This window comes from Vibrio sp. A37 (genome assembly GCF_059777565.1).
This window is the reverse complement of sequence record NZ_JBLNLI010000010.1, coordinates 115344-165126: the sequence shown is the minus strand read 5'-3', so window position 1 is coordinate 165126 and position 49783 is coordinate 115344. Positions and strand designations below refer to the sequence as shown.

At 38.8% G+C, this 49783-nt stretch carries 48 protein-coding genes and 1 pseudogene (1 of these 49 running past the window's edge); 20 read left to right on the top strand and 29 right to left on the bottom strand.

Annotated elements, in window-relative coordinates:
- Nucleotides 1-151: 151 nt before the first annotated feature.
- The 4 genes and pseudogenes from ACM2FC_RS17070 to rcnR all read right to left on the bottom strand — a co-directional run.
- Nucleotides 152-382, bottom strand: a pseudogene (locus ACM2FC_RS17070) (IS3 family transposase); the annotation flags it as partial.
- A 151-nt stretch (nucleotides 383-533) separates the two neighbouring features.
- The gene (locus ACM2FC_RS17065; RefSeq protein WP_498482175.1) at nucleotides 534-842 is read right to left on the bottom strand and encodes a hypothetical protein; all 309 of its coding nucleotides are present in this window, start codon (nucleotides 840-842) and stop codon (nucleotides 534-536) included.
- A gap of 1157 nt (nucleotides 843-1999) precedes the next feature.
- Nucleotides 2000-2719 carry a substrate-binding periplasmic protein gene (locus ACM2FC_RS17060; RefSeq protein ID WP_498482174.1) on the bottom strand — a complete coding sequence of 240 codons (720 nt, stop codon included), beginning with the start codon at nucleotides 2717-2719 and terminating at the stop codon, nucleotides 2000-2002.
- A gap of 91 nt (nucleotides 2720-2810) precedes the next feature.
- The gene (gene rcnR / locus ACM2FC_RS17055; protein WP_498482172.1) at nucleotides 2811-3083 is read right to left on the bottom strand and encodes a Ni(II)/Co(II)-binding transcriptional repressor RcnR; all 273 of its coding nucleotides are present in this window, start codon (nucleotides 3081-3083) and stop codon (nucleotides 2811-2813) included.
- A gap of 133 nt (nucleotides 3084-3216) precedes the next feature.
- Here rcnR and ACM2FC_RS17050 point away from each other — a divergent pair, with 133 nt between their 5' ends.
- Together ACM2FC_RS17050 and ACM2FC_RS17045 are read left to right on the top strand one after the other, a co-directional pair.
- Complete coding sequence (locus tag ACM2FC_RS17050) at nucleotides 3217-4293, top strand: nickel/cobalt efflux protein RcnA (protein WP_498482171.1); 1077 nt, start codon at nucleotides 3217-3219, stop codon at nucleotides 4291-4293.
- Nucleotides 4294-4407: 114 nt separating this feature from the next.
- A complete protein-coding gene (locus ACM2FC_RS17045; RefSeq protein ID WP_498482170.1) occupies nucleotides 4408-5184 on the top strand; it encodes a substrate-binding periplasmic protein in 777 nt (258 codons plus the stop codon).
- A gap of 126 nt (nucleotides 5185-5310) precedes the next feature.
- Here the strand turns inward: ACM2FC_RS17045 and ACM2FC_RS17040 are convergent, their stop codons facing one another.
- Complete coding sequence (locus ACM2FC_RS17040; protein ID WP_498482169.1) at nucleotides 5311-5934, bottom strand: LysE family translocator; 624 nt, start codon at nucleotides 5932-5934, stop codon at nucleotides 5311-5313.
- A gap of 252 nt (nucleotides 5935-6186) precedes the next feature.
- Nucleotides 6187-6972, bottom strand: a complete 786-nt coding sequence (locus ACM2FC_RS17035; RefSeq protein ID WP_498482168.1) for a hypothetical protein — start codon at nucleotides 6970-6972, stop codon at nucleotides 6187-6189.
- Between the two features lie 880 nt (nucleotides 6973-7852).
- Here ACM2FC_RS17035 and ACM2FC_RS17030 point away from each other — a divergent pair.
- From ACM2FC_RS17030 to ACM2FC_RS17020, 3 genes are all read left to right on the top strand, one after another.
- The gene (locus ACM2FC_RS17030; protein WP_498482167.1) at nucleotides 7853-8470 is read left to right on the top strand and encodes a type II secretion system protein; all 618 of its coding nucleotides are present in this window, start codon (nucleotides 7853-7855) and stop codon (nucleotides 8468-8470) included.
- Between the two features lie 277 nt (nucleotides 8471-8747).
- The gene (locus ACM2FC_RS17025) at nucleotides 8748-9401 is read left to right on the top strand and encodes a TetR/AcrR family transcriptional regulator (protein ID WP_498482166.1); all 654 of its coding nucleotides are present in this window, start codon (nucleotides 8748-8750) and stop codon (nucleotides 9399-9401) included.
- A 178-nt stretch (nucleotides 9402-9579) separates the two neighbouring features.
- A complete protein-coding gene (locus ACM2FC_RS17020) occupies nucleotides 9580-9828 on the top strand; it encodes a hypothetical protein (RefSeq protein WP_498482165.1) in 249 nt (82 codons plus the stop codon).
- Between the two features lie 38 nt (nucleotides 9829-9866).
- Here ACM2FC_RS17020 and ACM2FC_RS17015 read toward each other — a convergent pair whose 3' ends face one another.
- Nucleotides 9867-10811 carry a bile acid:sodium symporter family protein gene (locus tag ACM2FC_RS17015; protein WP_498482164.1) on the bottom strand — a complete coding sequence of 315 codons (945 nt, stop codon included), beginning with the start codon at nucleotides 10809-10811 and terminating at the stop codon, nucleotides 9867-9869.
- A 273-nt stretch (nucleotides 10812-11084) separates the two neighbouring features.
- Here ACM2FC_RS17015 and ACM2FC_RS17010 point away from each other — a divergent pair, with 273 nt between their 5' ends.
- Complete coding sequence (locus ACM2FC_RS17010) at nucleotides 11085-11336, top strand: hypothetical protein (RefSeq protein ID WP_498482163.1); 252 nt, start codon at nucleotides 11085-11087, stop codon at nucleotides 11334-11336.
- Between the two features lie 30 nt (nucleotides 11337-11366).
- Here ACM2FC_RS17010 and ACM2FC_RS17005 read toward each other — a convergent pair whose 3' ends face one another.
- From ACM2FC_RS17005 to lepB, 5 genes are all read right to left on the bottom strand, one after another.
- Complete coding sequence (locus tag ACM2FC_RS17005; RefSeq protein WP_498482162.1) at nucleotides 11367-13382, bottom strand: methyl-accepting chemotaxis protein; 2016 nt, start codon at nucleotides 13380-13382, stop codon at nucleotides 11367-11369.
- A 45-nt stretch (nucleotides 13383-13427) separates the two neighbouring features.
- A complete protein-coding gene (locus ACM2FC_RS17000) occupies nucleotides 13428-14027 on the bottom strand; it encodes a cytochrome P460 family protein (protein ID WP_498482161.1) in 600 nt (199 codons plus the stop codon).
- 13 nt (nucleotides 14028-14040) lie between these two features.
- Nucleotides 14041-14688: a cupredoxin domain-containing protein gene (locus ACM2FC_RS16995; protein WP_498482160.1), complete on the bottom strand. Its 648-nt coding sequence runs from the start codon at nucleotides 14686-14688 to the stop codon at nucleotides 14041-14043.
- Between the two features lie 70 nt (nucleotides 14689-14758).
- Nucleotides 14759-15802 carry a cytochrome-c peroxidase gene (locus tag ACM2FC_RS16990; RefSeq protein ID WP_498482159.1) on the bottom strand — a complete coding sequence of 348 codons (1044 nt, stop codon included), beginning with the start codon at nucleotides 15800-15802 and terminating at the stop codon, nucleotides 14759-14761.
- Nucleotides 15803-16127: 325 nt separating this feature from the next.
- A complete protein-coding gene (gene lepB / locus ACM2FC_RS16985) occupies nucleotides 16128-17009 on the bottom strand; it encodes a signal peptidase I (RefSeq protein WP_498482180.1) in 882 nt (293 codons plus the stop codon).
- Nucleotides 17010-17254: 245 nt separating this feature from the next.
- On the opposite strand from lepB, the gene ACM2FC_RS16980 reads away from it, so the two are divergent.
- Entirely contained in the window at nucleotides 17255-17473 is a 219-nt protein-coding gene (locus ACM2FC_RS16980; protein WP_498482158.1) for a hypothetical protein, read from the top strand.
- A 2-nt stretch (nucleotides 17474-17475) separates the two neighbouring features.
- On the opposite strand, the gene ACM2FC_RS16975 is transcribed toward ACM2FC_RS16980, so the two are convergent.
- Complete coding sequence (locus ACM2FC_RS16975; RefSeq protein WP_498482157.1) at nucleotides 17476-18591, bottom strand: tyrosine-type recombinase/integrase; 1116 nt, start codon at nucleotides 18589-18591, stop codon at nucleotides 17476-17478.
- Between the two features lie 474 nt (nucleotides 18592-19065).
- Here ACM2FC_RS16975 and ACM2FC_RS16970 point away from each other — a divergent pair, with 474 nt between their 5' ends.
- Nucleotides 19066-20787, top strand: a complete 1722-nt coding sequence (locus tag ACM2FC_RS16970) for an enoyl-CoA hydratase-related protein (RefSeq protein WP_498482156.1) — start codon at nucleotides 19066-19068, stop codon at nucleotides 20785-20787.
- Between the two features lie 160 nt (nucleotides 20788-20947).
- Entirely contained in the window at nucleotides 20948-21718 is a 771-nt protein-coding gene (locus ACM2FC_RS16965; RefSeq protein WP_498482155.1) for an acetolactate decarboxylase, read from the top strand.
- Nucleotides 21719-21770: 52 nt separating this feature from the next.
- Here ACM2FC_RS16965 and ACM2FC_RS16960 read toward each other — a convergent pair whose 3' ends face one another.
- Nucleotides 21771-23045 (bottom strand): MFS transporter, encoded by a 1275-nt coding sequence (locus ACM2FC_RS16960; protein ID WP_498482154.1) that lies wholly within the window; start codon nucleotides 23043-23045, stop codon nucleotides 21771-21773.
- Between the two features lie 199 nt (nucleotides 23046-23244).
- Entirely contained in the window at nucleotides 23245-23937 is a 693-nt protein-coding gene (locus ACM2FC_RS16955) for a UTRA domain-containing protein (RefSeq protein WP_498482152.1), read from the bottom strand.
- A gap of 273 nt (nucleotides 23938-24210) precedes the next feature.
- Between ACM2FC_RS16955 and ACM2FC_RS16950 the strand changes: the two genes are divergently transcribed.
- Complete coding sequence (locus tag ACM2FC_RS16950; RefSeq protein ID WP_498482150.1) at nucleotides 24211-24417, top strand: hypothetical protein; 207 nt, start codon at nucleotides 24211-24213, stop codon at nucleotides 24415-24417.
- A gap of 108 nt (nucleotides 24418-24525) precedes the next feature.
- Here ACM2FC_RS16950 and ACM2FC_RS16945 read toward each other — a convergent pair whose 3' ends face one another.
- Nucleotides 24526-25743 (bottom strand): SGNH/GDSL hydrolase family protein, encoded by a 1218-nt coding sequence (locus ACM2FC_RS16945; RefSeq protein WP_498482149.1) that lies wholly within the window; start codon nucleotides 25741-25743, stop codon nucleotides 24526-24528.
- 320 nt (nucleotides 25744-26063) lie between these two features.
- On the opposite strand from ACM2FC_RS16945, the gene ACM2FC_RS16940 reads away from it, so the two are divergent.
- The 3 genes from ACM2FC_RS16940 (at nucleotide 26064) to ACM2FC_RS16930 (ending at nucleotide 30030) form a co-directional block, all read left to right on the top strand.
- Nucleotides 26064-26885, top strand: a complete 822-nt coding sequence (locus ACM2FC_RS16940) for an SMP-30/gluconolactonase/LRE family protein (protein WP_498482148.1) — start codon at nucleotides 26064-26066, stop codon at nucleotides 26883-26885.
- 315 nt (nucleotides 26886-27200) lie between these two features.
- The gene (locus ACM2FC_RS16935) at nucleotides 27201-29069 is read left to right on the top strand and encodes a 2-oxoacid:acceptor oxidoreductase subunit alpha (protein WP_498482146.1); all 1869 of its coding nucleotides are present in this window, start codon (nucleotides 27201-27203) and stop codon (nucleotides 29067-29069) included.
- Nucleotides 29050-30030 (top strand): 2-oxoacid:ferredoxin oxidoreductase subunit beta, encoded by a 981-nt coding sequence (locus ACM2FC_RS16930; RefSeq protein WP_498482145.1) that lies wholly within the window; start codon nucleotides 29050-29052, stop codon nucleotides 30028-30030. Before ACM2FC_RS16935 ends, ACM2FC_RS16930 begins: the two co-directional genes overlap by 20 nt.
- A 58-nt stretch (nucleotides 30031-30088) precedes the next feature.
- Here the strand turns inward: ACM2FC_RS16930 and ACM2FC_RS16925 are convergent, their stop codons facing one another.
- On the bottom strand, nucleotides 30089-30607 hold the full coding sequence (locus tag ACM2FC_RS16925) for a cytochrome b (RefSeq protein WP_498482144.1): 519 nt from the start codon (nucleotides 30605-30607) through the stop codon (nucleotides 30089-30091).
- 348 nt (nucleotides 30608-30955) lie between these two features.
- Here ACM2FC_RS16925 and ACM2FC_RS16920 point away from each other — a divergent pair, with 348 nt between their 5' ends.
- The 4 genes from ACM2FC_RS16920 to ACM2FC_RS16905 all read left to right on the top strand — a co-directional run bounded on the left by ACM2FC_RS16920 (nucleotide 30956) and on the right by ACM2FC_RS16905 (nucleotide 35454).
- On the top strand, nucleotides 30956-31762 hold the full coding sequence (locus ACM2FC_RS16920) for a substrate-binding periplasmic protein (protein ID WP_498482143.1): 807 nt from the start codon (nucleotides 30956-30958) through the stop codon (nucleotides 31760-31762).
- Nucleotides 31763-31950: 188 nt separating this feature from the next.
- Nucleotides 31951-33219, top strand: coding sequence for a PqiA/YebS family transporter subunit (locus ACM2FC_RS16915; protein WP_498482142.1), 1269 nt, complete (start codon nucleotides 31951-31953; stop codon nucleotides 33217-33219).
- Nucleotides 33200-34864, top strand: coding sequence for an intermembrane transport protein PqiB (gene pqiB, locus ACM2FC_RS16910; RefSeq protein WP_498482141.1), 1665 nt, complete (start codon nucleotides 33200-33202; stop codon nucleotides 34862-34864). Before ACM2FC_RS16915 ends, pqiB begins: the two co-directional genes overlap by 20 nt.
- A complete protein-coding gene (locus ACM2FC_RS16905; RefSeq protein WP_498482140.1) occupies nucleotides 34861-35454 on the top strand; it encodes a PqiC family protein in 594 nt (197 codons plus the stop codon). The genes pqiB and ACM2FC_RS16905 overlap by 4 nt, the downstream gene beginning before the upstream one ends.
- 13 nt (nucleotides 35455-35467) lie before the next feature.
- Here the strand turns inward: ACM2FC_RS16905 and ACM2FC_RS16900 are convergent, their stop codons facing one another.
- Nucleotides 35468-36400, bottom strand: a complete 933-nt coding sequence (locus tag ACM2FC_RS16900) for an ABC transporter substrate-binding protein (protein ID WP_498482139.1) — start codon at nucleotides 36398-36400, stop codon at nucleotides 35468-35470.
- A gap of 345 nt (nucleotides 36401-36745) precedes the next feature.
- Here ACM2FC_RS16900 and ACM2FC_RS16895 point away from each other — a divergent pair, with 345 nt between their 5' ends.
- The gene (locus ACM2FC_RS16895; RefSeq protein WP_498482138.1) at nucleotides 36746-38050 is read left to right on the top strand and encodes a methyl-accepting chemotaxis protein; all 1305 of its coding nucleotides are present in this window, start codon (nucleotides 36746-36748) and stop codon (nucleotides 38048-38050) included.
- Nucleotides 38051-38106: 56 nt separating this feature from the next.
- Here the strand turns inward: ACM2FC_RS16895 and ACM2FC_RS16890 are convergent, their stop codons facing one another.
- The 9 genes from ACM2FC_RS16890 to ACM2FC_RS16850 all read right to left on the bottom strand — a co-directional run bounded on the left by ACM2FC_RS16890 (nucleotide 38107) and on the right by ACM2FC_RS16850 (nucleotide 46626).
- On the bottom strand, nucleotides 38107-38253 hold the full coding sequence (locus tag ACM2FC_RS16890; protein WP_498482137.1) for a YoaH family protein: 147 nt from the start codon (nucleotides 38251-38253) through the stop codon (nucleotides 38107-38109).
- An 88-nt stretch (nucleotides 38254-38341) separates the two neighbouring features.
- Nucleotides 38342-39535 (bottom strand): conjugal transfer protein TraF, encoded by a 1194-nt coding sequence (locus ACM2FC_RS16885; protein ID WP_498482136.1) that lies wholly within the window; start codon nucleotides 39533-39535, stop codon nucleotides 38342-38344.
- Nucleotides 39536-39593: 58 nt separating this feature from the next.
- Nucleotides 39594-40475 (bottom strand): DUF2861 family protein, encoded by an 882-nt coding sequence (locus tag ACM2FC_RS16880; protein WP_498482134.1) that lies wholly within the window; start codon nucleotides 40473-40475, stop codon nucleotides 39594-39596.
- The gene (gene vxrB / locus ACM2FC_RS16875; protein ID WP_498482133.1) at nucleotides 40475-41134 is read right to left on the bottom strand and encodes a response regulator transcription factor VxrB; all 660 of its coding nucleotides are present in this window, start codon (nucleotides 41132-41134) and stop codon (nucleotides 40475-40477) included. Before vxrB ends, ACM2FC_RS16880 begins: the two co-directional genes overlap by 1 nt.
- Complete coding sequence (gene vxrA / locus ACM2FC_RS16870; protein ID WP_498482132.1) at nucleotides 41109-42560, bottom strand: sensor histidine kinase VxrA; 1452 nt, start codon at nucleotides 42558-42560, stop codon at nucleotides 41109-41111. The genes vxrB and vxrA overlap by 26 nt, the downstream gene beginning before the upstream one ends.
- Before the next feature lie 201 nt (nucleotides 42561-42761).
- A complete protein-coding gene (pntB, locus tag ACM2FC_RS16865) occupies nucleotides 42762-44135 on the bottom strand; it encodes a Re/Si-specific NAD(P)(+) transhydrogenase subunit beta (RefSeq protein WP_498482131.1) in 1374 nt (457 codons plus the stop codon).
- Between the two features lie 14 nt (nucleotides 44136-44149).
- The gene (locus ACM2FC_RS16860) at nucleotides 44150-45703 is read right to left on the bottom strand and encodes a Re/Si-specific NAD(P)(+) transhydrogenase subunit alpha (RefSeq protein WP_498482130.1); all 1554 of its coding nucleotides are present in this window, start codon (nucleotides 45701-45703) and stop codon (nucleotides 44150-44152) included.
- 258 nt (nucleotides 45704-45961) lie between these two features.
- Nucleotides 45962-46246, bottom strand: coding sequence for an HlyU family transcriptional regulator (locus ACM2FC_RS16855; protein WP_498482129.1), 285 nt, complete (start codon nucleotides 46244-46246; stop codon nucleotides 45962-45964).
- 14 nt (nucleotides 46247-46260) lie between these two features.
- Nucleotides 46261-46626, bottom strand: coding sequence for a late competence development ComFB family protein (locus tag ACM2FC_RS16850; RefSeq protein WP_498482128.1), 366 nt, complete (start codon nucleotides 46624-46626; stop codon nucleotides 46261-46263).
- 265 nt (nucleotides 46627-46891) lie between these two features.
- Between ACM2FC_RS16850 and ACM2FC_RS16845 the strand changes: the two genes are divergently transcribed.
- Nucleotides 46892-48112: a GGDEF domain-containing protein gene (locus tag ACM2FC_RS16845; protein ID WP_498482127.1), complete on the top strand. Its 1221-nt coding sequence runs from the start codon at nucleotides 46892-46894 to the stop codon at nucleotides 48110-48112.
- Nucleotides 48113-48117: 5 nt separating this feature from the next.
- Here the strand turns inward: ACM2FC_RS16845 and ACM2FC_RS16840 are convergent, their stop codons facing one another.
- Nucleotides 48118-49098 carry a diguanylate cyclase gene (locus ACM2FC_RS16840; protein ID WP_498482126.1) on the bottom strand — a complete coding sequence of 327 codons (981 nt, stop codon included), beginning with the start codon at nucleotides 49096-49098 and terminating at the stop codon, nucleotides 48118-48120.
- 136 nt (nucleotides 49099-49234) lie between these two features.
- Here ACM2FC_RS16840 and ACM2FC_RS16835 point away from each other — a divergent pair, with 136 nt between their 5' ends.
- Nucleotides 49235-49672 carry a DUF3069 domain-containing protein gene (locus ACM2FC_RS16835; protein ID WP_498482125.1) on the top strand — a complete coding sequence of 146 codons (438 nt, stop codon included), beginning with the start codon at nucleotides 49235-49237 and terminating at the stop codon, nucleotides 49670-49672.
- A 49-nt stretch (nucleotides 49673-49721) separates the two neighbouring features.
- Here the strand turns inward: ACM2FC_RS16835 and modC are convergent, their stop codons facing one another.
- On the bottom strand, nucleotides 49722-49783 hold the final stretch of the coding sequence (modC, locus tag ACM2FC_RS16830; protein WP_498482124.1) for a molybdenum ABC transporter ATP-binding protein ModC. 1048 nt of this gene lie beyond the right edge of the window; 62 of the gene's 1110 nt are visible here — the last part of the coding sequence; the start codon falls outside the window, past its right edge — the gene reads right to left on this strand; it ends in the stop codon at nucleotides 49722-49724.

The window sequence follows — 49783 nt, the reverse complement described above, 5'->3', positions numbered from 1 at the left end:
ACTCTTACCATCCCGAAAGTGAAATAATGCTGAAGTATAGAAAATCTTCCTATAAATAAAATACTATTTTTATTTTATTGAGTATCACTAGGTTTAAGTTTGATTAGGTGATCATGAACCATCTGGCTTCTTGTGGTAAGCCCCCAGAACTCTATACACTTACAAGCTTATGAAAATACTGCTTTTCATAGTCATTTGGTGACAGTCCACCATTAGTACGATGATTTCGTCTGGGATTGTAGAAGCACTCGATATAATCGAATATCTCTAAGCGCGCTTCAGCGCGGGTTTTATAGACTTTTCTCTTCACTCGATCTTTCTTAAGCAGTGAGAAAAAGCTTTCAGCAACGGCATTGTCGTGGCAGTTTCCTTTTTGGCTTATCAACATTAAACCCTCTGTCTATCTACCCTCTGAAGACAGCCAAGACGAGAACAAAACTGACCTAGCACCTTGGTTGATTGGTGCCGCTGTTGCGGGTTTCTTAACATTACGAGGATAGTTCGACAATTACATTCTTCGCACGAACGTTTAGTTATTCGTCCGTAAGTAACGAATTTCGATTTCGATTGCGCATGTTTGTGCTGTTAGTTGATTTTTGGTTTTCGTTATTCTGTGAAACTGTCGTTACGGTTCGACCTGAAATCGTTAGCTTATTCGACTTGCCCATTGGTATTTTGACGTGCGGCTTCTCGTATATAACCGCTCCGGTGAACTCTCCCATATATAAGTCTAAATATTTGCTAGGATCTGTAAATGCCATACGAGCATATTCTTGGCTATAGCCATCTATTATGGTAAGAAAGCCATCGCTATCTTTTACTATACAAAACGCGTGATACACTTCAAACAACTTGTGTGGTGAACAACAACAAAATAACGTACGTAAGCAACAATATAATTTGCCTGACTGTTTAAGCTTTCCTTGAAGGTAAAAAACTGAACCGCCCGGAGCCATGTCAAAAGGATAGCCACCATTATGTTCCCAGGTTGATTTTAGCGACGACAGTAGCTTAGTATTATTCATTTCATTTGAGTTTAACGTGGGATACTTGATTGTATCAGCTCTTGTGGACCTGACTTGATGAACATTGTGTGTTTTACTAAGACCACAAGTTTTCATGATCTCTTGCGCTTCCTCATACGTACTTTTAGGTGGGCTACTAACGAACTTTTTCTTATATTTCTCTCTACAATAAGAGCTACAGCACGAGCACAGCATGTTAACTGCTTGAGACCATATATTGTTAAACAACCTCGGGACTGCAAACTTTATGTTGTCTGGAAGCGTAAAATTAGGATGGTTTTTTAGGTACTTGGAGCTAGAGGTTTTGTAATTTTTGTTTGTTAGGCTGTGTTTTACCATATTTTGAGTGATATTCTCACAATTACCGAATCTTTTAAAATACGTAGGTGATAGATCTACGTATTGGCCATCATTTCTATGTATGACACTTTCAAAAAATAGAGATTCATTACTCGACTTTTCTATATTGTAAGATTTTAATCTCATTGTCTTTGGCATCGCAGCGAACCTCTTTACAACTAACTTAGAATGAATACGTTAATATCACGCCATTATGCATGTAATTTTATAGTTCAAAAATGCATAAACTTATAGCTCACCGGAATTAAACGACTTTATTTTTATATTGAAACACTCCATTGATATCACTCAAAAATCTAGCCACGACGCGTAAATTACGGTCCTAAGCTGCTTTAGGCAGTATGCGTTGTACAATAACACCCTGCCAAGGTTTACTGATTCCAAACTCCCTACTCTGATACTTACGACCGAGCTGAACACATTCTGTGTGGTATTATAGACATTCCTGTTGGGTCCCCTACTGCGATACTTTATAGTTTTAATAATCTCGTTTCTAATTCGTATTTAAGGCCCAACGGATCAGAAAGCAGCGATTACCCTACTGGTAGTAAATAAAAACCATAATCTAGTAAGTGACAATGACTTGAGCTGTCAGTAGTAGTTATATTTCTGTGTTATTGGTTGTTATTTATGTGCTTAAGAATCGTCTGTTTTCTTATAGTTTCCAGTTCTCCTGACTCCACCATTAATTGTATAACTCTATCAAGCTCACTGACTAAATTGGAATTTGACTTATGAAGGTAGTGGTAAAGTTGAATGCGCTTTAAGGGGGGCTCAATGAGCATAACTTTAGGATAAAGTATGTTGTTCTCGTATAAAATGCCATTCAACCTAGAATCAATGACAAAGTTTATTCGGCCTTCGTTGAGAACATGCATCATATGCTCGGGTTTGTTGAAAACATTAACCCGGCGGGCAAATGCACTGCATTTTTCCGCATGTTTTACCCCACGCCGAAAACCGACACTATAGCTAGACAGGTCTTCGCAAGAGTTGATAACTATTTTTTTAGTCGCATAGAGTACTTGTTCAATATAATTGATGGGTGTTGGGACCCTAACTAGGTTTGGAAAGTTTTCTTTTATTGCCCAGACACGATTCACTTCACCATCGAGTTTTCCGTCATTCGCTTGTACTAGTGCTCGTTTAGCAGGTAATTCAACAAACTCAACGTTTATACCAAGCTTCCCATAAGCGATAGTTAGAATGTTTTTGCCTATTGTCACCGGTAGGAAATTAGCAGGACTCGCTAGCACAACTTTCTCAGGTAGTTTGGCTAAGCAGATTGAAGGCAAAACAATGCTAACAAGTAATATAGTACGAACACATTTCACTAAACTTTACCTCGTTAGGGTATAAGTTAAAGTTTAGTTTGGTATGCAGTTTCGATCAAAGCTAAGGAAAATATGACAGCCAATAATTGAGCTATTTAATGTAAGAGTCTAAAACCTTAAGTACAACTTCCATATCAGCTTCACGTTGATTGGTATCTTCTTCAAGTACAATATGTTCAAGTAAATGGCCTTTAATCACTTCTCGCATTAAGCCATTCACGGCTCCTCTAATGGCAGCAATTTGTTGTAAAACATCTTGGCACTCATGCTCTTCATCGAGCATTTTTTTTAGTCCGTTAACCTGACCTTGTATTTTGCTTGCTCGAGCCTTGAGTTTTTTCTGATCTCTTATGGTGTGTGACATAGCGAATCTTCTTTTGTTGGTGGCAGGCGTAACTCTACTGTTAATGTAGCACTTTAGTTATACTGGGGGGTAGTATTATATACTAGGGGGGAGTATAGTTTGTGGAGTTTAAAATGATTACAAGAGAACAACAATGAATTTTGTCGCGCTATTACAACAAGGGCATGGATGGTTTTTTATCCCAAGTGCTATTTTGCTTGGGGCTTTACATGGATTAGAGCCTGGACATTCAAAAACAATGATGGCTGCCTTCATTATTGCAGTAAAAGGCACAGTTCGTCAGGCAGTTATGTTGGGTGTCGCAGCAACGATTTCTCATACCGCTATCGTATGGTTGGTCGCTTTTGGTGGCATGTATATCAGTCAACAATTTACTGCAGAAGCCGCCGAGCCATGGATGCAGCTGATTTCTGGAATCATCATAGTTTCAACAGGCATATGGATGATTTGGAGAACATGGAGTGACGAACGTGCATGGCGCAAAGCGCAAAATCATAACGAAGAGTGGACAACTCAAGTTGTCGATACCGGGCATGGACATGTCTCTTTATCTATCGTTAACGAAGGTCAACATAGTCGTTTTCGGTTAAAAACGTTACATGGTAAACCTTTACATGCTGAGCATGTTAAACTTCAACTTCCTAGTGGTAGTGTTCAATCACCGCAAACTATGCACTTTGTTAGTCGTGAGGGGTACATAGAAACAGCCTCTTGCGCTGAGTCATTCGGTGGAATATCGGCCAAATTAATAATTGGACACCATGACCATACTCATGACTTTGACGTACACTTCAACCCTGATGTTAAACAAAACCTAGAAGATAAAGAATATCAAGATGCTCATGAACGAGCGCACGCTACTGATATTGAGAATCGGTTTAAAAATAGGGACGTAACCAATGGTCAAATATTACTCTTTGGTTTAACAGGTGGTTTAATCCCCTGCCCTGCTGCAGTCACTGTTCTGCTTATTTGCTTGCAGCTCAAAGCAATGACACTTGGTGCAACACTCGTCGTTTCATTTAGCATTGGCTTGGCGCTTACCTTGGTTTCAGTTGGTGTAATAGCAGCGATTGGTGTACGAAAAGCAACTTCAAAATGGAGTGGCTTAAATCATATTGCTCGCCGAGCCCCTTACCTATCCGGTGTACTTATTGGCAGTGTCGGTTTATACATGGGAATGCATGGTTACATATCATTGATAAAATAATTTTTCTCAGGCCCTATTTATAACAAATGGGGCCATAGCGTAATGTTGAAGAGTTTCCATCGTGTGCCTACGCTTTAGTTGTGGAGCTGTATGTTCAGGATCTGGGAATTTTTTATGGCACGTCTAATTAACGACGTCAAATTAGGTTTATGCTTTTTACTTTCATTGTTTAGCTTATATGCATACTCGGAAACTATCATAGTAGCTGCGTACTCCCCACCGAATGAGCCCTACTTCTTTTCAGCAAGTGAGAATAAAGGGGTAATCAAGGACATTTTCAGTGAGCTTGAGAAGATAACTGGCGATAAGTATGTATTTAAGTATGTGCCTCCTGCTAGGGCTATTTTTTTGTTTGATGAAGGAGAAATAGATGTCGAGGCATCAGTCAACCCAAATTGGCGATTGAATGTTAAGGTCAAAGGTATTTATTCCATCCCATTTGATAAGGCAAGGGATGTCATAGTTTTTCGCAATGGCAAAAAGGTATCGGTCAATTCACCAGAGAATTTGAAAGGACAAGCTGTAGGTACAGTAAGGGGTTATGTATATCCGTATTTCGAGGAATCATTTAAAAATGGTGTTGTTACTCGACGCGACAATACAACAGAGTCATTGCTGTTATTGCAACTTCTCGCAGGAAGGTTTAATCAAGTTCTTATCGATCTGCGCAAATTACAATATGAAAAGTTAGAGCACCCAGAATATAGAAGCTTTGAAATTGGCAACTGTGTTGGTGAAATTGATGTGATGATGAGAATTCACCCTCAAAAACAACATATAGTTAAGGGAATAAACAAAGGCCTTAAAGAGATGCTGAATACTGGTGCTATGGCAGCCATTTATAGTCGATATCGGCTTCAAGGGCATGAAGTGATTGCTCAGTGTAATTGATACGTTGAATGGTTATAGCTGCGAGATAGGAAGTATTTTACAAATTTGGGAATTTATGAATATCATATAGCCTAAGAAGGGAATACGTTTCGTATCCCCTATTAACTGTTAGCTATACGAATGTGGTTAGCTGAACAGCAACCAAATCCCAACACCCATCATAAGTGTTCCTGATATCCTATTGAGTACACGTACGTTTTTGGCTTGTCCTAGGCAGCGTTTTAACCCCTTACCACCCGTAGCGTACAAAGTCATGCTCACGAACTCAGATATCATGATGATTCCTACTAGAACGATAAGTTGTGTACTTAATGGCTTATCTGTTTCGATAAATGGAGGTAACAGTGAAACCATAAATGCCCATCCTTTCGGGTTAGCAATTGCGGTCACAAAACCCTGAACCATAAGCTCCCAGTCTCCACCAGTGTTTATTTCTGTTAGTTCTTGGCTCAAGGCTAATTTGCCACGGGAAAGCCACATTTGAATTCCAAGATAAAATAGGTACGCCGCTCCTAGAGTTTTAAAAGCAACAAATATCCACGGATAGTTGAGCATGAGGGTCGCGATACCGAGCACGGCTGCAATGGACACGACAGCAACTCCAATGACCTCGCCCAACATCATCCACAAAGTGCGTTTATAGCCAATACTCATACCTAGGCTTAGCGCTAGGGTCATGCACATGCCTGGTGTGATAGAAACGAAAAAGAAAGTAGGTATAAAAACGCTTAGTAATGTTAGATTGACCATTCGTACATCCTATTAAAAATCAAAGTGGTCCCCTAAGAGGTGAAGGCATAAAAAAACCCGCCTCTTAGGCGGGTTTAAAAAACTTAGTTGCGCTAACTATCCCACCACTCCTAAAGAAATGATGATAATAATTCGTTGAAAGTTAGATTTAGTACGCATCTCTGTAAAGTGTCAGTTTCGATTGTTTATGTCAACAGTTTTCGTTCTAATGAGCTCAAGGTGCATTCACGAGGACCGCAATAATTAAGTTTTTTACCTTCTTTGCTCGAGAGCTGTTGACGTATGTTCATCAATAAAAACAACATCAATAATTTCTATTGAACCTATATTATTGAGGCCTAATGGAGAACAGTCATTTTGAATCACCACGACTTTTTTCGTAGGTTGACGAATGTACTCCTTGAGAGAAGGACAATAGTATTCATTGCACGTGTCTGAGCGTAACTCCCTCGGGAGTGAGCAGCCAAAATCGGTTTGATTTATACATGCCCCTTCAATATGTTCGACTCCAATATGAGAAATATAAGCGTCCAATAATTCTTTTTTGGTGATCATTTTAAAGCGCATTCTTATTCGATTTATAGTATCTTCATCCAAATAAGCTTTGTGTGAACCACTACGGCAACAGCCACCTTTACAAGTCGCACAGATTTTCCCCGATATGTGTTGTAACCAGTCTTGTTCTTCACTTAAGTCTGATAAGCTTTCTTCTGTTGATTCTGTAATTACCTCTAAGGTGCTTTTAGAAAACGCGATGTCGATAATTTCTTTCAAATGAGAGACGTAGCTAGAGTTTAAGTCATCCTCAATAGAAGACATTCCTGATAAACCGATGGGAATGTTTATTAAGCTAGTATCATCGGTTGATGCTCCATTAACTTGAGACAACGCGTCTTCAAAGATACCTTTACGTATTTCGTTATACTCTCGTACTTTCTCTTCCTTAAAAGCTATTTTTTCTTGCTCAATTTTTTCCTGTTTCTTGCGTATGTCACTCTCAACCTTGCCAAAGTGAGCATGATAGCTAAATGAGCTCATTATTGATTTCTGCTTAATTAGCATTTTGCACTGTACGCTGTTACAAAACTCGGTGTTACAAATCTCACAAACATTTCTTGGCATAGTAATCCTTTAACAAAACAATATACTTATCACTTTACTTGATGACTTTGACTCAAAAGGTTCCACATTGAGGTGATTAGATCGTCTTCGCTTATATAGTAATTCAGCATATAAATTTATCCATCGATTCTGGTTCATTTTGTCTATCAGATGCGTATAAATTTTCCAGTTGGGGCTCTATGCCAAACCTATAACTCATAAAGAACAAGTATTACAACTGCGGGCAGTTACGTGACGTGTGGTTGTTGTTAGCCTAACTGCAAAAGCAGATTTATCTAGCAGCTTGATAAGAAGATTTCGCATATGATGTGGTTGGTTTATGGGTAAATACTTACCTACTGTTCCTGTTTTATGGATTGCTGTTGCAACCTTGGCCCGTCAATGTCTCACCTATATACGGGCCAACTTTTTTTCTTTCGTGCTCAACCAGCACATTTATTGGCAGGTAGTGGTGTTGTTTCCCACATGAAAATACGAATAGTAAAAGTGATGTAAGATTCGGACATTGAACTAAAAAACTAAAAAGTGTTTATATGAAAAAGGACAAGTTTTGATTGCAACAATGCAAACTTCTTTTATGCTTTAATAAAGTTATTTGTTGATAGCTTTTAACTCTATGAACTATTGGTATATTTTATTTCTTTCTAGTGCTGAGCTTAAAAGTCCAGAAGATAAGCTAGTACGTTGTTAGAACTAAACAACATCGACAACGATCAAAATATCAAATAACCCTACATTCTAAGTGTATTTGACAAAGTATTTGTACACTATTATTTCCATACAGGTATCAACTATTGTGCGCGAAGGGTTTGTTGTAGTGAAGAAAAATGGCTTTACTTTAATTGAGCTAGTCGCAGCAATTGCAGTTGTGGGAGTGTTGAGTGTCTTAGTAATTCCTAAATTTGTTAGTTTTACCGATGAAAGTAGGTTGGCTAAGTTGGATGGAGTAAAAAGTCAATTTCAAGATGCAATCAACTTTGCTCATGCCCAATGGGCTGTCAATGGTCGTGCAAGCTCCGAGATAAACGACCTCCCAGGCTATGGCTTAGATGCTGATGGAAATGCCCAACTTGATATGAATGATGAAGGTTATCCTTTAGGTACAGACAAAAACAATCCTATGGGGGCACCTTATAACATCGGAAGAGGTAATAATGGCTGCATAGCGATTTGGGAAGCTATTATGACAACTCAATTTCAGCTTACTACAAACCGCAATAACTATGACGGTTACGATTTTGTCACACGTAGACAAAATCTTACATTTACGACTAAGGAAGGCGACACTATAACAGCACAAGCTGTTTGTTATTATATATACACCCATAGCGGCTATAATAGGAATCCAAATCGCGCTGAATATGTACTTTGGTACAATTCTAGAACGGGTGAAATAACAAATACTGCACCGTAGTTTCAGAACCATAGTGTCATAATAACTTCCATTTCTATCTGTTATTGAATTAATCCACCCCAATATAAAGTATTATATAGATTACATATAAACTAGTAACTCGCCTACAGAACAAATAGGCTAAGTTATCAAATATTGAACACCTTTATATCAGCATAGGTATATATATCTACATCCCGCTAAATTATTGTAAAGCTAACAACTACAAATAGCTTACATACTGATTAATTACGTATATTTTGATTGCAGTATTAAAGAAATAATATGAAGGTTTTAAATGCCAAACTATAAGAATAAAGTCGGCCGCCCTGTTAATAGCAATGGAGTCATTGTACGTAAAGCATTTATTGAAAGTGCTGTAAAGTTATTTACTAGACTCTCTTATGACAAGGTTTCAACTCGCCTATTATCGCGCAAAGCTGGATACAGTAGTTCTCTGATAAGATATTATTTTGGGAACAAAGAAGGATTGTTTGAGGCTGTAATAGAAGACTATGTAGTGCCAGTCTATGAGGTACTTAGTAAGTCTATTCGTGGTGTTTCACTAAAGCAGAAAATGTATCTGATTGAAGACTTATTGAAGCTACTAATGCGTGCTCCCCTTATACCTAACTTTATAGTGGAAACGCTGAGTTTACCTAACTCAGACTTTCGCAGGTTGTTGTTAATAAAGTACATAGGAAACATAAATAAGTCATTGCACAATACAGCTATCATCAAAATGATACAAACTGGAGTCATTCGTAAACCACTAAACTGTAACGATAAATACTCACACTGGTTTAGTTGTATAATGATCCCATTTTTACTTCCTACAGTAGAAAGCTCAGAAAGTGAATTTGTTTTATCTGATTGCTATATAGAAACAAGATTTAGACGTAATTTAGAACGACTGAGTGAAAGCTTGTCACAGGTGGCTATTTCAACCTAGACACCGGGTATCAGAAGCGTTAAGAACTAGAATAGCTAAAATTAATTGCCAATATAGAATCGTTTTGTTTGCAACTTATACCTTATCGCCAAACCTCAATCCAGAGCTATGACGTTTGTAATTTTATCGAGGATCTTATAGATTGGATAGGAACTTAATTACATATAAGGATGACGTTATGGCTAAGTTTGAACCAATATCTGGTATGAAGCACTCGATGGAATATAAAGGTGTTAAGTGCTACGCAGCACTATATCAATCGAAAAAACCTGCTGGGTTTGGTGTGAAAGTGCAGATAGGACAAGATGCTTTACCATATACACTTATGGACGATTCAAACCAACCTTTGATCGCCGAAAGTAAAGAAGAAGTGCTTAGGCTTGCCCAAGAGCATTCTTACGAAGCAGTCACTGAAGCTACAGTTTAAAAGTATGGCCCGTGTGACGGGCCATATCCCCCCTTTACCTATATTACTTTAGAATCAGAATCCAAGCTGTCTCCATTTCGTTCTTCTTTTGACCAAAACCCCGCTAAAACCGAGCCAGAAATGTTGTGCCAAATAGAAAATATAGCGGCGGGCACCGCAGATAGTGGGCTAAAGAACTTAATACTAAGTGCAGCAGCTAAACCTGAGTTTTGTAACCCTACTTCTAAAGATATTGTTTTACCTACTTTATGACTAAAGCCCAGTAAGCGACTTACAAAATAACCTAACGTTAGACCAATCCCGTTATGTAAAACGACCGCAATAAAAATAATTGGACTAACGTTGTTTAGCTGGTGGGCATTTAAAGCTACGATAATCATGATAGCCATTACGATTGCAATCATTGATACAACTGGTAACCCCTTTGAGATACTCGCTACAGCGTTATTGAAAAAATGGTTGCAGAGCAAACCTATAATTACAGGTACAAGTACGATTTTTAACAAGCTATACAACATTGCAATGACTGGAATATTGATGCTTGCCCCGACCAACACCTCGGTTAGTAAGGGAGTGAGAATAACACCGATCATTGTTGATATTGCAGTCATAGTGATAGAAAGCGCTACGTCTCCTTTCGCTAAGTAATTCATGACGTTAGACGCTGTTCCTCCTGCGACGCTACCCACTAATATCATACCAAGCATTAAGCTCTTATCTAAACCTAGTAGTAAACTGACAATTAACGCGCCAATAGGCATGACTGTGTACTGCAATATTAGCCCTAATAATACGGCAGCTTTTTGCTCAAATGCTCGTTGAAAATCTTGAAATTTCAGAGTTAAGCCCATTGAAAGCATAATAATCACCAATAACGGAACGATCCAGCTGCTATACTCAGTTAATAGCTGTGGGAATAGATAAGCAAAGAGTGATCCCAAAACAGCGAGTACAGGGAAAATCCGAGTAGTGTTTTGTAGCATATTTTCTTCCTTAAAGTTTCAAAGTATCTACTTCTATTTCATTGCACAAATAAAGCGAAATAAATGCTACGTGTCAATCAAATTCATGCTTCATTCTATTTATTAATCAATCAGTTATAGAATGAATTATTCAGATAATTATGTGGTCGGCTCTTAATCAAGCCTCTGAGTCGATAAGCCTTTCATCACGGAATGGTAATTAATATTCGCTTTATCAAAATAGTTGGCTAATGTAATAAAAGAACATAAAACAAAACATGAGCTTACAAACATATGACCTCGGAAGAATCTGGTACACACAAAGGAATTAACTATAAGGTTTATGCAAAATATTCTCGCGAATGGAATGGATTCAGTGTCAGTTACTCTTTTACAGTTCCAGTTGATGAGCAAGGTACCAGCAAACAATATACGGAAGACCTTGAAAAAGACGAACAGCTATATATTTTTACTGAAGAATCCGAAGCTCTGATGAGTGGGCACAACGAGGCGGTAAACCATATTGGTAGAGTGTTAAATGACTAGGCTCCTTCTTCCAGAAAGTTGGTTCAATTACTAAACTTTAAACTGTTGAGCCACGTCATTTAGATTAGATATAATGTCCTGAATTTCATGATTTACATCGCTTAATCCTATTACGTTTTCAGCGGTCTCTTTGTTTTGGGTCCCCAAGCTATGTAAATGTTTCATCATCGTTTCCGACAGGTCATTCTGCTTGTGGACAACGTCAACAATAGTCTCGCTGAACTGAAAGAATTCATGAATTTGATCTTTGATAAAGTTAACACTACTTTGCATTTCATCATAATGAGACATCATTGTGGAAGTAAGCTCATTGGATGCGCCTATTTCTTTAATTGACTTACTAGATTTTTGATTCAATTCATCATTTTGCGCTTGGATTTCGTTTGTTGAATCCATCGTTCTGTTGGCTAAAGAACGTACTTCATCCGCAACGACTGCAAACCCTCTGCCTTGCTCTCCGGCTCTTGCAGCTTCAATGGCAGCGTTTAATGCGAGTAAGTTGGTTTGTTCTGCGATTGAGGTGATAGTATCGACAACAGAAGCAACTCCTCTACTCGTTTCTGCAAACTCGTTAATTGACTGAGTTGTATTCTTCATATGTTCATCTAGTGTAACGATACTACTTGAACTTTTTTCAATAACACTAACAGCGTTTTGTGACTGCTCCTGCCCTTCTTTAGCAGCTTGGTTTAACTGCTCAGCTATGTTATTCAAATTCGACATAATGTTGTTCATTAGCTCTATAACGTTATTTGTCTCCGTGAATATCTGCATTTGGTGTTCAATAGAGTCTTCTATATCACTTGACGAACTTTGTAGGTATTCTCCTTGTTTTCCTAATACTGGAGCGATGTTAAGCAATACTCTTATGTTGCCTTGTAATTTATCAATAAACCGATCGAAAGAATTAGCTAAGTTTCCAATTTCATCTTTTCTATCGCTATTAATACGAACCGTTAAGTCACCTTCCGCTTCTTTATCTGAAAGTTGTCCAACAATCATATTTAGTTTCACGATTGGAGCAATAATTTGTTTATCAAATACTTTTGAAATGGCTAAAATAATCAGAGCTAAAATCCCAGCTGCGCCGAGCAATGTTGTAATCATCTGACTTATTGAGTGCGAAATTTTGTGAGTGTTTTGTCGTGCAAGTTCATCAGCGCTTTGCTGTTCTTGCCTTAGAACGGTATTTATTTTACTGATTAAAGGGGACATTTCAGTACGGAGCAAGTAAGCGTCATTTCTCCACTTATCGCTTGAATGAAGATTAACAACTTGGTTTGCAGTTTCCATGTAAGGTACAAATAGTTCTTGAATTTCTTCGAAAATCTCTAGTTGATCGTCATTCAGGTTGTCTATAGTTTGCTCGATATTTTGATAGTTGGTTTGAAGGCTTGATTTAAAAAGTAAGAAGTCCTGTTTGGTTTTATCATTACGAAATGCCAGATAAGTTCGTAGAGCACTAGAAAATTGTACTAATTGCGTTGAAAACGTCGAAAGTGTTTCGCTTGCCATACCGTCATCTGATATTTCACCACTTGCTAGAAGTTGACCAAGGTTTATGATCGAAATTTCCAACGGCAAAATTTCCTTCTCTAGGATTGCCATGGATTGCTGGTTTTGAGTAATGTCTTCACTATAATGAAGAAGCTGTTCTTCCATTGCTTCTAACGCTTTTAAATCATGGCTAATAGAAAGCATTGACCCTCCATCATTTGAACTACTTTCTTGCTCAAACAGTGAAATAGCTTTTTGCTGTATCTCCTTTAGCATCTTTTTGTTTTCGTAGTATTTGTTTAGATCACTTTCAGAATGTCCGATTAGGAAGTAACCCAAATACTCCATATTAGTTTTTATCGCTAAGCTGAGATCATTTGCAACGGCAGCTTTTGGTAATATTACTTCTGTATTTTGTTTAGATAAATCACTAATCTTACTAAGATTAATGTATACAATAGAAAGTATTAACCCGATAAGAATAGCGATAGCCAATAAGCCTAACCTAATCTTAAATTTGATACTTGAAGTCCAAGTTGGCATTTCCATACAATACTCACCTATGCAAGCCTAGGTTATTAAATCTAGTTGTTATTATGGTTTAGAGTAAAAGGTAGCAAATATATGATTCCTCTCAGCCACATTGTTGTGGCAATCAGCACAACTTTTTGTTGTTTCTCGGCCTAACTTTCCACCTGCCATATAGGCGCCATTGACCGCAGTTTGAATATACTCCCAGTCACCGTTGGCTGAGTCATAACCTTTCGGATGCTTTTTCATTATTGTTAGAGATATAGCTGGGCCGGGTCTTCCATCTGCGGCTACGAAATTCTCTTTAACAAAGATCGTTCCCACTGGGTAGTTCTCAAATGCAGGTGGCTCTTCATCATCTTCATCTTCATAAACTCTGATATATTCTAAAAAGTTAGTTTTGTATTCTTCAGCACCTAACTTGGTATAAACCACGACAAATTGTTGCCAATGTAACCCAGAAAGCTCAAATCCGGTTAATCGTCGCCAAGTGCTGCGGTAGTTTTTTAACTCCTCTTTAAGCTCTTGTGGTAGTACAAACGGCATCACATCGAATGGGTTACCCTCAGCCTTTGACTGTTCAACGCCGAATATGGATGAGCTAACACTAACTCCGATAGCAAAGACAAATAGCTTCCTTATTCTTGTTTTGATCATATCCATTCGAGTTCCTCGTCTAATTTCGGCTTAATGAAAGAGTACCTCTCACCTTGCCGCTCTTTTTGATTTCCGCTTGTTTACTTTCTCCTGCTCCGATAGTTACAATAACCTCATCGTATTTAGGCAAAAGTAGTTTTACCTCTGTTGCTCCAGAAGGCACATTTTCTAATTTCACTTCAAAGATTTTCTGCGACCGATCAAATTCGAATTCTTGTACTGAAACAGCGGAAATATTGGCAATGTAACCACGCATTTTAGGGTGAATTTTGCAGCTAACGTTTGTAATGGTGTCAACTGGCCATTCTTGAGGAATAGTTTTGCTATCTCCAGGTGGCATTAGACCGACATCGAACTGTACATTTGTTTTACGATCGTTAGCGTATATATTGTGGTCAACTGTATCCGAGTTTTTAAAAGTAATAGCTTCTCCGGGTTTAACAACTATAACTTGTGGCTTAAATTGTTGGTTTACTTGATCTACAATCCCCGGTTTCATTGCTGATCCATTACCCGGTACGTAAATAACGGCTGCACGTGGCGGCTTACTTTTGAACTCCATTTTTCCAGTAATAGTGTCGGCGAAAGCTGTTATAGGTATGGTTAATGAAAGCAATAGACTTGCTTTAAAAAAAGTATGACGGTAAGAAAGCGATTGGTCTTTCATCCAAATATCTCCAGTATTAAACCTGTAGCCTGCATAGTATGTCAGGCTACAGGTAGTTAAGTATCAGTTATTATTTAGGAATAACTGGATAGTCCATTTCAATTGGGTCTGTAAGTGAGTATAGGAATGCGACGAGATCCCATACTTCTTGGTCGGTTAAATTGAGAGGTTTAACCAAGTTACTTTTATTTGGATGCTCACCGCCGCCGACATTGTAGTATTGCACTACTTCTTCAAGTGAACCTAAGCTGCCGTCATGCATATATGGAGCGGTTAATGCGACATTTCTCAAGCCAGGAGTTCTAAATGCACCTTCAAAATCTTTAAAGTCTTTATCCTTGGCTTTTTCCATGATTTTTGCACGTCCACGGTCACCTGTAATACCTAATGTATGGAATCCACCGTCTGTTAGATTCGGACCATTGTGGCAATCGATACAATTACCTTTGTTTTTGAAGATCTCTAGTCCACGTATAGCCTCTTCACTCAATGCTTGCTTGTTACCCGCTAAATAACGGTCAAATGCCGAATCATTCGATAACAAACTACGCTCAAATGCACCTATTGCGATAGCCATATTAGCGTGGGTAATTTCACCGTTTGGTGGGTAGGCTTCTTTAAAAAGTTTTTGATAGCCAGCGCTGGCTTTAACTTTCGGCATAAAGTGATCATAGACTTTGCGCTTTCGCATTGATTTATATGCCTGAGCTTCTAACGGTAAGAGACATACTTCTTCATTAGTATCTTTTGGGGTGAAGCAGCTTTCATTTGGTGTTCTTCCATCCCAGTGAATTATCGGTTCCCACTGTAGGTTATTTACCATAGGAGAGTTTCGTTTTGCTTTACCCCATTTGCTGTGCCCTTTTAAGTCTTTTGCAAGACCATCAGAAAAGCCCATATTGGGATCATGGCAGCTTCCGCAAGACTGTTGGGCATTAGGTACAAGCCTTTTATCAAAGAATAAAGTCTTACCGAGCAATATTAGTTCGGGAGAAGCTTCTTCATCGTCATGCCATTCAATGTCATCACGGCTGGGAGTACCAAGTTCTGGTGCCGAAAATGCGGGTAGGGAAATCCCGAAAGAAAAAACTAGACCAAATAGTATCTTCTTCATCGGATATACCTCCTTGTTGGGAATTAGTTAGTGAACATACAAAACCAACGCTGCAAAAACATCTTTATTTAATGAGCATTTAATTAGTAGTAAGTGTAGACGTTATAAGACAAAAGTCTTATTGATCGCAGAATTTAATAAACTATAAGATTAGAGTCACAAAAATATATGAATACTTATACTTAAATATAATTAATATTATTTTTGTAACCTATGGTTTTGAAAATAAAAAATGGGGTAACCATACATAAATATGGCTACCCCAATAACAATTTTGAATTGTTGTGTAATAAGTTTTGTGTTTTAGTTGAAAGTGGACATACCGCTAGATAGCCCCAATACGGTTGAGCTTAACACCTGTTGGTAACCAATGAGGTTCCCACGAATCTGGTTTGTGATTAAAAGTAAAACTCATCCAGATAAATGTGGCTTTTCCAACAAGGTTGCGCTCTGGTATGAACCCCCAATAACGACTGTCATCACTGTTGTCTCGATTGTCGCCCATCGCAAAATAGTGACCTTTCGGCACAACCCACTCACCAATTTCTGTACCATTTTGCTGGAAATAACTCAAATATTGCTCTGGAAGAAGAGGATCACGAAGAATCATATGGGTTACTTTTCCTAAATGTTCTTTGTATTTATCTAGGTTGGTACCTAATTCGGTAAACTTCGTTGGCCCAATATAACTTTTCGGGACTTTGTATGCTGGTTTGCAGCTGTTACCACTTTTGCAAGCAGGCTTAATATATAAAGTTTTGTTCCGATAGATGATTGTGTCTCCGGGTAAACCAACAATTCGTTTTATTAAATCAATTTTAGGGTTCTGAGGGTCAATAAACACTGCAATATCGCCACGTTTCGGTTCACTTGTGTGAATCCAAGTTTCGTGGAATATAGGATCTCTCAAGCCATACGCAAACTTTTCTACCAAAATGAAGTCACCAGGGACTAGCGTTGGCTCCATTGAGCCGCTAGGTATTTGAAATGGCTCGACAATAAATGATCTCAGTACAAAAACCACTAGTAGAACAGGAAACAAAGAGCGTGATTGTGTCACCCAAGAAGAAACAGAAGCTCGTTCAGTTTCTGAATCGCCTTCCTCAATGCTGAGGCGTTTTTTCTCCCAAACAAATTTATCTAAGCAAAAAATAATACCAGTAACTAGGGTAGCAACGGTGAGTATCAGTGAGAACAAATCAGCCATGTTGGCAAATGAAAACATACTAAATACCTGAGCGATTTAAGGTTAAAAGGGGGTAAACAAAATACCACAAAGCTTTTTTGACTCTCATTTTGTGATCAAGTTCACTATGGAAACTAAGTTTTTAAAAATATGAAAACAATCAATCAGTTTACATGAAATATTGAAATTGCTCTCATAAATCATGGGAAAATCTACATTTACGACTATGCTTATCTATACAACGTCAATATAACAAGGCTATTACAATGAAGGCAGATGTTAACCAGTCACGACTCCAAACCTACGAAACAATGAAAAATATTCTAGAGGATATTGACTTACTCTCGTCTGAATATACTCAAATGCTGAAAGATGATGCAGCCATGAGTAGTGAAACCACTAAAAAACTGCGTGATAGGCTTAAATCACTTGCTATAAAAGCAAGTGAGTACAGTGAAATCTATACTAACAGCAGGATCCAGTAACGTTAAAATTGCAAGGATACTGTAGCGAGATCCTCAGTATCTACATTTCTTAAGTATCGCATAGGCATTTGAATTGATGTCCAGTCACCCGATTGCATGAGTTGAGTGATAGATAGGTTTTTAATCAAGTATCCATCTTGAACTCCCCCAACTCTGCCGGAATGACCTGACCATGGACGTTCACAAGTGGAAGCGAACTCATGGCCATCTTCCAGAAGCAACTTAAATAATCGTTGGAACGATGAATCGACCGCTCGACCGCTACAAGGAACCGTTGGGTTCAGTGCTTTTCCATTCTTAGACATGTGCGAAAAAATAAAATGTTCATCATGAATGTGTTTAGAGAATGGCAGATAGAAGCTTAAAAAAACGTTCGCGAATTCACCCTGAACCAATTTAGGTTTTACCGTAGTAGTAGTTTTCGATCGAACTCTAGATATTGTAACTTTGGTGTTTGAATGTATTTTCACATGCTTCTTTCTTATTTTTCCAAGCTCACCTTCACGCAGCATAGTCGCGTAGGCGACAGCGACTAGCGCTAAATCTCGCTTTTGCCTCAAGCTATTGCTATCAATGATTTGGTTTAATCTATCAAAGTCTTTTTTACGAAAGGCAGAAGCCTGCTTTGGTTGAATCATTTTACCAGATATATCGGCTTCATCATTTATTAGAGACTTTAAAAAGCCTCGGACTTCTTTTCCATGCAGTGGCGTCATGTCATCAAATAAACCAAAAAAATAACATAACTGAGCATGATACTGTTTGATTGTATTGACGGACTTACCTTCAAAGACTTTATCCATTAAAAAAGACATGAAGAACTCTGTGTTAACTGGAATGGAATACACACCATTGCTTGCACAATACGAGTCCCATATACGGATGCAGGTACTAAGCATTTTTAAAGAGTTAGCAGATATCCCATGCCTTTCTCGATCGAATCTTTTCCATCGCCTAAGGATGTCATCACAATTTGGTAAAGACGGATCTATACTATTGCGAATGTCAGGCAATTTTATCTTAAACCTTTCTAGTGCTGACTTACGCCCTTTCCATCTTTCGTCTAACTTTCCATAAAGTGACTCATTTAAATCAAACTGAGAACGTCTATTACTCATATCTACTTAATAATTTTATGTTTACTTAAAAGTCACAGTGTAACTAACCTAGTGTGAGTTCAAAGTGTATTTACCGTAATATAATGATAATTATATTACGGTAAATGGAAAAAATCACCTATCATATTGATTTTATTAGAATATTAATTGGGTTAAAAATGCAGCTACTAATTCCATCATCGCAAGGTTGTTGCTTTCTCAAGGTAAACGCTAACTTAAAAGTGAGTTTACACAGTAGCTACCCCTATTTTCTGATCGAATAACGAGCATTTGTTATTTGTATAACTTGATGATTTATAGGGTGTATTTGATTAAATATTAAATCACTAGATATTCAGTTATAGTGCGCTATGTTTTATTTTGAATAAAATATTAACTTAGAACAATAAACGTAGTGAATTGACCATGGTATTAATAGCTCCTAGTAACTCCTACTTCGCGTGCGACAACAAAAACTGAATTAAGCTTCACCCTATGAAAATACTTTTAATCTCTACCACCTTTAATGGCATGACTCAACGTATCTATAAAGAGCTCCTATTGGACGAGCACTCAGTTTCAATAGAACTAGCTATTAGTGATGATCATATGATTGATGCATTTCATTCTTTTAAACCTGATTTAATCATCTGTCCTTTTCTAACTAAGAGAATTCCAAACGCAATCTGGTCACAAATCCCCTGTTTAATAGTTCATCCAGGTATAGAAGGTGATCGAGGCCCCTCTTCTATCGATTGGGCTTTGAAGGAAAAGCAGACTGAATGGGGAGTGACATTATTACAAGCATGTGAGGAAATGGACAGCGGAGATATATGGGCAACATCCAACTTTGAGTTACGCTGTAACTCAACAAAATCTAGTGTTTATAGAAGGGAAGTTATTCAAACCGCTTCAAAGCTAGTGGCTTACGTCGTTGATAATTATAAGAAAGGAAATATAGATATCAGGCCACTTGACTACACAAGCGCAAATGTAAAAGGACAATTCAAACCTAGGATGGCACAGACCATTCGCCAGATTAACTGGATAACCGACAGCACAGAAGAAGTTTTGAATAAATTTCGGTCGTCTGATAGTTGCCCCGGAGTTTTATTACACCTATTTGATTGTGAGATGTATGGATTTGGAGCAAGTGAAGAAAACTATTTGAAAGGTAAACCAGGTGAATTGATTGCTATTCATCACGACTCAATATGCTTAGCCACCATAGATGGAGCAATTTGGGTTAAGCAATTAAAATTAAAACCTGATGCAGAGCAAAAGTCACTGAAGCTTCCAGCAGCTTCAGTTTCGTCTAAAGTAAATAGTGAAGTCGTGAACAAATTTAGTCTCTGTAACCTACCAAACTACTCTACAGAAAATGTTAGTGACGAAATTTCTATAGAGATAGAGGATAACGTCGCGTATCTATATTTTGACTTCTACAACGGTGCTATGGATACACACCAATGCAAAAGATTGAAAGAAGCCTTTCTAAGCCTAAAGCTTAACTCGAGTGTTAACGTGATCGTTTTAATGGGTGGTAAACAGTTTTGGAGTAATGGTATCCACCTGAAAGTAATTGAGTCAGCAAAAGATCCAGCAATGGAATCTTGGCTCAATATTAATGCTATCGATGATCTGGTAAAGGAAATACTCGAGTGCGAGAGCAAATTGACTGTTGCGGCTATTAGAAACAATGCAGGAGCAGGTGGAGCAATGATGGCATTATCCTGTGATAAAGTAGTAATCCGAGACGGAGTGGTATTAAACCCACATTATAAAACAATGGGACTTTATGGATCGGAATATTGGACCTATACGCTACCACGCCGTGTTGGTGAAAAGCGCGCAACTCAACTGACGACTGAATGCCTGCCTATTTTAGCCTCTGAAGCTTACAAAATGAATTTTTGTGATGAAGTACTGGATGAAGATTGGCTAACTTTTGATACGAAGTTAAAAGAATACTCAAGAACTCTAGCAAATGATGCTCAATTCTCCAGTCGTATATCTACAAAGAAACTGGATAGAGCAGTAAATGAATCTATAAAGTCGCTGGATTTATATAGAACAGAAGAATTAAACCGAATGTATGAGTGCTTTTTTGACCCAAACAGTCACTACCATGTCAAAAGAAAAAGGTTTGTTTATAAAGAGATGCCAACAGAGACGCCTAAAAGACTTGCATTACATCAAGGACATTGCGTCTTATGACGCTACTAACATATACAAATAATGTGTTAATTATCATCAATCAGATTGTTTAACAAATAATATCATTACTGGCATCTAATGTTACAAAAGCCACTATATAAATAAAAGCAACCAGAATGCTAGTTTAGTGGCTCTTACAACAACACAACAATAAATGATTATGAAAAAGACACTCACAACATTAGCGATTGGTAGCGTATTTATAAGCTCACTTGCGTTCGCACAAGGAACAGAATACCAATACGGTACATCTTCCGCTTTAGTTAATGGACAAATGGGTCAAGTTACAACAGTAAAACAAGTAGCAAAAAACAACGATTTTGGTTTAGGTGCTGGAGTCGGCTTGGGTGAAGTAATCATGGTAAACGGACACGCCTATATCGCTGGCCCTCATGGAAAAGGCACTGAAATGAAAGCTAAAGAAGGGCTTTCATACATGACCGCTACCGAATTTAAAGGAAGTAAGACTTTTACGGTTCAGAACGTAACAAGTATTGCTGCACTACAAAAAGAAATTAAGTCACTAGAAACTAACGACCAAATGATGTACGCGATAAAGGTGACCGGTACCTTTAACAATGTTGAAGCGAGAAGCGAAAATTATCAAACGCCACCTTATACTCCGATCGTGACGTGGATGAAAACCAACCAAAATGTTTATAACTTTAAGGATACGAAGGGAACGTTAGTTATTTTCCAATCACCTAAGTTTATGGATGGAATCGGAGTACCTGGCTTCCATACACATTTCCTCAGTGAAAATCATAAGCAAGTTGGCCATGTTTTCGATGTAAACATTAAGAGCGCAACAGTTCAAATTCAACCGCTTAGCAACTTAAAGTTAAGCCTAAGGACTAAACTCGCTCCTGTAGTTAAGAATAGTACTAAAGATATGTCTGGTTTTAGTCAACTAGAAACAAACAAGTCTTAAATCAGGCAAACAAAGAATTCTAATGCCGGTACAACCGGCATTATTTTTTTACTTACTGAGTAGAAACCAATTCCAGTTTTTTTCCTCTTAAAACCAACAAACCAATAAGCCCAAGTGCTGAAGCAACAACTTGATAGTACGCAGGCCCCATCAGTGAATGTGTATAATCAATTAGGCTTAAAGAAACTACTGGAGCCAAACCACCTATTGTGGCAAAAGCGATGTTGTATACCAGTCCAATCCCCGAGTACCTTACTCCTGTTGGGAACAATATTGCTAAAATTGAAGGTATAGACGACCATAACAGGCCGATAACAACAGCGCTTAACAACATCGGGATTAGCAAGTCTGAGCTTTTTTGGTCGAAAAGATGATAGACATACAGAACCGTGATTATGCTTAATAAACAAGATACGCTAAACCAAGACTTTAACTTCGAATTTAATCTATCTAGATAATAACCGGAGAGTAAAATAAGAAAACAGCCAATCAATAACCCGATAGTCGTGGTATTTAATACATAATTAATTGGATAGTGCTGCATCTTGCCAAGAAATGTTGGAAGTAGCAGGAAAAAAATCATTATCGAGCTTGCCCCTGCCCCAGTTATAAAAAAACCTGCGATTAGCTGCTTAGGATATTTGGATATCAAAGTCTTTAGTGGGAGCTGAATTTCAATAGTCTCTTTTTCTTCCAACATTTGCTCAAATTGTGGTGATTCAATAAGTTGACGTCTCACAACAAAACTAATTATACCCAAAATACCGCCTGCAATAAACGGAATCCTCCAACCATATTGAATGATTTGTTCAGGAGTAAAATAGTGATGGAGTAACAAACTTGAACATAACCCTAGAACAATTCCACCAATTAGGCAGAAAAATAATAATGAACAAACTAACGCCTTATTTTTCGGTGCTATTTCGGAAAGATAAGTAATTCCCCCCGGTATTTCACCACCAACAGAAAAGCCTTGTAATACTCGTAAGGCTATCAATAATAACGGCGCCCAGATACCAACATGTTCATAAGTAGGCAAAAAGCCGATTAAAAGTGTTGAAACTGCCATCATCATTACCGTCAATGTAAACGGTTTTTTTCTACCCTTTCGATCACCCTGATGGCCAAAGAATATTCCACCTAATGGTCGAACTATATAACCAATAGCAAACGTCGCTAAAGTCAAAATCAATGATAATCTAGCGTCATGGGTTGGAAAGAAGTTTTCACTTAAATAATGGGCTAAAAGCGCATAAATAATAAAATCGTAGAATTCTAGTACTCCACCTAAGCTAGAAAAAAATATAACTCTACTTGTCTTTTTCATGGGTTAACCTTGCCACCTAGATAAACATATAAATTTCATATTCGTAAAGTAAATTAATAAGAAAAAGAAATAAAACAAACACCATAACTGACGTTAATACTGGCACTTAGCTCACATCGTAAAGGTATAAAGTTAAATGTCTAGGAAATTTTGGATAAATTAAGTTTATAGATTTATGAAATAAGTTATTATTTATTTACTAACTAGATGATTCAATCTTAATGCTATCATGACGCCAATATTCAATTGTGCATTCGTAAGGTTTACCTTCATGAGAATAATTAGTTTTCTCTATAATCATCATCGGCATAGCATCGACTACATGTAGATCGGCCGCCATACTTTTCTCTATTTTACCAGCGTAAATGCTATATTTTAACTTCTCCCGGTTAATACCATAATCATTTTTAAAAATTTGCACTAACGAGCTCGTTAAATCTTTATCAAGAAGATTTGGGAACACGGTAGGAAGTATATAATGTAAAAAATAAGCCACAGGCCTACCATCAATATATCGTATACGACAAATTTTATAGATTTTCGTGAACGCTTTGAGCTGTAAAAGGCTGGCCGCCCTTTTGTCAGCAAGCTTTATCTCAGCACTTATTAGTTTAGTCGCTGGCTTCTTATTTTGGTTATCAACAATACTGTTAAAACCTGAATCTTGTGATGGATCATATACGATGGGTGTCGGCGAGACAAACCACCCTCTCCTATCTTCACGATAAATCTTGCTTTCAGCTTCTAAAGCAGACAAAGCTTCGCGTATTGTAACTCGAGTAGTATCAAATGAATCTGATAGAAGCCTCTCAGAAGGTAATTTCTGATTAGGGAATAACTCTCCTTGCTCTATCTGCTCTAAGATTAATTCTTTTATCTCTATATACTTCAACACAAGCGCCCAATGTTAGCGGTACAAATGAAGGCAATAACCAAATGAAATTGACATCTATACTACAGTAACTTAGGTGTAACTGGTTAGATAGGTGATCTAATAGTTGCTCATAAAATTGTGACGAAATTCTGATTTATCCTTTACTAACAGTAAATGTTGGCTTCACACTAGAATTTTTGTCTTATATGCATACAGTTTATATAAAACTAGTCTATATTTCATTTATGGAACAAATATCACCACAAGAGTGACAACGTTGGGAGGCTAAAAATGGATAACGAAAATGTTAACCACAGCGCTTTAAAAACAAAACTTGAAAAACTTGTTTCAGAGTTTGAACAGTTCAAAGATTGCAGTTGCTGTACAGAAGACATGTTAGATGAGTTTAGATTGGATATGTATAGAGTAGAACATGACATAACCAGTTATTTTCTTACTGAACAGCGCCACCTTAGAGTACTAGAGGGTTCAAGTTAAAACTGATAACAGTTGTCAATTGAAGTGATTACGCTATGTGTACGGCATAGCGTTTTTTATTTTTCTATCCCCGTACCTATAATGTACGGGGCATTTCTTAATACATATTTACATGTTACCTAAAACGTATTGAGCCAACTTTTTGTTCACGCTAGATACATAGTGGGCATTATTCCAGCTAAAGTAGCTTTGCATGTCACCTTTCCCGTAGAAGCAGTTGCGATTGTTTAGCAAAGGACTTATATATGCACCGGAAGGATCTTCTAGGCAGGTACTACCTTTAGAAACCGACTCAGTATAAAGTGGAGAACTTGCGAGCTTATTTATGTATGCTCCGCTATCAATAACTTTGACATCACTTAAACCAGAAAATCTAGTTTTAAGTGCCTGATTGTAAGTATTTATAGCGTATTGCAATATATTCACTATCTTGCTACCAATAATTGGAATGTTTTTATAGCTATGCCCAGCATGCAAATCAGTGAAATTGGGCAAAGTCATTATATATATTTTCGTAGTTGGCATATGAACTCTTATTTTAGCGACAATGCTCAATATATTATTAGCAATGCCATTCACCTTCCTACTCACCACTTTTTCAAACATGCTGCTAGGTTCCAAAATCATGCGAATCATCTTTGACTTTAAATAGTTACTTATATCGTTGCCACCAATATAGATAAATATGTTTGCGTCTTTTCTTTGTGCTGGGTTTGTATCTTGGTAATAAAATTCAACTTGCTTTGCTAGGTTAGGTATTTGAAGGTCATTAAATTGGTAGTCATGAAGCTTATCATATTGTTTATTATCCACTGTGTGTTGAATATACCTCACACGATTTTCAAGAACGGTTGATTCTGAACAACTCCCTTTAAACAATGACCCATCGTCATGATAGCAAGCTGCGGTCCCGCTAGCTATAGCACTAGCCCAAGAATAATTCAGGCTAGTGTTCGTCGAAGAACCATTCGTAATATACTGATACCATGATGTCAATTGTCCTAAGCCCTCATCAGACACTAGATATAATGGCCAGTTAATACTGTACAAAGTTTTCGGCTCCCCATCTATCAGCCCCTGATGAGGTATGGATTTTTGCAAGAATTCTGAGCTCGGATAGCCTTCTTGGCCATAAAGCGTAGACGGCACTGGGTTGGAGATTGGAACGTATAAATTAAAGTTCTTCAACTGAGGTGAACTAACATTCTCCGGTTCTGGGTAGTTTCCGGTATCTGTTAAACTATCTCCGAAGAATACAAACGTCTTTGCGTACGCCGCTGGGTAAACAAGTAGTAACGCTAGCATCACTAACAATTTACGCTTCATATAATAAATCCTTAAATCCATAGTCGAAAAAATTAACGAGCCTGTTTATAACTAATATTCTATCTAAACTAACTCAATATATAACACTATATTGCAACTAATTAACCAGTTTATCCTTAATTGATTAAATTAATCACTCATTAGTGTCAGAAAATTACAAAACACATTTTTACTATAAATACAATATCAAAAGTAATATTCAAGAAGCTTATAAACGTATTTATCTTTCGTGTATTGCAATAAATCCCACTACCATTTTTAGATTTGTTAGTTAACTTGATATATAGTATTTATAGTCTCAACATATAGAAGATATAGTCATGATATTTGAAGAAGTTGCTAATAATCTAATCTACCCTGAGTGTCCTAGGTGGTATAAAGATAAAGTATGGTTTTCATCTGTATTTGATGGCAAGGTTTGCACTATCAATAAAGAGAATGTTATTAAAGTAGAGTATGAGTTTAATTCTGCGATAGCAGGGTTAGGCTGGCTACCAGATGATTCTTTATTAATTGTCCAACCATTAGAACAGTTAATCACTAAAATAGACAAGAACAATAATAAACAACTTTATTGCTCTCTAAAACAATACAACCAATCAATTAATAATGACCTTTTTATTCACTCAAATGGTGATTGCTATGTAAGTGGTATGGGGAATAATTACCTAAACGACGAACCACCAAAGTGCTGCTCTCTTATCAAAGTTTCCAATCAAATGGAAATAAATTACGCTGCTCACGACATGTTATGTCCAAATGGGTTTGCTTATGATGATGACAAACAACTATTGTATGTTGCAGAATCAAATGCTGATAGAATTTCGCGGTTTAATTATGCATCAGATGGTTCGCTTTTGAACAGAAAAATCTACTACCAATTTGACGACGGTGAATCACCAGATGGGATTAGCCTCGATAGTAAAGGTCGTCTATGGGTCGCATGTAACAATCACAAAGTAGTACTCATTGAAGATTCAAAAATTATTCAGTCTGCTAACTTTACTCAACACCCTCTCGCATGTTTAGTTGCAGGCAGAAATTTTGATGAACTCTATGTATTGACAACAAATAGTTTTATTCCTGAGCAAGTCAAAACTAACCCAAGTGGAAAAATATATAAATGCACTTTAAATTCATAAACTGCCACTCCTAATCTCCTTAATTTAGCAATAAAAGATGATTCAATTTTAATAACCATAAATATAATGATGTCATTTTCGTATTAGATATGTTGCAATCATATCTAATGATTTATTTCAACTACTAGTATGGATTGTTATTTTACATTTTCTGTACATGACCTGCCTTTTGATATGATTATATAATTACATGTTTAGGTTCCCTTGATAACAAGGGAACGATTTCGAAACTATAAATTAAAGATTTATGGTTTCCTGCTCACGTAATTCTTTTCTAATAGAGCAATATAGCTTTAACTTGAGGTAAGATTTTTCATGAACCAAGGCAAAATCCAGTCCAAGACATCGCTAGATTCTGAAGTCATACGCTTTGCTGGTGACTCTGGTGATGGGATTCAATTTACTGGTGATAGATTTTCAAGCAGCGTAAGCTTGTTTGGAAACTCATTGGCCACCTTACCTGATTATCCAGCTGAAATCCGTGCACCAGCAGGAACAGTTTCTGGTGTATCTTCATTCCAACTACAGTTTGCTGATCACGAAGTATTCACTCCTGGTGATCGTTGTGGCGTACTGATTGCGATGAACGCTGCCGCACTAAGGAAAAATTTAGCTGACTTGAACACTGGTGGTCTACTGATCATCGATAAAGCTGGGTTCCGTGACTCTTTAATAAAGTTAGCCGGTTTCACCAGCAACCCACTGGAAGATGGAACGTTAAATGAATATCGGGTCATTGCTGAAGATTTTACTCAACTAACTCTTAACTCTCTTCAAGGGCTCGGCCTTCAAGGAAAAATTGCAAGAAGGTGCAAAAACTGCTTCATGCTTGGTATTGCTCTTTGGATCTTTAGTCAGACATTAGAAGAAGCAGAATCATGGATTTCAAAACGATTTTCTTCTACCCCTGATATTGCCAACGCAAACATTACTGCGTTGAAAAGTGGCTTTAATTACGCTGATACCATAGAGATTTTTAGCGAAAGCTGGCAGATCGCAAAAGCGGATATCAAACCTGGCCGATATCGCTCGGTATCCGGGAATGAAGCACTCTCTTTAGGACTTGTGACGGCTTCACTTGCTGCTGATAAGCCACTGTTTCTAGGTTCTTACCCTATTACACCAGCGTCAGATATTCTGCACCAGTTATCAAAGTACCAGAATATTGGAGTAACAACGTTTCAAGCTGAAGACGAAATCGCTGCAGCTGGCGCAGCATTAGGAGCCTCATATGCGGGAGCTCTAGGTGTAACAACGACCTCTGGTCCCGGCCTTTGTCTTAAATCGGAAACAATAAATCTGGCAGTCATGTCTGAATTACCATTAGTTGTTGTAGATGTCCAACGTGGCGGTCCATCTACGGGACTTCCAACAAAAACAGAGCAGTCAGATTTGCTGTTTGCATTGTACGGGAGAAATGGCGACTCCCCTCTCCCGATTATTGCCGCTTCATCTCCAGCTGACTGCTATGCTATGTCAATAGAAGCAAGTCGCCTTGCCACTACCTTTATGACACCCGTTATATTGTTGACCGATGGCTATATCGCAAACGGCACAGAATCCTGGAAAGTTCCCTCTGAAAATGAATTACCCGAATGGTCACAACCAGAGTTTAATATTTCTGGTTCTTATTACCCATACCTTAGGCACCACGATACACTTGCCAGAGAATGGGTGACTCCGGGGACTGAAGGAAAACAGCACCGTATCGGTGGTCTTGAAAAACAAAGTATTACTGGTGATGTCTGCTACGAACCAAGTAACCACCAGAAAATGACGCTTGAGCGAGCAACAAAGATAGACAATATTGCGCGTTTTATACCTGAGCAAAACATTTCTGGCTCCGTTACCGATGATCTTTTGGTTATCTCCTGGGGAGGTACGCTTGGAACAGTAAAAACTGCAGTGAATGAATTAAGAAGTAAGGGTGAGTCCATAGCCCACTCTCACATCCAGTATCTGAACCCGCTACCAAGTAATTTTTCAGAATTGATTAACGAGTTCAAACACATATTAGTTGTTGAATTAAACAATGGGCAGTTAAAGCAATATATTCAATCTAAAACTACCGTTCCTGTACGCGGCTTTTGTAAAACCGAAGGCACGCCTTTTAAAATTGAAGAGTTAAAAACTGCAATACATCAGAATATAAAAGAGATCTCCAATGAGCCAACCCGTGTTTAATCGAAAAGATTTTGTATCAGATCAGGAAGTGAAATGGTGCCAAGGCTGTGGCGACTTCAATGTTCTCAAGACGATGCAATCTGTCTTAGCAAAAGAAGGGAAAACTAAACATAATACTGTGTTTATATCTGGCATAGGTTGCTCCTCCCGCTTCCCGTACTATATGGATACATACGGCTTTCACACCATCCATGGTAGAGCCCCTACCATAGCCACTGGCGTAAAAGCGGTAAATCCCGAGCTAGACGTATGGGTCGTGACAGGAGATGGCGATGCTTTAAGTATTGGTGGCAATCATTTCATCCACGCTATTCGCCGTAACCAAGACATAAAGATACTCTTGTTCAACAATGAAATATACGGCCTAACTAAAGGGCAATACTCTCCAACGAGTGCACAGGGTTGTGTTAGTAAATCGTCTCCACAAGGCAGTGTGGACTATCCATTACGCCCTCTAACCATTGCAGCTGCTTCCAATGCAAGTTTCATTGCTCGTACGTCTGATAATGATCCAAAACACATGACAGCAGTATTCGAGGCCGCTTCTAAGCACAAAGGGTGTGCGGTTATTGAAATCTTACAAAACTGCGTGATCTTCAATGACAAAGTCCATGACCCTTACAACGGGCCTAAGCAACGAAAAGACAATTTGCTATACCTAGAACACGGTAAACCAATGGCATTCGGTAAAGACAAAGCCTTAAAATTGTCTGGGCTGGCAGCTGAAGTCACATCGCAAGAAGATGACGCTGTGTTAGTTCATGACAAAGCGACAAATGACACTTCTTTAGCGTACATGCTGTCTAACCTTAGCTATCCAGACTTTCCAGTTCCGGTTGGGATATTCCATCAATCAGATAGAATGACTTATGATCAATTAGTGAAATCCCAACAACAACAGCAAAATGTGACAAAGTCACAAATAATGGAATTATTGGAAAAAGATAGCTACGTGTTGTAACGATTCACATCTTGACTTGTTAATACTTAAAAAGCCGCTTCTAAAAGCGGCTTTTTCTTTATGGCATCATTCGTTTTAAGGTGTCATCCTTCATTATATGGTGATGATAAATGGCAGCGCCAGCATGCAAAGCAATTAAGAAGTAGCCTGCATCTGCAATGGTTTCATGCAGATCTTTAATCGTCCTATAGGTAGCTTTGTCTGGAGTTGCCATCACAGGCATTTGAATACCAAGAAAGCTCCACTCTTTACCACCGATATACAGGGCTACCACACCTAAAACTGGTAGTAAAAGAAAACACAAGTATATGATCTTGTGAGTAATGGATGAAATTTTCTCTTGCCACTCTGGTGGAGCAGGTGTAATCGCTGGTTGGACATTACGTTTGTATAGAAACACTCTAATAAACATCACTAGAAACACAAGCACACCCGCATTGAAATGAATAAGCTTTATCGTATGGTGCCAAGGGCTAGACTTCGGCGTAAAATTTAAATCCATTGCTCCATACGTAATAATGATGAGAGCTAATGTAATCCAGTGAAGAACAATCTGGCTTTTCGGGTATTTCTGCATATAAATAGAGTCCGTTAATATACTAAAACAACAAGTAATTCTAAGGTCGGTCAAATTAAATTACTGTATGTGAATGAAAAATGAATGCAATCACACAAGTCATGTAAATATTATATTTCATAATTCATAGTTAGATATAGGTTAACCAATAATCCCCTCTTCAAAAACTGTGGTGTACTACTACTCACCTCAGCTGGCAATTATTACTGAAGCAGTATCACATATTTACTCTAATTTATTGAATTTAAACACACTTATATGTTTATTTACATTAAGTTAAACCACGAAAGACCAAGTACACGTGGTATTTGTCTGTTATTAGTGGCGTTAAATGAGCAAGGATCGCTTATGTACAAAAGACTTAACGGGCTTTTTTGGGTGTTAGTTATTTGCGTCAGCTATCCTGTGTACGCTTTAGAATTCACGACTTTTGATTTCCCACCCTTTAACCAGAAATCTAAGTCAGGGAGTAGTATTGGCCCGTTCAAAACCATTATTTCAGACATTTGTGCAGAGCTTGAAGATTCGTGTACTTTCAGTATGCTTCCTACACGAAGAGCAAAACTTAAAGTAGCTGAAGGTAAAGCAGATGCTATCTTTCCTTTTGGCTGGTATAAAAAACGGGCAGACAATTTTTACTTCTCAGTTCCATTCATGCTTACTGAATACGGGTTCTTTGTGCCTTCTTCTAATAATACGGTGGTAACAGGCTTAAAAGATATTCAAGGCTTTAATGTTGGCGTTTTTGGCCCATCAAATACCTCGATCTCATTGTCTAACATACGTAATCTCATGATAACAATGGGGTTAATTCCAATAAGAATTAATGTGCAAACCGACGAAAACGGAAACTTAATTCGAATGCTAGAAAGCAACCGTATTGATGCATATTACAGCAACAAAGCGTTGGCAGAATATCGCGCAAAACAATTTAACGTCACTGATGTTAGGTATGCTTGGCGCGACAGAGAGTTACTCTATTTTGTTGCTTTCCCAAAGGCCACGACCACGCCAGCCTTTGTCAGAGCGTTCAATCAAACTGCATTGAAACTATTCCAAAAGCCTGATTATTTAAAAAATGTGCTAGAGCCTTGGGGAATTTCAGTACCTCCACTTACTGATGAAGTTCTTACCAAGTATGACATTCTCCATTAATCGACTCTGATGGAAATCGTTTGCTCTTTTCATCAAAAACTCACTTTAGATCAGCTATTTTTCACGTGGATAATTAAAATATTCGTTGCCGCTATCACAAGAGTGTAAACTCTACATAACAGAATTCGTTATAGCATACGCATTTAGTCGAATGTCTTTCGATAAATTCAATAATATTTTAGTTAAAAATGAGTGATAATCAGTTCTTAGAAAACGAAACAGCTTGTGATTCATGTGACTGGATAAACACAATCCCACCGATGCAGCATAACGAAAGATTACGCTGTTCCCGATGCGATCATCCCATACTGACTGTGACAAAAAAAACCGAACAGTTATTGTTAGCAAATAGCTCTGCTGCCATTATGCTGTTCATTCTGTCTCTAACATATGAATTTCTTGGCTTTAGCTCCAACGGAATAACTCAGCAAATTAGCTTATGGGACTGCGTCAACGCCCTTCTCATTGAGCACTTTACTATTCTAGGTGCAGTAGTCTCGGTTACGTTAGTTGTATTGCCGTTAATTTACCTTTCAAGTGTATTTTGTCTAAGTATTTTACTAATCGCAAAATCAAAACATCATCGTTTTACACGTTGGCTACTACTAAGCCTAGAAACCGTTCAACCTTGGCTTATGGTCGATGTTTTTATGCTTGGAGGGTTGGTCGCTTTAGTTAAGTTAAAAAGCCTTGCAGATGTGAGCTTGGGCATCTCGTTCTGGGCATTTGCCGCCTATACACTGTTACTAATTCGCACAATATGTCTGGTAGATAAAAGGTGGTTATGGAATCGTTTTTTTGGAAAAAGCAAAAAACACAATATCAGTACCCCACTGCAAACTGCGCGCTCTAAAGGACTTATTGGCTGTCAATATTGTGGAGCTTTAAATACTGCAGACGCCCACACTTGCGACAGGTGTCATCACGTTATTCATAGTAGAAAGTCTTCTAGCCTTGCACGTACTTTAGCATTGCTCATTAGCGCGAGCATTCTCTATGTACCAGCAAATTTATTTCCTATTATGAACACCACGTTTCTCGGTACGACCGAACATTCAACTATTATTGGCGGTGTTTTGCTTCTTTGGGGGCTAAAGTCTTACCCAGTCGCTTTGGTCATCTTAATTGCTAGTGTGCTTGTTCCTATTGCGAAAATTCTTTCGCTTTTTTGGTTATGCTGGCAATATCATTTCGCAACTGATTTGCAAGCGATAAAAAAACAGAAGATTTATCATTTAACGGAAGTGGTGGGACGTTGGTCAATGGTCGATGTTTTTGTCGTTGCCATTCTGTCCGCATTGGTACAACTTGGTACTGTTATGAACATTGTACCGGGCATTGCCGCTATCTCATTTTGCGGAGTCGTAATTCTTACCATGTTGGCCGCGATGAGCTTCGATTCTCGTTTACTTTGGGATCTATCAGAGGAAGAAAAGTTTGACAGAACAGCACCCTAACGTTGAATCCACACGACGTTTTAAGTTTAATACAATTTGGATTGTGCCTCTGGTGGCCTTAGTGGTATCTGGGTGGATGATATATGACAATTGGGCGCAAAAAGGCCCAGAGATCACCATTATCGCAAAAGATGCTGACGGCCTAGAAGTTGGAAAAACAAAAGTAAAAGCCCGCAATGTCGACATTGGAGAAGTGACCAATATTAAACTAAGCAGTGACTTCACCCACGCTATTATTACGTTACAAATGAATAAAGGCACTCAAGCCTTATTACGTGCAAACACCAAATTTTGGGTGGTAAAGCCTAGAGTGGGTGCCGAAGGTATTAGTGGGCTTGGTACGCTGTTGTCAGGAGCATACATTAACATGGAACCGGGTAACGAAGGGGCTAACACCTACAAATTTACCATGTTGGACAAACCACCACTTTCCACGGTTAATGACAAGGGTATTAGAATTAGACTTTACTCAACTCAAAGCACCAAGCTAGAAGTTGGAACCCCTGTTCACTTCCGAGGTTATGAAGTTGGATATATAGAAGACGTAGGTTTCGATATTAAACGAGGCGCAATTACTTATCGATTGTTTATTCACGCGCCTTACGATGCTTTAGTCAACAGTAATGTTCGCTTTTGGATGACTCCAGGGTTATCCGTGAAAGGGACAGCCAAAGGGTTAGAAGTGCGAGTCGACTCGTTACAAAGCCTAATATCTGGTGGTATTAGCTTTGGTAGTATCAACCTACAAAAAACGCCTCATCCGGTGAAAGACTTAACCGAATTTAGGCTGTTCACCTCTAAGCAAGAAGCTGAAGATAACCGATACAATAAGTTTATTTATTACGTAATGCTTTTTAAAGGGAGTATTGCTGGACTCGAAAAAGGTACGCCGGTTGAATATAATGGTATTCAAATCGGTACGGTTACTCAAGTTCCTTACCGAGGAGCGTCAATCGAAACACTTGATACAGAGACTAGCCCGCCAATACCAGTATTAGTCCGTATTGCTCCTCAAAGGTTAGAGTACAACTTTAGTGACACAACTCTAAGCTTAGAAAAGTGGAAGCAGCGCTTTCAAGAAGCCTTTCAAAAAGGCGCAAGAGCAACGCTCAATACCAGTAACCTACTTACCGGGGCGAAAATTGTTGATATCAAATACGTCAAAAATGCTAAGACTCCGAAAGTAGTAAAATTCGGAAAATATAACGTCTTTCCTACCACCTCGGATAGCTTAGCAACGATGCAAGATAAAGTAGAAATTATCTTAAATAAGCTTGCTTCTTTGCCATTAAATAAGACGGTTACCGAGCTAAACAAAACACTTGAATCTGCTGCTTCTACCCTAAATGAATTAGACAAAGTCTCGAAAAGCACAGGCAAACTACTGTCCAACAAAGACACACAGCAACTGCCAGAAAAGCTATCACAGAGTTTAAAATCATTGGATGCGACATTGTCCGACTATAAATCAGAAGGGATTGTTGGCCAAAAGCTTCAGCAGACTTTGGGCTCTCTGCAAAGAACACTGGATGAGCTCCAGCCACTACTGCAAGAGATTCGTCAGAAACCAAACGCTCTTATATTTGGTAAATCTCAACGTTCTGATATAGAACCTAAAGCGGCGCAGGGAGAGAATAAACAATGAAAAAAGGACTATTGATAGTTGCAATTACTACCCTGTTGAGTGCATGTGCGAGCACTAGTGAAACAGGCTATCAGGAATATTTGTTGCCTAACCACACAGCTGTTTCTGCCTATAAGACTGATATGAGCCTAGGCAGTACGTCAATTCAGCTCAAACCCATCAATGTCGCAGATTACCTTAAACGGTTGAACATCGTGATGGTAAACAATGATGGTAAGGTCTATCAGGCTGCAAATCATTTATGGGCTGAACCACTAGCTTCTCAACTTGAAGGACTCAGTATGAGCAGACTTGACCAGAGAATCCCTTCTATTAATTGGCTCCCCTCCTCACAGCCAATTTCAAACGCGTTAACGTTACAGATAGATGTTTCTAATTTTTACGCAAATTTCAAAGGTGAGATAATCATTAGTGGTCGATGGTACTTAGTGTCAGATACCAATAAGTTAGTAGACAGTGGCGTTTTTAACCGTCAAGCAAAACTGACTCAAGATGGTTATACTGCGATGACTGACCAACTCGCTAAAACGTGGCTCACCGAAATTATTGATCCTATTGCAAACGATATTGCCAATAAAGAAAATCAATAATGCGTAATCAGTCCTAGTTTCTAGGGCTGTTTATTAGCTTTACACGAGTTTTCACGCTTGGTGGTATAGTTAGCTGGTACTTTTCAAGTGCGCTAGCGTTTATCAATAAAGTTGGGTTGTCATCAACTTTATAGGGAATCAGAGCAATGTCTTTGCCCTTAACCAGTACATCGATGATGGACTTCGCGAGCATTTTTCCTAGCTTGTTATCGTCTGGAACGAAACCTCCCAAAGCCCCTTCTAGAATAGGCGCTTTGCTGTACGAAATAACCACTGTACCTTCTGCAGCCTCGATAATATCCTTCGCATTATCAAAAACTAATGCTTGATTGCCAATGATAAACAGATCGACTTCATGTTTGTTGTGTTTCACAACTTCAACCAATTCTGATTTACTCGAAACCAAGGCATCAGAATATTTAAACCCTAGTTTATCGGCAACCTCCTTAGTGTCGGATTGATCAACTAAAGAACTTGGATGATTTTTTTCAGCAAGTAACATTACACTCGATATATTGGGAATGACCCTCTGTAGAACATTAAACTGAAGGACTTTGGGGATATAATAAGTTACCCCTGTCACTCCAGCTAGTTGCGACACCCCTAGAGCCAATGGATGAGTATGCCCTCCCGTAAACGTAAAAACGGTAGGAGGATTATTTGACAACCACTTTGCCCCATTAGAGCGTAAGATAACAATTGCATCTTTTTCTTTACTCCATTGGGATACTATTTTTTCTAGATCTTTTTCGGAAGATAATTGCTTTTTAGTCTGAATATGAATTTGTGGGGCTTCTTCTAATAATTGCTGTTGCAAAGACGTTGATATTCTTTCTGCCATGCCAGATTGCCCAATCCAAGTTATTCCTATCTGTAATTCATTGGCAAGTGGCGTACCAAATAACAAGAAATAAATTACAACACTCGAAACAATCCTTTGCTTCATCAACAGTACCTAACAATAAAATAGTAACAGAGTATCTGTTTAGTTTAGTACGTACAAAAAAGAGTGTTTAATGTTTAAGCATTTACTCACACAGGTCGTCTAGCTGAACTTTATATAACGTTGAAACTATTGGCTAATCCGCTTAGTATCTAAGCTGACATTCTTTAAGTTCTTGAGTGCTCTTTAACTTTAATCATCTAAACATTAAATTTTGTGGCCAAGGCTTGTTCTATTTATGAGTTTTCCATACGGTATAAGTGTTTCTATTTACATATTTATCACCTTTCTTGAATCATGGATTATACTGTAGGTACTTCTTGAGTTTCTAAGGACAGATGACAAGATATGTTTTTCAAAAAAGCCAGCAGTGTTGAGAAAGAAGACACATACTCAACCGATGTATATAACGCAATTAAGAACAATATTGCTTGGATAGAGTTTTATCCAAATGGGGATTTTAAAGACGCAAGCCAGCTTTTTCTAGATGTTGTTGGTTATTCAAAACAAGAAATGCAAGGAAAACATCATCGCGTTTTTTGTGAACCAGGATATGCAACAAGCAGTGAATACCGCCAATTTTGGGTTGAATTAGGCCATGGACAAGTCAAGCATGGTACATTTGAGCGTTTTTCCAAATCTGGCGAAAAAATTATTTTGTCAGCAACTTATTTCCCAATAAAAGACGACCACGGAAAAGTCATTAGTGTGGCAAAAATAGCCTCTGATATTACTGAGCTTCACGCTCAAGATATTAATAAACAATCCGTATTAAATGCTTTAGATACCTCCCTTGCCGTTATCGAGTTTGAACCTGATGGAACGGTATTGCACGCAAACTCAAACTTTCTTTCCGCAATGGGCTACAAATTAGCGGATATCCAAGGCTCCCACCATAAAATGTTTTGCTTTGATGACTTTTATAAAGAAAACCCTAATTTTTGGACAGAGCTTGCAAGAGGTGAATTTAAATCCGGTCAGTTTCTCCGTCGATCTGCCCATGGGGATAGAATATGGATAGAAGCAACATATAACCCAATCTGCGATCAGAACGGGAAAGTATATAAAGTTATTAAGTTTGCCTCTGATATTTCAGCTCAAGTTGAAAAAAATGAAGCCATTTCTAGAGCCTCCGAAGTGGCTTATAGTACGTCAGTAGAAACGGCACAAATTGCTAAAGAAGGTTCACAGGGTTTAACCGAAAGCGTTCAAATTGCTTCGTCTATTACTGAAAAACTGTCGGAAACAAGCCAAGCTATGCTCACTCTAAATGAGAGATCGCAAAGCATTGAAGAAATCGTAGCAACCATTAAAAGCATTGCCGATCAAACCAACCTTTTAGCACTCAACGCGGCGATCGAAGCAGCCCGTGCTGGCGAACAAGGTCGCGGCTTCGCAGTTGTTGCTGATGAAGTAAGACAACTTGCTTCTAGAACCACAGAAGCTACTTCCGAAATTGCAGACGTAGTAAATGAGACTAGGAGCTCAACTCAAGATATGACGATGATGATGGAAGAAGTATCTGAAATAGCGAATAGAGGTAGGGATAAAGTCACTGAAGTATCCGCTGTAATGGATGAGATTTATAAAGGCGCTGAAAATGTATCCGAAACCGTTCGTGATCTCTCCGACAATCAAGCCCACGAAGGCTAGCTAATATTTACAGAGCTTAAGTAAAAAGGCCGTTGCTCTAGAACAACGGTCTTTTTCTATGCCTTATTTAATCTTTCTTCTCGAATTTGTTGCGCGATTATTTTTATCGCTTCTGCGGTACTTATCCCTTCAGACATAAGTTTTTGAATCTTTTCGACAGCTTGCTGCTGCTCTTCGTGGGTTAAGCCTAAATCTTCAAACATATTCGCCTCCATAAGTCTTGCGGCGAACTATATAATAAAATCGACAACTCTCAAAGTGAACACCCTAAATGTTCCAAGCTAACAGCATCTAGTAAGTACCGAGGAAATTAACAAATGCTCCCATGGCATGTTCATTAGTATAGCTGACACCTAAGTCAAACTCGATAATGTTAAGAAAGTCGATACCAATACCGGCGGTGTAAGTATCTTCAGAATTACTATAGGCCAAGTTCTTATTATAACCGGCTCGAAGTTTAAGCTGACGTAAAATATCTATTTCACCACCGACTCTTAACATTTGGGTATTATCTGAAAAGTTGGTAAAGCGTTCCTGCTCGTTAAGGTCATAATCGACACTTATCGATGCAAAGTCACCTACTAATCCAGCACCAACGGTATAGATTGGTCTCATTTGGTAGGTATAGTTTAGGGTGAGAGTACGTGACTGGCTGCCGTCGATACTGCTTGTTAGTGTTTGGGATATTGTTTCTGTCTCAATATCACGTGATACTAAATTCATTGCGGAAAAGCCAAATCTAAGTGGTCCGTGGAACCACAGCATTCCCGCATCCATGTTAAACATGGTGTTACCATTACTATTTTCAGCAAAATCTTTTATGTCGTAATTTGTCGCATTTGCTGAATAGACATAGGTATAGATGCGTTGAAGCTTGGGTGAGATACCAAAAGAAAGGTGCTGGCCTAAAAAAGTTTGGTATTTTGCTAAAGACACACCGACTTCAGTAACCGCAACAGACACTGCGTTTATAGCACTTAACTCAGCGTTAACAGCAATATCTGTTTGTGCGTTACCAGTATTTGCGCCACTATAAATATCCGATTCAGCGAAAGTTTCAGCGTAAGCCTTACCAAATACATTCAGAGCAATATACTGATTCGGAATTGCAAAAGCGACTGTGCCACCAAGCTGAGCACTTGCCGTATCACCGGTTAAATTATCTAATTCTGCTTGAATCGCGCTGGCATCGCTTCCGTTCGTGTAACTCGATAATAAATCTGAAAGATTATCCAAATCGTTGATCATGTCGTCCTCATCATTATAGATGAGTCCGAAGCTAGGTAAGATCATCCCTGCATCATCGTTGCGGCGATATATTGCTGTTATAGCAGGGTTATAAAATGGTGCAGTGAGAAAGTTGGCGGCAACGACACCCACTCCCCCCATTGAATCGCCACGAGCTTCAATCGCATAACTCGCTGAATATGTAGAGCAGGCAACAAACGTTGCTGAAAATGAGCATAGTCTAATGAATTGTTTCATAATGATATAAACTTTATTCCCTTAATGTTTATATCTTTCTATTTAATATTAACTTTAATCAATCATCTACAGAAACATCATATGTTTTGCTAATTGTTTGCGTTTGTTCAACAATTATTGATCCCTGCCACCTCTCATGAGTCATTGAAACCGCAAGTACGTAACGACCTTGAGGAAGCTTACTATCAGCAAGTGAAGTTGGATAATCTGAGTCGTAACTCTGGTTCCAAACCTGGTCATACTTGCCATCCTTATAGCTGAACACCGATACATCTAACTTAGGCAGTGGACAAAAGCGGTTAAGCAAAGCGTTTTTATCTATTACCCAGTGATCTTTAGATACCCAACGTACCGTTTGTTTTGCCTTAGGTTTACCAAAGATAAGCCAAGAACTCCAAGAATCTTGGTTTTCAGCAGTCACATCAATACGGTATAAACCTTCTGGCACCCAATTATTTAAATTGTATCGCATGGTGTAAACATAATCTGTGCTATCACCATCTTTAACTTGAGAGCTTGTAAGAGAATCATCTGCAGATATGGTTTTACTAACCCACTTCTTCAGAGAAACACTGTATAAACGCTTTGTAGAGGTAACTTGAACAACCGCTCGATAAGAGTCACGACCTGGGCTTTGCACGTCAGCGCGTTCTACAACGACAGATTTTATCCACTCGGGAAATGATTTCGTGACCAACCCTTTACCGCAGTCTAACTCTAAGGACTGCGTAAAAAGCGCATTTAGGTGTGGACCGAGGGTTTTACTTTCGTCCAATTGCCAAAGTTCAACCAACGACGTAAACATGGCAGGCAAGTTGTCGTTCAACAAGTGCTGATGCGCTTGTGTTAGTGGTGTATTTTCTTCAAACCACTCCACACTATTTGCGTAGCTAGGTGCACTTAATAGTACACCTAACATTATTACGAGTATCGATCGCATTACGCTTTCATCTTATACCCAACACCTCGAAGGGTTTCAATCTCTAAACCTGGTAATTTTTGACGAAGTTGAAGTACATGCGTGTCTACTGTTCGTGTTGTAGGGAAATGATTGTAACCCCACACATGATCAAGTAATTCATCTCGAGTAAACACACGACCTAGGTTACTTGCCAAAAACAATAATAAATCGAATTCAGTTCGAGTAAGCGTTACTGACTCATCGTTGTAAAACACTTCACGAGTAGCTTTATCTATGAGTAAGTTATCGGTCTTAACTTTTGTATCATCTAATACATCTCCTTCAGGGAGACGAAGTTGCGCACGAACTCGCGCAAATAATTCTGCTTCAGCGAACGGCTTGGTTAAATAGTCATTTGCGCCTGCATCTAATCCAGTCACTTTATCTTTCACAGTAACTAGTGCAGTCAGCAATATAACTGGTACATTCTTTATCTTTTTCCAATCTGCTAGGTGTTGTACAGAGTCACCATCTGGTAGTTGACGATCTAAGATGACTAAGTCCGCTTTGTCCCAATATTGTTGGACATCAGCTATGGTCTCAGAGTGGAAACATTCATATCCCGCTTGTTCGAGGCTAACTAATAGGCCATCTGCTAAATTTTTATCATCTTCAACAAGAAGCAATGTCTGTTTCACAAGGTATCTCCAATATAAATGTTGTAGGTGGTCCAGCGAGATTCATCTTTCCTCCCATTCGACCAACCATGGATTCTACTATTGTCAAGCCTAAACCAAGACCACTCTTACTGACAAATGGCTTGCGTAATACGTGCCAGTCTTTCTGGGTCAATTGGCCTTGGTCAATTACTTTTATTACTAACATGTTATGACTAGTAGACACTTGTAAGCTCACGGGCGAAACACCATATTTCACAGCGTTGTTTATCAAATTATCTATACAAGTACCAAGCCAATACACATTAAGTTTCGCTGCGACATCCTTATCGATATTAAACTGGACATCATGTTCCAATTCTTCAACTTTAAATTGTAACCACTCTTCAACTGAGGGTACCCATTCTGTTGCTAGGGGTTTGTTATCTGACTGTAAATAATCCTTACTTGCTTCTGCTAATTGCCTTAAACGCCGAGAATCTTCGCACAATCTTCTAAATTCATCGTAAACACTTTCTGGCAGGCGTTCAAATTCTCTCCTAAAACCCTCCACAGTTAGAGATAAACTTGCGATAGGAGTTCGCAATTCGTGCGTTAAAATTTGCAAAATAAGCATTCGACTCTGCATTTCTTGCCGTTTAGTATTCCAGCGATATAACGCCCAGCCAAGAACTAGCAAAATATTCGCTATAACTAGTACGACCATACTAATGCGTAAAAGTGCAGAATGATCTTTAACATTCCAACAAATATTTCCCCGTTGTACAAAACAGGCATTTGATTGGTTATAAAGTTTGAAGCTTAATCCTGACTTATCTACGTTGTTTTTCCAGATATTTTCTGGATAAAGATAGTAACTATCATTTTGGCGCAACCACAAATAATCACGCTCAATAAACATCTTTGCTCCAGAAATGAGCGCTTCCAAAGCACCTGGACTCATTCTTTGTAAACGACCAAGTAGCGTGGTTGCCGGTGCAAGTGGTCGTTCCTTAATATGCATGTACTGCTCTAACTCTTTCTCCTCGGATGGATGCACTAGAGAATAACGATAAGCGTATGTGCCCCCCCCGGGGTGTATTAATCCACTTCTCGCAAACCAACGTAAACTTAGTTTCGTGCCATTACACATTGCACGGGTAAACACCAAAGGTTCAGTAATTAAAGGGCTTAGGGGTAACTTACCCGTACAGTTTTTAGCGAGCTGGTAAAGCCGTTGTATATCTTTTATCGGATAAGAGGACGTTTGTGGCAGCATTGAGCTAGGCTCAAGCAACTTGGTTGGATAATCTGTCTGAATAGCGCGAATATCATAAGATACCGTCGCTTTTGCCGGATTGAATAAATCAACAAAATTATCTATACGTTCGGGAAGAGACTCAGCCCTGACCTGCATTGAGGAAATCGCTAATAGAGCAAATAAGAAATGGAGCGTTGTCTTAATCAAGGCAATTTATCTACAAGTCAAAGTATCAGATATAATATAACTTATTATTCTATAAACAACTGCTATTAATGTAATGCTAAGGTAAATATTAGCGAAGTCAATGCAGCTGTCAGTATACAACGCCAAATTTTTAACAAATACTCAAAGAACGAAAAAAGGGCGAATTAGGTATCGCCCTTCGTGAGTTAGCAAAAAGTCTATTTACAATGCTTTTGCTATAGCGTCGACGCTTTCTTTCGCATCACCGAACAACATGTGTGTATTATCTTTAAAGAATAGCGGATTTTGAACTCCAGCATAACCTGTATTCATTGAGCGCTTAAAGACGATGACATTACTTGCGTTCCATACCTCAAGTACCGGCATCCCCGCAATAGGGCTAGCGGGATCTTCTTGAGCCGCAGGGTTTACAGTATCATTTGCACCAATCACTAACACAGTATCTGTTTCGGTAAAATCATCATTAATTTCTTCCATTTCCAATACCACATCGTAAGGTACTTTCGCTTCAGCAAGCAGGACGTTCATGTGACCCGGTAACCTTCCCGCAACTGGATGAATGCCAAATCGGACATTAACACCTTGGTTACGAAGCTTTTCTGTTATCTCATGAACAGGATACTGAGCCTGAGCAACTGCCATACCATACCCTGGCGTAATCACGACTGACTTAGAAGATTTCAGCATATCTGCGACGTCTTCAGCGTTGGTTTCATGGTAATCACCTACCTCTTCATCTCCGCCAGTGGAAACTTCTTGACCAAATCCACCAGCAATCACACTGATAAATGAACGGTTCATTGCCTTACACATAATGTAAGAAAGAATCGCACCAGAGGAACCAACTAAGGCACCAGTAACAATTAACAAATCGTTCGCGAGCATGAAACCAGCCGCTGCCGCTGCCCAACCAGAGTAGGAGTTAAGCATAGACACAACCACTGGCATATCAGCGCCACCAATAGATGCTACGAGGTGATAGCCGAACACTAAAGCAATCACCGTCATTACCAACAATGCCGATACACTTCCGCCTACTTCGACAAATCGAATTAACAAAGCAATAGAAACAACGACCGCTGCTAAATTCCACTTGTGCTTATGGGGAATGTTCATCGGAGATGAGGAGACCAATCCGCGCAGTTTAGCAAAAGCCACAATAGACCCTGTAAACGTCACTGCCCCGATGAAAACACCTAGAAAGACTTCAACTAAGTGAATGGTATGCTCTGCAGAAGTCATTACAGGTGCATGCAAATAGCTGTTAAAACCTACTAATACCGCTGCTGCACCGACGAAGCTATGTAAGATTGCGACTAGCTCTGGCATTTCTGTCATTTCGACTTTTTTGGCGTAATAAATACCAATACACGCGCCAATAACCATAGCTAGGATAATCCAAGTAACCGCACTCGTTGACGGGCTAAATATTGTGGCCAACAACGCCACTGTCATTCCAGCGATCCCGTAATAGTTTCCCGCTCGTGCTGATTCTTGCTTAGACAAACCTGCTAAACTAAGAATGAAAAACAGTGCTGCAACAACATAAGCAGCTTGTACTAATCCAACTGACATTTCCTTTTCCTTCCCTAATCTTTACGGAACATTTCGAGCATACGTTTAGTCACGGTAAATCCGCCGAATATATTTATACTGGCGATCAAGACCGCAATAAATGATAGAAAGCTGACGAGACCATTTCCTTGCCCTATCTGAAGTAGTGCACCGACAATAATGATTCCTGAAATCGCATTTGTAACTGACATAAGCGGGGTGTGTAGTGCATGGGTAACGTTCCAAACTACGTAGTAGCCAACTACACATGCCAACACAAAAACGGTAAAGTGAGCTAAGAACGCTGCCGGAGCAACCGACGCTACCCAAGCAAATACAGCGACTCCGGCCGTAATCAGTGCCACTTTTTTCTTCGGTGACATGGGCTTGGCTTGTTCTTCGTGGTGTATAGGTTCAGCTTGTTGAGGTTTAGCAGCTTGAGCTGAAACTTGAATAGGAGGTGCAGGCCAAGTAACTTCACCATCTTTAACTACTGTCACTCCACGAAGAACAACATCGTCAAAGTTGATATCAATCTGACCATCTTTATTTTTACAAAGAAGTTTTAGTAAGTTGACGATATTCGTAGCATATAGTTGCGAAGACTGAGTTGGTAATCTTGCGACCATGTCCGTATAACCAACGATCTTTACGCCGTTTGGCGTTGTGATCACTTTATCAGCTTCTGTATAAGCACAATTACCGCCATTTGCTGCCGCTAGGTCAACAATAACACTACCTGGCTTCATACTGTCGACCATTTCTTGAGTGATCAACTTAGGCGCTGGCTTTCCAGGAATCAATGCTGTGGTAATAATAATATCAACATCTTTAGCTTGCGCTGCATAGAGTTCTGCGGCTTTTTTATTAAAGTCATCGGACATCTCTTTAGCATAGCCATCGCCAGCTCCTGAGTCCTCTAGAAAGTCTACCTCTAAAAACTCCGCTCCCATTGATTGGACCTGTTCTTTAACCTCTGGTCGAACGTCAAATGCCCTAACAATAGCCCCTAAGCTTCCTGCCGCGCCGATTGCCGCTAAACCTGCAACCCCAGCCCCAGCAACCAATACCTTAGCAGGAGGCACTTTCCCAGCAGCTGTAATTTGACCAGTAAAGAATCGTCCAAATTCATGTGCCGCTTCTACAACTGCACGATACCCTGCAATATTGGCCATAGATGAAAGCGCATCAAGTGCTTGCGCTCGAGATATCCTTGGCACGGAATCCATAGCCATTACATTAATATTTTTACTTGAAAGCTTGTCCATCAACTCCTGATGTTGAGCAGGCCAAATAAAGCTGATTAGTGTCGCGCCTTCCTTGATTAAGCTAATCTCATCTAACTCATCGCCTTCTTCAAATAAAGGCGCATTCACTTTAAGAATGATGTCGGAATCCCAAGCTTCTTGAGTGGATACTATTTTCGCTCCTGCTCGTTCATACGCATCATCGTCAAAACTTGCTAAAACACCCGCTTGAGTTTCAATTGCAATATCAAAGCCCAATTTAAGCAGTTGCTCAACCGATTTGGGTGAAGCTGCTACCCGAGTTTCACCAGAAAATACTTCTTTAGGCACACCAATTTGCATAGCCATTCCTTAACCATTGGTACAAATGTGTAATTGTTTTATCTAACGTTTTTAAATAGTTCAAGAGTTTTTCAACGAAAAATACAAATAACAAAGAAATGCAACAAAACCCTGTACAATCTGATGCATTTAAAGTACAAAGTTACGTTAGCCTTTGCCTTACTTGCTTGAATCGTTTATTTGGTTTGATATATGAGGACGATAGAGCCCAAAGGCCCTATGCATATTTAGAATGGTTCTTGTTCTAACGAGTCAAAATCACGAAAAAATATCATCTCCCATTTGGTCAATGAACATTTGTGCTTTTTTTAGCATAAACTCATTTGCATCTTCACGGGTTGCAAGAACATCAGAGCGAATAAATCGATGAGACTTTGTTTCATCTTCAAAGTTCTTCGTGATACGTCCAGCAATCCTGTATTGTCCCCCTTCCTCAATGGACTCTTGATAAATGAAATATCCTTTATACTCTACTGGCTCTACTTCTACTTTTTGTTCAGACGGTGAAGGCTTTGAACCAAATAGACGTGAAAATAAACCCACAAAGAGCTCCTTAATTAGTTTTTAGGCTTTAACAATGGTTTTTCAAACCATTCTAATTGAGATTCATCATCAAAACGAGGATGAGAAAATACAATCGGGATATCACTATCACGGGTTTTACGTTGATCATTGAGAATCATAGGTAAAGCACAACTCACTGCATCCTCTGCAGCAACTTTTAGTACAACAAGTCGATCTTCCGGTAACGCTGAAAGAAAGTCTATATCATGACGAATATAAATTGGTTTTAACTGAACAAGAGCTAAACAAGCTAAATCCGCTAGCTGCTCGTGATCTAGTTGATTTGTAAACTCATCTCGAGCTAACACCTGACCAACTAAAGTTTCCATATAATTGTGCACGTCGAAACTTATTTGCATAGATTTCGCTCCTTTATCCATGATAACTCTTACTATTACACCTAATTATAGCCATAGCTGAAATCTTTGCCGAATACGCTAAGTAGTTCTAATTTTTAGCCTTAACTAACAAGTCGACAATCGGCCTTTATAAACTAACCCTAATGGTTGTGTGGTAATAATTTACTGATTTTTACTTGGAAATATAACAAATGCCATTATGCTTATAGTTGAGCATAAACTTTAGGCAACAGTGAAATACAAAAGGTCTATAGGCCCAAACTAAATGGTTAATCCTTTAAAAACGTCAACTTGGTTCCATTTTTTAATGCCATTATTTATTCTGGCTTCTATTTTGCTTGGCCTGAAATACGGTTCTTCTTACGTGACACCCAGTCACGACTTCTTTATGAAACTCCCTTTTGTGCTGCTCTCTGGCGTTATCCTTCTTGCGCACACATTTAAAAAGAGTAGAGTGGCTATGCTGGCATTTACGCTACTCCTCACATACTGGTTCATTCAGTATGTGTTGGTTCCACCGATTGAACAGTCCGCTACTAATATAAAATACTCGCTCATCACTCTGCTTATACCTGTTGGTTTTTTTTTCGTTTATCTTTTTAGAGATACCGACTTACTAAATAAAGCCTTTCTTGCTTATATGGTTACGATTCTCTTTTCGGTATATTGGCTTTACTTACTCTTCAAACATTTGTCACTCCATCCGGTAAAAACATTCGACCACATCATTTTTTTTACTGTGGAGCAACTCCCCTACCTGCCGCTATTGCTAGTCGGATATTTATCGTTGTTTATAGTTGCATCTGTTACGCTGCTGTTTAAATACAAGCGCCCGATTGATATCTCGGTATATCTCACTCTTATATTCGTCAGCTGTGCACTCTTTTTTATCAATTTGCCCTATGTTCCATGCATTCTATTTTCCGCGTTAGGGGCACTAATGCTGACCTATTTGATTTCGGCAAGTCACAAGCTCGCATTTAATGACCCGCTAACCGGCATACCCGCCCGTAATGCAATGGAAAGTGACTTAAAGAATTTAGGTAGAAAGTACACAATTGCAATGCTGGACATCGATCATTTTAAAAGAGTAAACGACGATTACGGTCATGTTGTTGGCGACGATGTGTTGCGGCTCATTGCGCGGAAACTTGAGCAACTCTCAGGTGACGGGAAGGTATATCGTTATGGTGGAGAAGAATTCGCGATTATATTTAAAGGGCAACGCGCGTCAGACGCACAAGATTATTTAGAGTTTTTAAGGGCTGCGATTGAACACTATGAAATGTATACTGCAAACAATCAAAACCAGGCCCGTGACAACGTAACTGACAATAAAGAGACTTCAGAAAAGCTAAAGGTTACGATTAGTATTGGTCTATCGGATAACCAAAGGTCCTCCAGCCCAACAGAGGTTATTGAAGCAGCAGACAATGCTTTATATGAAGCAAAGGAGCGCGGTAGAAATAGGATAATTCGACGATAACTGCTCTACCCTGTTTTCTGAGTAAAATATTCAAACTCGGCAATGCTGTAACGATTTCTACCTTCAGTTTTAGCTTGATATAATGCCTTATCTACCATTCGATATAGGTCATCAATACTTTCTTTACCCGATGGGATAAAACTCAACACCCCCTGTGACACGGTCACATATCCAATACCGTTATTAAAATCATGTGGATAGGATAATTCTCTCAGGCCATCCTGTATACGTTGTGCCTGTTGCAAAGCTTTTTCTTGGTTCGCATTACTTAGCAACACTACGAACTCTTCACCGCCGTACCGACCTATATAGTCACCACTTCTGTTGAACAAATCATTTGCCATCGAAGCAATGTTAATCAAACACTTATCACCTTCAATATGACCATAGTTATCATTGAATGGTTTAAACTTGTCGACATCGAGTAATATAATTGCCATCGAGGTACTATTTCGACCATGCAGGGTAACCAAATCTTGTAGTGTGTTGTCGATAAATCGACGATTAAAGACTTTCGTTAAACCATCTTCATTAACTTGCCGTTGTAAAACCATATTCAATTCAGAAAGCTTAGCTGAAGTTCGCTTCAGCTCACGACGCATAAACGCTATCCTCTGCATTGCGATTAGCTTTGAATTGAGTACAAGTTTATCGACCGGTTTAATTAAGTAGTCATCACCTCCAGCCTCGATGGCTTTCGCTATCATGGTAGGCTCTTCATGGCCACTTAAAAAGATGATAGGAATCCACTCGGGAAAGCGATCTCTGATTGCTTGAGATACTTCAAACCCATCCATATCTGGCATAGAAACGTCAAGAAGAACTAACTCTGGTTCAAACTCAGGGTAAATTTGAAGAGCTTCTACACCGCTTGCTGCTGTTTCTACTATGTGCCCTAGTTGCTTGAGGCGAATGGCAAGTTGCATTCTATCAAGCTGGACATCATCAACCAGCAATATACGCATTGAAGAACCAGTATTAATCATATTTTACCTAACCAGAGATCATTTTATTAAACATATAGCATATAGTCATTCAGATCGCATTGAATATTTGGGTTATTAATATTGACATTCTACGATATGTTTTTAGCATTGGCGTTTTTGTTTATGGAAAACCAAGATGTCTGAGCTAATTGAAAATGAAAACTCTAAAGCCGATTTAGACAGCTTCTCGCCAGAGTTGCGCCATCTTATAGAATTTGAAGACGTGCCAAAAGAGATGCACCTCATGGTAACTTCAATTCATGGTGCGTCTGAAAGTGTAGTGAGAGAAGAGTGGGACTCGTTACCAAAAAGCGCACAAAATATTCTAGATAGTTTTGAACAATTTCATGCCTTAGTCACCATTAGCCAAGCCTTTGCAGGGGTCAATACCTTGGAAGAGTTTTCAACGATGCAAATGCCAAATGGGCTAGATGAGCAACAGCAAGAAAACTACAAGGCGGATATTTTGGATCAGGTGCTAAAAAACTGTATAAAAGATATGGTTAAGCAGCTAAAAAAAGCACGTCGTGATGCTATTTTAAAACGAGATTTTCAAGAAACCTTCAGAAGGTAGTTGGTGCTTGATTTGTAGGGTGGTTTTATCCGAGACTGCCCTACTTTAGCTAATGTGAGAGCGCAACATCCTTTTGCGTCAAACTAACACCTTTCACCTGAGCATATACCA

Bases quoted from the DNA above. Each gene is read 5' to 3' on its own strand.
- rcnR (WP_498482172.1), bottom strand. From the start codon at position 3,083: ATGTCACACACCATAAGAGATCAGAAAAAACTCAAGGCTCGAGCAAGC.
- ACM2FC_RS17050 (WP_498482171.1), top strand. From the start codon at position 3,217: ATGAATTTTGTCGCGCTATTACAACAAGGGCATGGATGGTTTTTTATC.
- ACM2FC_RS17045 (WP_498482170.1), top strand. From the start codon at position 4,408: ATGGCACGTCTAATTAACGACGTCAAATTAGGTTTATGCTTTTTACTT.
- ACM2FC_RS17040 (WP_498482169.1), bottom strand. From the start codon at position 5,934: ATGGTCAATCTAACATTACTAAGCGTTTTTATACCTACTTTCTTTTTC.
- ACM2FC_RS17035 (WP_498482168.1), bottom strand. From the start codon at position 6,972: ATGAGCTCATTTAGCTATCATGCTCACTTTGGCAAGGTTGAGAGTGAC.
- ACM2FC_RS17025 (WP_498482166.1), top strand. From the start codon at position 8,748: ATGCCAAACTATAAGAATAAAGTCGGCCGCCCTGTTAATAGCAATGGA.
- ACM2FC_RS17020 (WP_498482165.1), top strand. From the start codon at position 9,580: ATGGCTAAGTTTGAACCAATATCTGGTATGAAGCACTCGATGGAATAT.
- ACM2FC_RS17015 (WP_498482164.1), bottom strand. From the start codon at position 10,811: ATGCTACAAAACACTACTCGGATTTTCCCTGTACTCGCTGTTTTGGGA.
- ACM2FC_RS17010 (WP_498482163.1), top strand. From the start codon at position 11,085: ATGACCTCGGAAGAATCTGGTACACACAAAGGAATTAACTATAAGGTT.
- ACM2FC_RS17005 (WP_498482162.1), bottom strand. From the start codon at position 13,382: ATGGAAATGCCAACTTGGACTTCAAGTATCAAATTTAAGATTAGGTTA.
- ACM2FC_RS17000 (WP_498482161.1), bottom strand. From the start codon at position 14,027: ATGGATATGATCAAAACAAGAATAAGGAAGCTATTTGTCTTTGCTATC.
- ACM2FC_RS16995 (WP_498482160.1), bottom strand. From the start codon at position 14,688: ATGAAAGACCAATCGCTTTCTTACCGTCATACTTTTTTTAAAGCAAGT.
- ACM2FC_RS16990 (WP_498482159.1), bottom strand. From the start codon at position 15,802: ATGAAGAAGATACTATTTGGTCTAGTTTTTTCTTTCGGGATTTCCCTA.
- lepB (WP_498482180.1), bottom strand. From the start codon at position 17,009: ATGGCTGATTTGTTCTCACTGATACTCACCGTTGCTACCCTAGTTACT.
- ACM2FC_RS16980 (WP_498482158.1), top strand. From the start codon at position 17,255: ATGAAGGCAGATGTTAACCAGTCACGACTCCAAACCTACGAAACAATG.
- ACM2FC_RS16975 (WP_498482157.1), bottom strand. From the start codon at position 18,591: ATGAGTAATAGACGTTCTCAGTTTGATTTAAATGAGTCACTTTATGGA.
- ACM2FC_RS16970 (WP_498482156.1), top strand. From the start codon at position 19,066: ATGAAAATACTTTTAATCTCTACCACCTTTAATGGCATGACTCAACGT.
- ACM2FC_RS16965 (WP_498482155.1), top strand. From the start codon at position 20,948: ATGAAAAAGACACTCACAACATTAGCGATTGGTAGCGTATTTATAAGC.
- ACM2FC_RS16960 (WP_498482154.1), bottom strand. From the start codon at position 23,045: ATGAAAAAGACAAGTAGAGTTATATTTTTTTCTAGCTTAGGTGGAGTA.
- ACM2FC_RS16950 (WP_498482150.1), top strand. From the start codon at position 24,211: ATGGATAACGAAAATGTTAACCACAGCGCTTTAAAAACAAAACTTGAA.
- ACM2FC_RS16945 (WP_498482149.1), bottom strand. From the start codon at position 25,743: ATGAAGCGTAAATTGTTAGTGATGCTAGCGTTACTACTTGTTTACCCA.
- ACM2FC_RS16940 (WP_498482148.1), top strand. From the start codon at position 26,064: ATGATATTTGAAGAAGTTGCTAATAATCTAATCTACCCTGAGTGTCCT.
- ACM2FC_RS16935 (WP_498482146.1), top strand. From the start codon at position 27,201: ATGAACCAAGGCAAAATCCAGTCCAAGACATCGCTAGATTCTGAAGTC.
- ACM2FC_RS16930 (WP_498482145.1), top strand. From the start codon at position 29,050: ATGAGCCAACCCGTGTTTAATCGAAAAGATTTTGTATCAGATCAGGAA.
- ACM2FC_RS16925 (WP_498482144.1), bottom strand. From the start codon at position 30,607: ATGCAGAAATACCCGAAAAGCCAGATTGTTCTTCACTGGATTACATTA.
- ACM2FC_RS16920 (WP_498482143.1), top strand. From the start codon at position 30,956: ATGTACAAAAGACTTAACGGGCTTTTTTGGGTGTTAGTTATTTGCGTC.
- ACM2FC_RS16915 (WP_498482142.1), top strand. From the start codon at position 31,951: ATGAGTGATAATCAGTTCTTAGAAAACGAAACAGCTTGTGATTCATGT.
- ACM2FC_RS16905 (WP_498482140.1), top strand. From the start codon at position 34,861: ATGAAAAAAGGACTATTGATAGTTGCAATTACTACCCTGTTGAGTGCA.
- ACM2FC_RS16900 (WP_498482139.1), bottom strand. From the start codon at position 36,400: ATGAAGCAAAGGATTGTTTCGAGTGTTGTAATTTATTTCTTGTTATTT.
- ACM2FC_RS16895 (WP_498482138.1), top strand. From the start codon at position 36,746: ATGTTTTTCAAAAAAGCCAGCAGTGTTGAGAAAGAAGACACATACTCA.
- ACM2FC_RS16890 (WP_498482137.1), bottom strand. From the start codon at position 38,253: ATGTTTGAAGATTTAGGCTTAACCCACGAAGAGCAGCAGCAAGCTGTC.
- ACM2FC_RS16885 (WP_498482136.1), bottom strand. From the start codon at position 39,535: ATGAAACAATTCATTAGACTATGCTCATTTTCAGCAACGTTTGTTGCC.
- ACM2FC_RS16880 (WP_498482134.1), bottom strand. From the start codon at position 40,475: ATGCGATCGATACTCGTAATAATGTTAGGTGTACTATTAAGTGCACCT.
- pntB (WP_498482131.1), bottom strand. From the start codon at position 44,135: ATGTCAGTTGGATTAGTACAAGCTGCTTATGTTGTTGCAGCACTGTTT.
- ACM2FC_RS16860 (WP_498482130.1), bottom strand. From the start codon at position 45,703: ATGCAAATTGGTGTGCCTAAAGAAGTATTTTCTGGTGAAACTCGGGTA.
- ACM2FC_RS16850 (WP_498482128.1), bottom strand. From the start codon at position 46,626: ATGCAAATAAGTTTCGACGTGCACAATTATATGGAAACTTTAGTTGGT.
- ACM2FC_RS16845 (WP_498482127.1), top strand. From the start codon at position 46,892: ATGGTTAATCCTTTAAAAACGTCAACTTGGTTCCATTTTTTAATGCCA.
- ACM2FC_RS16840 (WP_498482126.1), bottom strand. From the start codon at position 49,098: ATGATTAATACTGGTTCTTCAATGCGTATATTGCTGGTTGATGATGTC.
- ACM2FC_RS16835 (WP_498482125.1), top strand. From the start codon at position 49,235: ATGTCTGAGCTAATTGAAAATGAAAACTCTAAAGCCGATTTAGACAGC.